The organism is Sporosarcina sp. P29 (genome assembly GCF_002743265.1).
Classification (GTDB): domain Bacteria; phylum Bacillota; class Bacilli; order Bacillales_A; family Planococcaceae; genus Sporosarcina.
Genome location: NZ_PDYX01000010.1, coordinates 1 through 57,671, shown reverse-complemented (window position 1 = coordinate 57,671; position 57,671 = coordinate 1). Strand labels below are relative to the sequence as shown.

General features: G+C 42.5%; 55 protein-coding genes and 2 riboswitches (1 of these 57 running past the window's edge). Of the genes, 36 read left to right on the top strand and 19 right to left on the bottom strand.

The window, feature by feature from the left end:
* The 4 genes from CSV68_RS10300 to proS form a co-directional block, all read left to right on the top strand.
* Positions 1–496: the final stretch of a sensor histidine kinase gene (locus CSV68_RS10300; protein WP_233192901.1), read on the top strand. 779 nt of this gene lie to the left of the window's left edge; only the last 496 of its 1,275 coding nucleotides appear in the window; its start codon lies beyond the left edge, outside the window; it ends in the stop codon at positions 494–496.
* On the top strand, positions 493–1,368 hold the full coding sequence (locus CSV68_RS10295; RefSeq protein ID WP_099634277.1) for a response regulator: 876 nt from the start codon (positions 493–495) through the stop codon (positions 1,366–1,368). Before CSV68_RS10300 ends, CSV68_RS10295 begins: the two co-directional genes overlap by 4 nt.
* A gap of 98 nt (positions 1,369–1,466) precedes the next feature.
* Positions 1,467–2,756: a cation:dicarboxylate symporter family transporter gene (locus tag CSV68_RS10290; RefSeq protein WP_099634276.1), complete on the top strand. Its 1,290-nt coding sequence runs from the start codon at positions 1,467–1,469 to the stop codon at positions 2,754–2,756.
* 159 nt (positions 2,757–2,915) lie between these two features.
* Complete coding sequence (proS, locus tag CSV68_RS10285) at positions 2,916–4,352, top strand: proline--tRNA ligase (RefSeq protein ID WP_099662068.1); 1,437 nt, start codon at positions 2,916–2,918, stop codon at positions 4,350–4,352.
* A 415-nt stretch (positions 4,353–4,767) separates the two neighbouring features.
* Here the strand turns inward: proS and CSV68_RS10280 are convergent, their stop codons facing one another.
* Positions 4,768–6,960, bottom strand: a complete 2,193-nt coding sequence (locus tag CSV68_RS10280; protein ID WP_099662067.1) for a DNA topoisomerase III — start codon at positions 6,958–6,960, stop codon at positions 4,768–4,770.
* Positions 6,961–7,257: 297 nt separating this feature from the next.
* Between CSV68_RS10280 and CSV68_RS10275 the strand changes: the two genes are divergently transcribed.
* Positions 7,258–7,695 (top strand): GatB/YqeY domain-containing protein, encoded by a 438-nt coding sequence (locus CSV68_RS10275; RefSeq protein WP_099634273.1) that lies wholly within the window; start codon positions 7,258–7,260, stop codon positions 7,693–7,695.
* 51 nt (positions 7,696–7,746) lie between these two features.
* Here the strand turns inward: CSV68_RS10275 and CSV68_RS10270 are convergent, their stop codons facing one another.
* Complete coding sequence (locus CSV68_RS10270; RefSeq protein ID WP_099634272.1) at positions 7,747–8,349, bottom strand: hypothetical protein; 603 nt, start codon at positions 8,347–8,349, stop codon at positions 7,747–7,749.
* A gap of 404 nt (positions 8,350–8,753) precedes the next feature.
* On the opposite strand from CSV68_RS10270, the gene CSV68_RS10265 reads away from it, so the two are divergent.
* On the top strand, positions 8,754–9,995 hold the full coding sequence (locus CSV68_RS10265) for an acyl-CoA dehydrogenase family protein (RefSeq protein ID WP_369823517.1): 1,242 nt from the start codon (positions 8,754–8,756) through the stop codon (positions 9,993–9,995).
* A 261-nt stretch (positions 9,996–10,256) separates the two neighbouring features.
* On the opposite strand, the gene CSV68_RS10260 is transcribed toward CSV68_RS10265, so the two are convergent.
* On the bottom strand, positions 10,257–11,774 hold the full coding sequence (locus CSV68_RS10260; protein WP_099634271.1) for an ABC transporter permease/substrate-binding protein: 1,518 nt from the start codon (positions 11,772–11,774) through the stop codon (positions 10,257–10,259).
* Entirely contained in the window at positions 11,767–12,717 is a 951-nt protein-coding gene (locus CSV68_RS10255; protein WP_099662066.1) for an ABC transporter ATP-binding protein, read from the bottom strand. Before CSV68_RS10255 ends, CSV68_RS10260 begins: the two co-directional genes overlap by 8 nt.
* Positions 12,718–12,884: 167 nt before the next feature.
* Between CSV68_RS10255 and CSV68_RS10250 the strand changes: the two genes are divergently transcribed.
* The 3 genes from CSV68_RS10250 (at position 12,885) to CSV68_RS10240 (ending at position 15,396) form a co-directional block, all read left to right on the top strand.
* Positions 12,885–13,916, top strand: coding sequence for an ABC transporter permease (locus CSV68_RS10250; protein WP_099662065.1), 1,032 nt, complete (start codon positions 12,885–12,887; stop codon positions 13,914–13,916).
* Position 13,917: 1 nt separating this feature from the next.
* On the top strand, positions 13,918–14,595 hold the full coding sequence (locus CSV68_RS10245; RefSeq protein ID WP_099662064.1) for an ABC transporter ATP-binding protein: 678 nt from the start codon (positions 13,918–13,920) through the stop codon (positions 14,593–14,595).
* 171 nt (positions 14,596–14,766) lie between these two features.
* Complete coding sequence (locus CSV68_RS10240) at positions 14,767–15,396, top strand: alpha/beta hydrolase (protein WP_099634307.1); 630 nt, start codon at positions 14,767–14,769, stop codon at positions 15,394–15,396.
* 76 nt (positions 15,397–15,472) lie between these two features.
* Here the strand turns inward: CSV68_RS10240 and CSV68_RS10235 are convergent, their stop codons facing one another.
* From CSV68_RS10235 to CSV68_RS10225, 3 genes are all read right to left on the bottom strand, one after another.
* Positions 15,473–16,384, bottom strand: a complete 912-nt coding sequence (locus CSV68_RS10235; RefSeq protein WP_483315676.1) for an EamA family transporter — start codon at positions 16,382–16,384, stop codon at positions 15,473–15,475.
* Between the two features lie 155 nt (positions 16,385–16,539).
* Complete coding sequence (locus CSV68_RS10230; protein ID WP_099662062.1) at positions 16,540–16,779, bottom strand: hypothetical protein; 240 nt, start codon at positions 16,777–16,779, stop codon at positions 16,540–16,542.
* A 16-nt stretch (positions 16,780–16,795) separates the two neighbouring features.
* Complete coding sequence (locus CSV68_RS10225) at positions 16,796–17,101, bottom strand: DUF3243 family protein (protein ID WP_483315675.1); 306 nt, start codon at positions 17,099–17,101, stop codon at positions 16,796–16,798.
* Positions 17,102–17,258: 157 nt separating this feature from the next.
* On the opposite strand from CSV68_RS10225, the gene CSV68_RS10220 reads away from it, so the two are divergent.
* On the top strand, positions 17,259–17,729 hold the full coding sequence (locus CSV68_RS10220; protein WP_099634265.1) for a YflT domain-containing protein: 471 nt from the start codon (positions 17,259–17,261) through the stop codon (positions 17,727–17,729).
* Positions 17,730–17,827: 98 nt separating this feature from the next.
* Here the strand turns inward: CSV68_RS10220 and CSV68_RS10215 are convergent, their stop codons facing one another.
* On the bottom strand, positions 17,828–18,037 hold the full coding sequence (locus tag CSV68_RS10215; RefSeq protein WP_099634264.1) for a CsbD family protein: 210 nt from the start codon (positions 18,035–18,037) through the stop codon (positions 17,828–17,830).
* Positions 18,038–18,189: 152 nt separating this feature from the next.
* Positions 18,190–18,312: a hypothetical protein gene (locus CSV68_RS17530; protein ID WP_255397532.1), complete on the bottom strand. Its 123-nt coding sequence runs from the start codon at positions 18,310–18,312 to the stop codon at positions 18,190–18,192.
* Between the two features lie 145 nt (positions 18,313–18,457).
* Between CSV68_RS17530 and CSV68_RS10210 the strand changes: the two genes are divergently transcribed.
* Positions 18,458–19,654: an MFS transporter gene (locus tag CSV68_RS10210; RefSeq protein ID WP_099662061.1), complete on the top strand. Its 1,197-nt coding sequence runs from the start codon at positions 18,458–18,460 to the stop codon at positions 19,652–19,654.
* A gap of 48 nt (positions 19,655–19,702) precedes the next feature.
* Here the strand turns inward: CSV68_RS10210 and CSV68_RS10205 are convergent, their stop codons facing one another.
* Positions 19,703–21,352, bottom strand: a complete 1,650-nt coding sequence (locus CSV68_RS10205; protein WP_099634262.1) for an SLC13 family permease — start codon at positions 21,350–21,352, stop codon at positions 19,703–19,705.
* Positions 21,353–21,607: 255 nt separating this feature from the next.
* Here CSV68_RS10205 and CSV68_RS10200 point away from each other — a divergent pair, with 255 nt between their 5' ends.
* Positions 21,608–22,687, top strand: a complete 1,080-nt coding sequence (locus CSV68_RS10200; protein ID WP_099634261.1) for an AI-2E family transporter — start codon at positions 21,608–21,610, stop codon at positions 22,685–22,687.
* Between the two features lie 97 nt (positions 22,688–22,784).
* Positions 22,785–23,063, top strand: coding sequence for a hypothetical protein (locus tag CSV68_RS10195; RefSeq protein WP_099634260.1), 279 nt, complete (start codon positions 22,785–22,787; stop codon positions 23,061–23,063).
* Positions 23,064–23,100: 37 nt separating this feature from the next.
* On the opposite strand, the gene CSV68_RS10190 is transcribed toward CSV68_RS10195, so the two are convergent.
* On the bottom strand, positions 23,101–23,808 hold the full coding sequence (locus CSV68_RS10190; protein WP_099662060.1) for a hypothetical protein: 708 nt from the start codon (positions 23,806–23,808) through the stop codon (positions 23,101–23,103).
* Between the two features lie 107 nt (positions 23,809–23,915).
* On the opposite strand from CSV68_RS10190, the gene CSV68_RS10185 reads away from it, so the two are divergent.
* The 4 genes from CSV68_RS10185 (at position 23,916) to CSV68_RS10170 (ending at position 27,766) form a co-directional block, all read left to right on the top strand.
* Positions 23,916–24,734 carry an ABC transporter permease gene (locus CSV68_RS10185; RefSeq protein ID WP_099634258.1) on the top strand — a complete coding sequence of 273 codons (819 nt, stop codon included), beginning with the start codon at positions 23,916–23,918 and terminating at the stop codon, positions 24,732–24,734.
* A 5-nt stretch (positions 24,735–24,739) separates the two neighbouring features.
* The gene (locus CSV68_RS10180; RefSeq protein WP_099634257.1) at positions 24,740–25,519 is read left to right on the top strand and encodes an ABC transporter ATP-binding protein; all 780 of its coding nucleotides are present in this window, start codon (positions 24,740–24,742) and stop codon (positions 25,517–25,519) included.
* Positions 25,520–25,593: 74 nt separating this feature from the next.
* Positions 25,594–26,622, top strand: a complete 1,029-nt coding sequence (locus tag CSV68_RS10175; protein WP_199168492.1) for an ABC transporter substrate-binding protein — start codon at positions 25,594–25,596, stop codon at positions 26,620–26,622.
* 250 nt (positions 26,623–26,872) lie between these two features.
* Positions 26,873–27,766, top strand: a complete 894-nt coding sequence (locus CSV68_RS10170) for a DMT family transporter (protein WP_099634256.1) — start codon at positions 26,873–26,875, stop codon at positions 27,764–27,766.
* Between the two features lie 49 nt (positions 27,767–27,815).
* Here CSV68_RS10170 and CSV68_RS10165 read toward each other — a convergent pair whose 3' ends face one another.
* The 4 genes from CSV68_RS10165 to hutG form a co-directional block, all read right to left on the bottom strand.
* Complete coding sequence (locus CSV68_RS10165; RefSeq protein WP_099662059.1) at positions 27,816–28,769, bottom strand: DMT family transporter; 954 nt, start codon at positions 28,767–28,769, stop codon at positions 27,816–27,818.
* A gap of 4 nt (positions 28,770–28,773) precedes the next feature.
* A complete protein-coding gene (gene pepT, locus CSV68_RS10160) occupies positions 28,774–30,000 on the bottom strand; it encodes a peptidase T (protein WP_099662058.1) in 1,227 nt (408 codons plus the stop codon).
* Between the two features lie 629 nt (positions 30,001–30,629).
* On the bottom strand, positions 30,630–31,820 hold the full coding sequence (gene gltS / locus CSV68_RS10155; RefSeq protein ID WP_099662057.1) for a sodium/glutamate symporter: 1,191 nt from the start codon (positions 31,818–31,820) through the stop codon (positions 30,630–30,632).
* On the bottom strand, positions 31,817–32,776 hold the full coding sequence (gene hutG / locus CSV68_RS10150) for a formimidoylglutamase (protein WP_099662056.1): 960 nt from the start codon (positions 32,774–32,776) through the stop codon (positions 31,817–31,819). Before hutG ends, gltS begins: the two co-directional genes overlap by 4 nt.
* Positions 32,777–32,889: 113 nt before the next feature.
* Between hutG and CSV68_RS10145 the strand changes: the two genes are divergently transcribed.
* Positions 32,890–33,810 (top strand): LysR family transcriptional regulator, encoded by a 921-nt coding sequence (locus CSV68_RS10145; RefSeq protein ID WP_099662055.1) that lies wholly within the window; start codon positions 32,890–32,892, stop codon positions 33,808–33,810.
* On the top strand, positions 33,803–34,690 hold the full coding sequence (locus tag CSV68_RS10140) for a DMT family transporter (RefSeq protein WP_099662054.1): 888 nt from the start codon (positions 33,803–33,805) through the stop codon (positions 34,688–34,690). The genes CSV68_RS10145 and CSV68_RS10140 overlap by 8 nt, the downstream gene beginning before the upstream one ends.
* On the opposite strand, the gene CSV68_RS10135 is transcribed toward CSV68_RS10140, so the two are convergent.
* Together CSV68_RS10135 and CSV68_RS10130 are read right to left on the bottom strand one after the other, a co-directional pair.
* Positions 34,673–35,329 (bottom strand): substrate-binding domain-containing protein, encoded by a 657-nt coding sequence (locus CSV68_RS10135; RefSeq protein WP_158233509.1) that lies wholly within the window; start codon positions 35,327–35,329, stop codon positions 34,673–34,675. The two genes, CSV68_RS10140 and CSV68_RS10135, sit on opposite strands and share 18 nt — an antisense overlap.
* 107 nt (positions 35,330–35,436) lie before the next feature.
* Entirely contained in the window at positions 35,437–35,658 is a 222-nt protein-coding gene (locus CSV68_RS10130; RefSeq protein ID WP_099631988.1) for a DUF2187 family protein, read from the bottom strand.
* Positions 35,659–35,945: 287 nt separating this feature from the next.
* Between CSV68_RS10130 and CSV68_RS10125 the strand changes: the two genes are divergently transcribed.
* The 7 genes from CSV68_RS10125 to CSV68_RS10095 all read left to right on the top strand — a co-directional run bounded on the left by CSV68_RS10125 (position 35,946) and on the right by CSV68_RS10095 (position 41,433).
* Positions 35,946–36,209, top strand: a complete 264-nt coding sequence (locus tag CSV68_RS10125) for a metal-sensitive transcriptional regulator (protein WP_085427859.1) — start codon at positions 35,946–35,948, stop codon at positions 36,207–36,209.
* A gap of 91 nt (positions 36,210–36,300) precedes the next feature.
* Positions 36,301–36,780, top strand: coding sequence for a DsrE/DsrF/DrsH-like family protein (locus CSV68_RS10120; RefSeq protein WP_099634248.1), 480 nt, complete (start codon positions 36,301–36,303; stop codon positions 36,778–36,780).
* Positions 36,781–36,825: 45 nt separating this feature from the next.
* Entirely contained in the window at positions 36,826–37,404 is a 579-nt protein-coding gene (locus CSV68_RS10115; RefSeq protein WP_099634247.1) for a sulfurtransferase TusA family protein, read from the top strand.
* Positions 37,401–38,522 (top strand): MBL fold metallo-hydrolase, encoded by a 1,122-nt coding sequence (locus CSV68_RS10110; RefSeq protein WP_099662052.1) that lies wholly within the window; start codon positions 37,401–37,403, stop codon positions 38,520–38,522. The genes CSV68_RS10115 and CSV68_RS10110 overlap by 4 nt, the downstream gene beginning before the upstream one ends.
* A gap of 57 nt (positions 38,523–38,579) precedes the next feature.
* Positions 38,580–38,807 carry a sulfurtransferase TusA family protein gene (locus tag CSV68_RS10105; RefSeq protein ID WP_085427863.1) on the top strand — a complete coding sequence of 76 codons (228 nt, stop codon included), beginning with the start codon at positions 38,580–38,582 and terminating at the stop codon, positions 38,805–38,807.
* Positions 38,808–38,864: 57 nt separating this feature from the next.
* The gene (locus tag CSV68_RS10100) at positions 38,865–39,641 is read left to right on the top strand and encodes a sulfite exporter TauE/SafE family protein (protein WP_099634245.1); all 777 of its coding nucleotides are present in this window, start codon (positions 38,865–38,867) and stop codon (positions 39,639–39,641) included.
* Between the two features lie 248 nt (positions 39,642–39,889).
* Positions 39,890–39,993: riboswitch (SAM riboswitch) on the top strand.
* A 159-nt stretch (positions 39,994–40,152) separates the two neighbouring features.
* Entirely contained in the window at positions 40,153–41,433 is a 1,281-nt protein-coding gene (locus tag CSV68_RS10095; protein WP_099634244.1) for an O-acetylhomoserine aminocarboxypropyltransferase/cysteine synthase family protein, read from the top strand.
* Between the two features lie 40 nt (positions 41,434–41,473).
* Here the strand turns inward: CSV68_RS10095 and CSV68_RS10090 are convergent, their stop codons facing one another.
* Positions 41,474–42,964: a glycine betaine uptake BCCT transporter gene (locus CSV68_RS10090; RefSeq protein WP_099634243.1), complete on the bottom strand. Its 1,491-nt coding sequence runs from the start codon at positions 42,962–42,964 to the stop codon at positions 41,474–41,476.
* A 369-nt stretch (positions 42,965–43,333) separates the two neighbouring features.
* On the opposite strand from CSV68_RS10090, the gene CSV68_RS17330 reads away from it, so the two are divergent.
* The 6 genes from CSV68_RS17330 (at position 43,334) to CSV68_RS10060 (ending at position 51,778) form a co-directional block, all read left to right on the top strand.
* A complete protein-coding gene (locus tag CSV68_RS17330; RefSeq protein ID WP_099625366.1) occupies positions 43,334–43,510 on the top strand; it encodes a hypothetical protein in 177 nt (58 codons plus the stop codon).
* A gap of 140 nt (positions 43,511–43,650) precedes the next feature.
* Positions 43,651–43,835, top strand: a riboswitch (cobalamin riboswitch).
* Positions 43,836–43,978: 143 nt separating this feature from the next.
* The gene (locus CSV68_RS10080) at positions 43,979–46,087 is read left to right on the top strand and encodes a DUF4430 domain-containing protein (RefSeq protein WP_099634242.1); all 2,109 of its coding nucleotides are present in this window, start codon (positions 43,979–43,981) and stop codon (positions 46,085–46,087) included.
* 79 nt (positions 46,088–46,166) lie between these two features.
* Positions 46,167–48,491 (top strand): S-layer homology domain-containing protein, encoded by a 2,325-nt coding sequence (locus CSV68_RS10075; protein WP_099662051.1) that lies wholly within the window; start codon positions 46,167–46,169, stop codon positions 48,489–48,491.
* An 82-nt stretch (positions 48,492–48,573) separates the two neighbouring features.
* Entirely contained in the window at positions 48,574–49,452 is an 879-nt protein-coding gene (locus tag CSV68_RS10070) for an energy-coupling factor transporter transmembrane component T (RefSeq protein ID WP_099662050.1), read from the top strand.
* Positions 49,434–51,104 (top strand): ABC transporter ATP-binding protein, encoded by a 1,671-nt coding sequence (locus CSV68_RS10065; RefSeq protein WP_099662049.1) that lies wholly within the window; start codon positions 49,434–49,436, stop codon positions 51,102–51,104. Before CSV68_RS10070 ends, CSV68_RS10065 begins: the two co-directional genes overlap by 19 nt.
* Positions 51,080–51,778, top strand: coding sequence for an ECF transporter S component (locus tag CSV68_RS10060; RefSeq protein WP_099662048.1), 699 nt, complete (start codon positions 51,080–51,082; stop codon positions 51,776–51,778). Before CSV68_RS10065 ends, CSV68_RS10060 begins: the two co-directional genes overlap by 25 nt.
* Positions 51,779–51,889: 111 nt before the next feature.
* On the opposite strand, the gene CSV68_RS10055 is transcribed toward CSV68_RS10060, so the two are convergent.
* Positions 51,890–52,069 carry a hypothetical protein gene (locus CSV68_RS10055; protein WP_233190429.1) on the bottom strand — a complete coding sequence of 60 codons (180 nt, stop codon included), beginning with the start codon at positions 52,067–52,069 and terminating at the stop codon, positions 51,890–51,892.
* A 296-nt stretch (positions 52,070–52,365) separates the two neighbouring features.
* Here CSV68_RS10055 and CSV68_RS10050 point away from each other — a divergent pair, with 296 nt between their 5' ends.
* From CSV68_RS10050 to CSV68_RS10030, 4 genes are all read left to right on the top strand, one after another.
* A complete protein-coding gene (locus tag CSV68_RS10050; protein WP_099634236.1) occupies positions 52,366–53,055 on the top strand; it encodes a response regulator transcription factor in 690 nt (229 codons plus the stop codon).
* 156 nt (positions 53,056–53,211) lie between these two features.
* Complete coding sequence (locus tag CSV68_RS10040; protein ID WP_099662047.1) at positions 53,212–55,410, top strand: sensor histidine kinase; 2,199 nt, start codon at positions 53,212–53,214, stop codon at positions 55,408–55,410.
* 147 nt (positions 55,411–55,557) lie between these two features.
* Positions 55,558–55,920 carry a hypothetical protein gene (locus CSV68_RS10035; protein ID WP_099634233.1) on the top strand — a complete coding sequence of 121 codons (363 nt, stop codon included), beginning with the start codon at positions 55,558–55,560 and terminating at the stop codon, positions 55,918–55,920.
* Positions 55,921–55,975: 55 nt separating this feature from the next.
* Positions 55,976–56,437: a DinB family protein gene (locus tag CSV68_RS10030; protein ID WP_099634232.1), complete on the top strand. Its 462-nt coding sequence runs from the start codon at positions 55,976–55,978 to the stop codon at positions 56,435–56,437.
* Positions 56,438–57,671: the final 1,234 nt, after the last annotated feature.

Sequence of the window (57,671 nt, the reverse complement as noted above, 5' to 3'; positions counted from 1 at the left end):
GTGGACAACACGGCAACAAGTAGAAGTGTTTTACCTGTCTGATTTACTCAATATGGTCGTCACTGCGAATGAAAAGTACAGTGAAATGATCGGTAAAGAATGCACGTTGGAAACAGTAATTGATGGGGATCTTCAAACAGGCCAACATGTCCCTTTGCTCGCAGTATTGAACAATTTGACAGCGAATGCAGTGGAGGCCATTGAAGAAAAAGGTCAAGTACTCATTACAGTCGAGAGAGATGAAAAGTCGGTGCGCTTTAGTGTATGTGACACCGGAAAAGGAATTCCTTTTGAACATGAAGACATCATATTTGAACCAGGGTATACGACGAAATTTACGGATCAAGGAACAGCAGCAACAGGTATCGGATTATCGCATGTCTGTGCAATTATCGAAGCGATGCAAGGTACAATTGTGGTAAAGCGTCTCGATCAAGGACTGAATGTACTAGTGGAAATCCCTATGGAATCCATTATGGAGGAGATAGAAGCATGAGATATTTTATCGTAGATGACGACAAAGCAAGCCGTGTAATGCTGAAAAATATATTGGCAGAGCAAGAAGGGATTGTGATTGGTGAGGCGGAAAGTGGAGTGAAAGCCATTCCTCAAATACTTTCTCTTGCACCAGATGTCGTATTGATCGATTTATTGATGCCTGAACTTGACGGGATCGAAACAATTCAACAGTTGAAAACACAAGGCTATAATGGACAATTCATCATGCTAAGCCAAGTAGTGAACAAAGAAATGGTGGGCGAAGCCTATCAAGTCGGTGTCGAATTCTTCATACATAAGCCGATCAATCAAATAGAAGTACAAAGTATCGTGCGACGTACAGCGGAACAGTTACGCCTGAAAAACTCCTTATTGACGATTCGGGAATCACTGGCGCAATTCGGTTCTGTTGAACAACCTAAAGCACAGCAATCAGTGAAAGATATTGTTCTAAAGAAGCTACATGATATGGGAATCTTCAGTGACAGCGCGAGTCGCGACATCGTAGCCATCATGGAAGTCTTGAATGAGCAGCGGGCTATTCAATTACCGCCTCTAAAGGAACTATATGAAGCTGCGTTGACAAAACTGGGTGTGCCAGATGGAGACATCTCCAAAGAAAGTAAGGCGATGGAGCAAAGAATCCGGCGGTCCATCCTTACAGCAATGGAACATTTAGCATCGCTTGGCGCGGTAGATTATACAATCGATGAATTCGAATACTATGCCCCACGCTTCTTTGATTTCCAAGAGATTAGTCTGAGAATGAAACAGATTCAAGAAGAAAGTATCGACATCAGGCCAGCCAAAGTGAACAGTAAGAAGTTTCTGCATGTGTTATATATGGAAACAATAGAAGGACGAAAATAGTTTTTGTAGGATGTTGTAGAATTTTGTAGGGCCCCCGTAAGATATGAATAAGTTACTGAAAGAAAGCGTTTTCAGAGAACATCTAAGGGGGATTATCGATGAAAAAGATATTTAAATTGTCTTTGGCTTACCAAATATTAATTGGATTGGTTTTAGGTATTGCAGTCGGTGCAATCTTCTATGGTAATCCTAATGTAGAGAGATACTTACAGCCAATCGGCACGATGTTCATCAATATGATTAAAATGATTGTGGTACCTATTATTATTTCCACGCTAGTAATCGGCGTTGCAGGTACAGGTGATATTAAGAAATTAGGTAAACTTGGCGGTAAAACGCTTTTATATTTTGAAATTGTAACAACGATTGCGATTATTGTTGGTCTTATGTCAGCAAATATTTTCAAGCCAGGTGAAGGCATCGATATGTCTTCTCTTGAAAAAGGTGACATCTCGCAATATGTAGAAACGACAGAAGAAGTGCAAAATGGCGGCTTCATGGATGTGTTAGTCGGCATCGTACCAAGTAATATTGTAGACTCGATGGCGAATGGTGATATGTTGCCAATCATTTTCTTCTCTGTGTTATTCGGATTAGGTGTAGCGGCAATCGGGGAGCGCGGCAAACCGGTACTGGATGTTTTCCAAGGAGTCGCAGACGCAATGTTCTGGGTAACGAATATGATTATGAAATTTGCACCGTTTGGCGTATTCGCGTTAATTGGTGTAACGGTATCTAAATTCGGTTTAGAATCACTCATTCCGATGGGTAAATTAATGGTTCTTGTATATGCAACGATGATATTCTTCATCATCGTCGTGTTAGGTGGGATCGCGAAGATGGTTGGCGTGAATATCTTCCACTTCATGAAGATCTTGAAAGACGAATTGATTCTAGCGTTTTCTACGTCTAGTTCGGAGACGGTGTTACCGAAAGTGATGGAGAAAATGGAGAAGTTCGGTAGCCCGAAAGATATCGTATCTTTCGTAGTGCCAACAGGATATTCATTTAACCTAGACGGATCTACTCTTTACCAAGCATTGGCGGCTATGTTCATCGCACAAATGTATGGCATTCAGTTGAGTATTATGGAGCAAATCACGTTAGTGTTAGTGTTGATGATTACGTCTAAAGGGATTGCTGGCGTACCTGGCGTTTCATTTGTCGTGTTACTTGCAACGCTTGGCACAGTAGGGATTCCGCTTGAAGGTTTAGCGTTTATCGCGGGAATTGACCGTTTGCTAGATATGGCACGTACGGTAGTGAACGTAATCGGAAACGCACTTGCAACGGTGGTCATGTCGAAGTGGGAAGGTCGCTTCGGTGAGGATACTGTGAAAGTAGAACGCGAACCACAATTTGTCTTTGCAGAAGAAAAATTAGTGTAATCGAAGGCTGTCCTCTTCATTGAGGGCAGTTTTTTTATGGAATTTAAGAGGTTAGACATGCATTGTGACGGCATTCAATTGTAGGAATGCTTGATTTGTTATATGATTAACAGTATGGAATAACAAGAGTGCGGTTTTTACTAAGGAGGAAATGAAGTAATGAGCAATCAGCAAAATGATTTTACGAAATGGTATATCGATACAATCCAGAAAGCGGATTTAATGGATTATACACCAGTGCGTGGATGTATCGCGTTTAAACCGGACGGCTATGAAATCTGGGAGCATATTCAGGATGAAATGAATCGTCGCTTTAAAGAGACGGGTCACCGTAACGCTTATTTCCCTATGTTAATTCCAGAGTCATTTTTCGAAAAAGAAAAAGATCATATCGAAGGATTTTCTCCAGAATTGCCATGGGTAACAGAAGCCGCGGGCGAGAAATTGGAAGAACGTTTGGCGCTACGTCCAACGTCTGAAACGATGATTGGTCATTTGTATTCTGACTGGATCAAAAGCTATCGTGACCTTCCTGTACTGATCAACCAGTGGGCAAACGTATTCCGCTGGGAGAAAAAGACGCTACCATTCATTCGTACGTCTGAATTCTTGTGGCAAGAAGGACATACTGCACACGTAGATGAAGAAGAAGCACGTCATGAAACGATGCAAATGCTGGAAATCTACAAAGAAGTTGTTGAAGAATTACTTGCGATTCCGGTATATGATGGTCAGAAAACACCGTCTGAGCGTTTTGCGGGTGCAATTGATACATTCTCGATCGAAGCAATGATGAAAGATGGTAAAGCAGTACAAGCCGGAACTTCACATTATCTCGGCACAAAATTTGCAGAAGCATTTGATATCAAATACTTAACTAAAGAAAACAAGCACCAGTTCGTGCATACAACATCTTGGGGAACGTCAACACGCTTGATCGGCTCTGTTATCATGGTCCATGGTGACGAGCAAGGTCTTGTGTTGCCTCCACGCGTTGCACCGACACAAGTCGTGCTAATTCCAGTTGGACCTTGGAAGAAGAATCCTGCAATAATGGAAAAACTGGATGAAATCTATGCAGAGTTAAAATCTAAAGGAATTCGCGTACGTTTAGACGATTCGGATCAGTCTCCAGGTTTCAAATTTAACGAGTACGAATTAAAAGGTGTCCCGGTACGTCTAGAACTTGGACCACGTGATCTTGAAAATGATCAAGCATTAATGAAAGCGCGTGACGGTGGCGAGAAAGTGGCTGTTAGTCTGGCTGAAGCTGTAGCTAGCATCGAGCAAGAACTACAGACGATGCAAAAGCGTTTGCTTGAAAATGCTCGTGTGTTCCGTGACGAAAATTCTCATACGAACATCGATACGCTAGATGAGTTGAAGAAGCATATTGAAGAGAGTGCGACTAACGAAGTAACTCCAGGCTGGATCCTTGCAGGCTGGTGTGGCGATGATGCATGTGAAGAACATGTCAAAGATGAAACGAAGTTTACGACACGTAATATTCCGTTCAATCCACCAGCAGAGAAATCCGCTTGTATTAATTGTGGAAATGAGTCGAAGCATACGGTTTGGTTTGCGAGAGCTTACTAATAGAAAAAATCAAAAGCTGTCCCACGAAAACTTCGTGAGACAGCTTTTTTGGTGATGTTAAGTTGAAATGCTGTAGAGAGTGAGTTTGTGAGTGTGATGGGATGGAAGCTCCAGCTGGGGACGCTTTCCGGAGGGCGTGGCTTACTTAAATGCAACTTATAAAAGTGTATACTCCTAACGCTACGCTTTTACTCGCAAAAGCCGTCCTTCGCTACCGCTCTCGCTGATCCTCCCCGAGTCGCCCCAGCTACCGCTTCCATCCTACGTTGATTATGGAGGTACTTAGATCGCTCACTGTAGGTTGCATGTGAATTTTGGTTATGTTTTGACTAATTTAAGTTCAAGTACTGAGGTTCAGAGTAATTACAATACTAACTTCAATGCCCAACACAAATATCAGCCTATCCCTCTGAAATTAGTCGTCCAGTTTCAAACCTTTCAATGCATCTGCGAATGGGTTGTTTACCGGTTCGTCTTCGTCGTTCTTCTTCAAATACTTCTGCACATCGCGCTTGTTCACTTTGCCTTTTGAATCCTTCTCGCGTCGTGCCTTGAATACCGAGAGCTTTTCGCGGTATCCGCACTTGCATGTAAAGATCTGTCCTTCACCTTCACCGCGCAACTCCATCTTCTTCTTACACTGTGGACAACGTGCGTTCGTGACGCGAGAGACATTTTTACGGTGGCCACACTCACGATCCTGACAAACGAGCATCTTGCCATGCTTACCGTTTACTTCAAGCATCGGCTTCCCACAGTCAGGACATGTTTTCGTGGAAATGTTATCATGTTTAAACTTTGCTTCACTCGCTTTAATCTCTGAAACAATTTCTTTTGTATAGCCTTTCATTTCATTAATGAAATCTTCTTTTTTCAGTTGACCTTTGGCAATCTGCTCTAACTTCAGTTCCCATTCAGCTGTCAGTAAAGGAGATTTCAATTCATCCGGTACTAATTCGAGCAACTGTTTTCCTTTGTTCGTGACGTGGATATCTTTCCCGCGTTTTTCAATCAGGAAGGAGTTAAAAAGTTTGTCGATAATATCAGCACGTGTTGCGACCGTTCCGAGTCCGCCTGTGGATTTCAATGTGTCAGCCAATTTTTTATCCTGTGTGCCCATATATTTCGTCGGGTTTTCCATGGCGGATAATAAAGTAGCTTCATTGAATCGGGCAGGGGGCTTCGTTTGTCCCGATGTTTCTTTAATAAGTTTAATGTCGAGCTTATCGCCTGCAGCGAGTTTAGGTAACAGTTGTTCTTTCGTATCTTGTTCAACTTCTTCTTCGTCAAATTGATTATTGTAAACTTCTTTCCAACCAGCAGATAAAATCGTTTTACCGCGTGCTGAGAACCGTTCATCTGCTATTTTTGCATGAACTGTTAATTGTTCGTATTCATGTGCTGGGAACAGAACAGCTAAGAAACGTTTGACAACCAGATCATAGATTTTTCGCTCGCGATCAGACAATTTATCAAGAAATACGATTTCTTCGGTCGGAATGATTGCGTGGTGATCAGATACTTTGCTGTCATCAACGAATGATTTACTCGTTTTGATTGGTTTCTTTAGTATTTTATTCGCAAGTGTACGGTATTCACCTATACCCACTGTTTTCAAACGCTCAGGAAGTGTTGCAACGAGGTCGCTTGAAAGGAAACGTGAGTCGGTTCGTGGATAGGTTAGTAATTTATGCTGTTCGTATAATTTCTGCATAATGTTAAGTGTATCTTTTGCTGAGTAGCCGAACATTTTGTTGGCGTCACGCTGTAATTCAGTTAAATCGTACAGACCAGGTGAGAATGTTTTTTTTGCTTTCTTCTCGACATTTTCAATTACCGCTTGTTTCCCATCGACCTTTTTGACTATAGCTGATAGTTTGTCACGGTCAAATGAACGAGTATCGCTTGTTTTTGCATCTTGCCAAGTCAGTTTTAGTTTCGAGTCAGATTGCGCTTCGACACCATAAAATGTTTTGGGGCGGAAGGTATTAATCTCTTCCTCACGCTGTGCAATAATTGCGACGACAGGTGTTTGTACACGTCCGCAGTTAAGCTGTGCATTAAACTTGGTTGTTAGTGCACGCGTAGCATTCAGACCGATATACCAATCGGCTTCAGAACGTGCGACTGCTGCTTCAAATAAATTTTCATACGCTTTACCTGGTTTTAACTGCGCGAAACCATCTTTAATTGCTTTGTCCGTGACGGATGAAATCCATAGTCGTTTGATTGGCTTCTTAACCTTCGCTTTTTCGATAATCCAACGAGCAACTAATTCTCCTTCACGTCCAGCGTCTGTACCGATAATAATATCTGAAACATCCGTGCGAAGCAGTTGCGCTTTTACGGCATTGTATTGTCTACTCGTTTGTTTGATGACCGTAAGTTTCAAGTCCTCGGGCATCATCGGCAGATCATCGAGTTTCCATGTCTTGAATTTCGTATCATAATTTTCTGGGTCAGCAAGCGTCACTAGGTGTCCGAGCGCCCACGTCACGATATACTTATCGCCTTCTAAATAGCCGTTACCTTTTTTATTGCAGTTCAGCACACGGGCAATATCCCGTGCTACGGAAGGTTTCTCCGCCAGTACTACACTTTTTTTCATATAATGAACTCCTTTTTTACATACATGTCGAAAAACTCCCCCAACAGATAAGGTTTCGGACCTTATGCTATATGAAGGAGTTACTTACTAAAAAGTGTAAACCAGAGCGGAAGTTTCGTCAATTAAGGCGGACGTATACGTTTTGTGAGTTCATTAAGAGAGATATAGAAGATGCAAAGCGAAAAGTAAAGCTGACCTCGAAAAAGAGATCGGTATTTCAGACGGAGTAAGAATACAAGACTGAACGTATGACTTTTTTGTATACTGTAAGTAACACTATAGAAACGAGGGATTTCCATGTCAGAATTAAAAGATCGTTTAATGGCCGATATAAGAACAGCGATGAAGGAAAAAGACACAATGAAGAAGGGTGTCATTAATTTATTGCGCGCAGGTCTACAAAATGAATCGATTGAATTAAAGCGCGAACTGACGAAAGAAGAAGAAATCAAAATCGTTCAGCGTGAGCTTAAGCAAACCAAACAATCGCTCGATGAAGGTCAAAAAGCTAATCGTGAAGACATCGTGGAAGCAGAAAAAGCGAAGATTGCGATTGTGGAATCTTATTTGCCGAAACAGATGAATGTGGAAGAAGTAAAAGAATTGATTGCTTCATTAGGTATTTCAAAAGACGCGTCAATGGGTCAGACAATTGGCGTTGTAATGAAGGAAGTGGCTGGTCGTGCGGAAGGAAAGACAGTTTCGCAGGCAGTTAAAGAGTATTTACAGAATTGAATTATGAATAAAGAACTGGACGACAAGTAGTGAACTTGTCGTCCAGTTTTTTTATTTTTCAAATGAAGCCCGTAAAACGTATACTACGTCGTATTCTTTTAATTCATCCAAGTATCCTTCTTTTTGTTCGTAGAAATCGGACGACAATGTGCTTGTTGGCGAACCTTCTGTTGTAGATGTGTAGATGATACCCGCCAACAACATATTATCCGATAGAAGTAAACCTTCTTGTGGATTGGTATTAAATAAAGTGGCCATGTCCTTCAATGCCTTCAGTTCTTCTTGATTACTAACACTTGCAGCGCCCTTAGCGTCACTAACACTTGCTGAGAATAATAGTTCTTCTTCGAGTGTTTGTGTGACTGTCAACACGATGCTACCCTTCGTTGACTCTCCGGGCATTGGAGTGGATAGCTCGCTGATCGGTTCTGCAACTTTCTTCCCTTTTTTGTATTTTTCTACCCAAAGAGTAACCTTTTTATAGTTTTGATCGGCTGTATAATCAAAGACAAATGCAGTATTAGCAGCTGTTTCAAGTATTTGTTTTTCACGATCTGTAAGTTCAGGTATCGTCAATTTATTCGTGTCGGTTGCTGCACATGCACTGAGAAATAATAGGCAGCTTAAAATCGTTATACTCATCCATCTTTTCATCGCATACGCCTCCTTCTCTTTATAATTTATTATAGCATTTTACCGTACTGCCCGTAATACTTGCGTGTTTTTATAGCTTTTAATATAAATGTGTCTAAATTTATCAAATAAGTAATATTTGAATAAAAAAGTGATTAAGGTTCGGATGGATATTAAGGAATTGAAATGACTGTTACATCATATGCAGTATAGTGTTTTCAATGTTTTATGCATTTTATTTATGAGAGAACGCTACAAATATTTATGATAAATTGAATGGATTCATTAGATATTTTATTTTAATTTAAAATAAAAAAGGTAGTTATTTTATGGATCAATCTTTACTATTTAATAAAACGTGATAATGTTGATAGAGAACAGCCTGCTTGCTTGCTAATAGAAAAGTAGGTAAATGATAAAATGGAGTGGTAATTTTGGTAAAAAGTGCTATGATGGAAAAACAAAAACAACAAGATGGAATTATGCAAATTCCTGAATGGTGGACTTGTCCAGAAGGGCATGAAGAATTACAAAAAGCTGCACATGCGTTAGGCAAGAAAGAATTGCTGCCGCGTGCACTTATTTCTGATCAAGAGAGAAGTTATCCACGTGAAAGTTTACGTGAAGTTGCGAAGTCTGGTTATTCGGCTGTTACCATCCCGGTTGAAGCGGGTGGTCTGAAAGACGGATTCACAGCATTTGCAGTACTTTCCGAAAGCTTTGCGCATTATTGCCCATCTACGACGATGTGCTGGGTTATGCATATGACTACAGCGCATACGATCTATGAAGCGGGAACAGAAGAACAGCGTCAGCGTCTATTACCACGCTTGCGTGAAGGACAAATCGGTGGCCTAGCGTTTAGTGAAAGAGCGACAGGGGGTCACTTCTGGAATATCGGTAGTAAAGCGATACGAAATGTAAATGGTTATTTGCTTGACGCTGAAAAGTCATTCGTTACAAGTGGTGGAGAAGCAGACTTTTATTTAGTTGCAACGACATCTCCTGAAACAGATAATCCGGATAATTTAATGTTTTTATTGGTCGAAAATGATCAGCCGGGAGTTGAAGCATTCCCGTTCGATGCAATGGGATTACGCGGAAACGCAAGCGGTCCGATGAACTTTAAAGATGTGCAAGTAGCTCTTGAAAACCGTATCGGTGGCGAAGGTGGCATGGGTTATTTCAACGACAACACGATTGATCCTCTATTCTTACTAGGTTCAGCAGCTTGTTGGGTTGGTATTGCACAAGGTGCTTTGAATATGGCAACAGATGGTGCTAAACGCAGAGTACACGCGGATACGGGATCATCCGTTACAGATTACCAAGTCATTCGTCATGAGTTGGCGAAGGCGCAGATCAAAGTGGATAGCGCACGTAGTATGTTGTATCGTACAGCAGAAGCGCTAGATCGTTGCAATAAAGAAGGTAAAGAATTATCGGAGTGTTTATATCCATTATGGCAGCTGAAGACGCATGCAGCAGATATGGTAATTGATGTTACCAATTCCGCGTTGCAAGTGTCTGGTGGCCGTGGATATATGACAGGTCAGGTAGAGAAGTTCGTACGCGATGGACGTGCTGGTGCTATTATGGGACCAACAAACGAAGTGCTGCGTGAGTGGATCGGCCGTACAATGATCGAAGTTCCTTGGATGGATTAATTAAATCAAAACAAAACAGTCACCGGCAGGGTATATCTGCAGGTGACTGTTTTGTTTTGATATTTTGTAGTGGGTAGAAGAGTGTTGTGCGCTTTCGCTCATTAATTCGTATTAAGCGATCATAGTGTTCGGTCAACCGCTCTAAGACAGTGTCTGAGTGCTCTATCAGCACGCACGACCGCTCTATCATGCTCCGTAGGCGATCATACTGGTCGTATAACCGCTCAATACGTACGGCGGTCGGTCACGCCACCCACACGTTTACTCCAACAAACCTTGTTCTTTCAAAAATGCCTCTGCTACTTCTTTTGCGTTGGCACCTTCCGCATTTACTTGATAATTCATTTCACGCATCTCATCATCTGTCACGATTCCAGCGAGGCTGTTTAACGCATCCTCAAGCTCTGGATACTTTTTCAGCGTCTCTTTACGAAGTAATGGTGCGCCTTGATATGGAGGGAACAGTTCTTTGTCGTCTTCAAGAACGGACATTTCGTATTCTCGTAGTTCGCTATCTGTCGAATAGGCATCCATCAAATTGATCTCGCCTGCTTCTATTGCCTGATAGCGTAGCTTCGGTTCCATCGTTTGGATAGAAGGGAACGTGATGCCATAAAGCTTCTGGATGCCCAGGTATCCATCTTCACGGTCATTAAATTCGAGAGTGAAGCCTGCTTTCACGGCTTTCTCGACTGCGGCCAGATCAGATATTGTTTTCAGTCCGTACTCTTCTTGGAATGCTTTGGAGACAGCAAGTGTGTACGTATTATTGAAGGACATTGGTGTTAGGAGCGTCATAGTAAATTGTTCATCTAGTCCTTTTCGTGCTTGCTCATATACTTCATCACGATCATTGCTGACGGCTTGCTCTTTCAAGAATTCAGAAATAGCGGTACCCGTAAATTCAGGATACAAATCAATACTTCCCGATCTCAGGGCGTTGAAGACGAAGGACGTTTTACCGAGGCCCGGTTTTAATTCGACGGACAGATCGGTTTGGTCTTCGATTAGTAATTTATACATATTAATCAGAATTTCAGGTTCTGCGCCAAGCTTGGCTCCGATGACTATTTCATTTTTGGAGTTACCTCCTATAAATGGTGCCGCAATCATCAAGACAGCCGCAATAATGAAAATGGCAAATGCGGTAATAGCTTTTCTGAATGAAAGCCCTTCGAATATCTTTAATAGGAAATCAAAGAAGAGCGCAAGTAACGCTGCGGGTATAGCACCTAGTACGATTAGTGAAGGGTTATTGCGATCAATTCCAAGCAATATCAAATCACCTAGACCACCCGCGCCAATCAAAGCAGCTAATGTTGCGGTTCCAACGATTAATACCATCGATGTGCGGATACCGGCCATGATGATCGGCATCGCAAGCGGTAATTCAACTTTCATTAGCCGCTTTCGTGTATTCATTCCCATTGCAGTCGCTGCTTCTCGAAGTGAAGGGTCGACTTCTTTAATGCCCGTGTATGTATTGCGCAAAATGGGTAGCAATGCATAGACTACTAACGCAATAATAGCGGGTATTTTCCCTATACCGAATAACGGAATCAATAGACCGAGTAATGCGAGAGAAGGAATCGTCTGCAATACAGCGCTTGCACCAATGACAGATTCCGCTATTTTTCGCCGGTTTGTCAAATAGATTCCTAGTGGAACTGCGATGACCACCGCAATTAATAAGGAGATTAATGAAATCTGAATATGTTCGATCAGTGCTTCCAGTAATTGACCACGTCTGTTTTGAAAAACATCTAGAAAATTATTCATTAGACGTTCCTCCCTTGAGCGATTGCTCCGCTAGAAATTGTAGAATTCCTTTTCGGGTAACCATTCCAATGACTTGTCCATTTTGTTTAATCGCCACTTGATCTTCAGAAGCTAAGAACTGCAAGAGTGGGCCCCATTCAGAATCAATTGGGATTGCAAAAGCTAGCGAAAGATCTGTTGGAATCTCTTCTATATGATCCTTAATGGAAAATGTGCGTGCTGCAGCGGATGCTGTGAACTCGCGCACGAACGGTGAAGCAGGTTTAGTTAGGATCTCTTGTGGTGTTGCAATTTGTTCAATCTTGCCCTGATTCATAATGCAGACACGATCGCCTAGTTTAAATGCTTCCTGTAAATCATGTGTGACAAAGACAATAGTTTTTTGAATTCGATTTTGTAATTCTAGCAAATCATCTTGCAACTTTAGGCGACTAATTGGATCTAGTGCGCTGAAAGGTTCATCCATCAATAGAATGTCTGGATCAGCAGCAAGTGCGCGCACGACACCGATCCGCTGTTGCTGACCGCCTGATAATTCATGCGGTTTACGCTTCCTGTACACTTCGGGATCTAACCCAACCATTTCAAGTAGTTCCGTTACGCGTGCACGGATGTCTTTCTTTTTCCACCCAACCAGTTCAGGAACAACTGCAATATTTTCCTCGATCGTCATATGCGGAAATAACGCAATCTGCTGTAACACATAACCGATTTGCCATCGGAGTTCATGGATCGGATAATCACTGATCCGCTTGCCATCGAGCCAAATTGTCCCTTTTGTCAGTGGGATCAATCGGTTAATCATCTTAAGTGTAGTTGTTTTACCACAACCACTTGGTCCGACTAGCACAAGAAACTCTCCACGTTCAATTTCTAAACTCACTGAATCTACGGCTAAACGTGACATGTCATAACTCTTAGATACTTCATCAAAACGAATCATCAAAATCCCTCCTTCGTTATTACAATTTTCACATAGTGATAGAAAAATAGGAAGTCATATCTCTTTTAAAACAGAATGAAAAAAGTGCATTGTAATGTATTGTTCATTCTCCGTTCATCTTCGCACGGTAAGATAAGAGTATAAAGAAAAACACGGAGGCAAACAATATGAAAATTGCATGGAAAGAAATGAAGAAAAACAAAACTAGATTCTTGATTCTCGGATCCATTATATTCCTCGTCAGCTTCTTGACATTTATTATTTCCGGACTGGCAAATGGACTATCCCAGGATAATGCAGCGCTTATTAAAGACTTACCGCAAGGGCAATTTTATTTAGATAAAGATGCAGATAAAGCCTATAATCTTTCGAAAATTGATGAAGGAGTTCAGCAACAAATCCTAATAGACCATCCTGAAGCAACTGCATTTTCGGTTCAGATGGGATTCGTCAATGACGAGGACGATAAACAGCATAGTCTGGCATTCGTTACCTCTACTGATTCAGCGCTGTTCGAAAAGGTCAAAGAAGGTGAGATTGTTCTGGATCGTTCTTTACAAGAAGATGGAATTCAAGTGGGTGACGTCTTAACGAATAATCAATTCAGTGGAGAATTCATCGTTAAAGGATTTGTTGACCAGCAAAAGTATAGTCACGCACCCGTTGCTTTCATTGACATGACGAACTACCAGGAAATTTATCGAGTGATGGAAATGCAAACGATTTTCATACCAGGTAAAGATGCACCCACACTTAGTGCATTAGATTCTTTTTCAAATAAAGAATTCTTAAATGCCATTCCAAGTTACAATGCAGAGCAGATGTCATTGAATATGATCGTTTGGTTCTTGGTCATTATTAGCGGTATGCTATTTGCAATTTTCTTCTATATGATGAACGTTCAGAAAATCGGATTGTACGGCATATTGAAAGCAATCGGTATGAAGACGATATCATTATTTAAGATGATTTGGTATCAGATGCTAGTTATTACCGCGATATCACTCGCGTTGTCCATTGCACTCAGCCAAGCATTTAGTTTGATTGCCCCTGAAGGCATGCCGTTCCACTTAACGATGGATACTGTATTAATGTTATCTGCAGTATTTATGGTGGTTGGTTTTATCGGTGCTACTATTTCAGGATTCCAAGTGAAAAATATTGAACCGCTTCAAGCGATTCAACAAGGAGAGATGTAATATGTCTGCCTTTATTATTGATGAAGTAAAGAAAACGTTTTCTAATGGAGAAGTTGAAGAAGAGATATTAAAAGGTGTGAATTTATCTTTAAAAGAAGGAGAAATTACTGCGCTGATCGGACCTTCAGGATCTGGTAAATCGACGATTCTAACTATCGCGGCAGGATTGCAAAAAGCATCCACCGGTGAAATTATGTTTGATGGAAAAGACATGACGAGGATGAGTCAGGAAGAGGTTCGCCATATTCGGGCGACAGACTTCGGATTTGTTTTTCAGTCATCTCACTTAGTCCCATTTTTGACGGTAGAAGAGCAACTGCAGTTGATGCTTGATGTATCAGAAACAAAAATGAGCAAAAAGGAACAGACTAATGCAATAGAAGAGATGTTGAAGTTAGTTGAAATGGAGCACCGCAAAGAGTCGTATCCTTCTTCCTTATCAGGAGGCGAGCGTCAACGTGTGGCGATTGCACGTGCAATCATCCATCGTCCAAAGATCTTATTTGCCGATGAACCTACTGCCAGTCTTGATACGAAACGCTCAAAAGGTGTGATGGAATTACTGCAGGAACTAACACGCACCTTAAAGTTGACGACATTGATGGTGACGCATGACGAAGAGATGCTACCGTATGTTGATCGGGTAATTACAATGCGGGATGGTTATATAGTGGAATAAAAGAGTTTACCAAACGCGTGATCAAATTAAAAATGGCATAATCAACTAGGATGAAGTATTAGCCAACCCAGAAATGAAACGAGCTGTTTAACACGTCTGTCGCATAAAGTGGCAGGCGCTTTTTTCTATGGTAAACTAGTGGCATAATGAAGAGAAAAGGGGAGAATGACTTTGAAATCACCATTTACTTTTACACATACAAAGCCAACGAATGCAGCAGAGAAACAATCTGCACTATTTTTACTTCATGGAATGGGGAGTCATGAAGGAGATTTACCACAACTAGTCAAAGACTTTAAAGATACCCATCATATTTTCAGTTTGAGAGGACCCATCGTTCATAAGCCAGGCTATGCATTTTTCACAATTGAAGAAGAAGGAAAGCCGGTTCGTGAAGTATTCGATAAAGTACTCGTCTACATCCAATCATTCATTCGCGAAGCCATCCAGGAGTATGATCTAGACCCCGAGCATTTGACGGTCATCGGTTTCAGCCAGGGAGCTGTACTTGCACAAGCATTGGGGGTAACGTTGATACCTTCACCCCATGGCGTAGTGGCACTTAGCGGGTACGTACCTGATTTCGTCAAGAATGAATACGCAATACAGTCTGTGGAAAATCAACATATATTCATTTCCCATGGTGACTATGATTACGTCATTCCATCCCAATCGGGAGTGGAAAGCAAGGAGTATTTCGAATCGCTCGGAGCAAATGTTACGTTTAAGACATATGCTGACGGACATGGCGTAACGCCAGAGAATCAGCAAGACTTGGTGACGTTTATACGTTCGCTATAATGATTTGGTCGGTATACAAAACAAACGAGACTTCACTAATCCAGTGAAGTCTCGTTTGTTTTATTCATTTTTCTGTTTACTCCGCTTGTCTTAACCGTAATCTCCTCTTTATCGCAAAACGTTGCAACATGGCAGGCCAAGTCATCCCGAATAACACTAGGAAAATGCCGAGAAACTGCAATAAAGTTAACCTTTCGCCAAGCAACAGCATCGAAGCGATAATCGCCACAGGCAACTCAACAGCACTTAAAATAGAAGACATACCCGCACCGACTTTCGGCACTCCGATTGAAAACAAGAAAATGGGCAGAACGATGCCGAACACACCTAAAATGGCACCATAAATCCATAAACCATCACCCAACATACCGTTCCATAAAATTTCTGGAGACTGGAAAAATGTAATAACAATGGCTGCGTAAAATGACATTAAGAACAACCGTGTCACTACATCCATCCCAGGCACTGGCTTCTGATTCGCTGTAACGAATGCCGCGAAACTAAAGGCGGCAGCAAGTCCCCACGCCCAACCTTGCCATGGAATCCCGCTTACATCGACGTCAATCAATCCAGCAGCTAAAATTGTTCCGCCGAATAGAAAGACAAGCGACACCACTTCAGATTGTTTGGGTAGACGCTTCGCTCCTATACATTCATACAGCATTCCGATCCATGTAAATTGAAAGAGTAATACGACCGCCAATGAAGCGGGCATGTATTCAACTGCTTTTCCATACACCGTCCCAGTAATCGCTGTGAATAATCCTGCAATTAAGACTGGAAAACTTCCACGAAGTGTCGGGACGCCACGTTTAACTAAGATAAAAATAATAAGTGCTAATAGAAAACCTGTATAATATTGGCTCGTCACTGCCTCTGAAGCGGTGAAGCCATCTTGAATAGCTAATTTAATAATCGTTGATAAAATTCCGTAACTTGCAGCTCCAAATACAACGAGCAGCGGATACATCCAGAGTTTCATCCGCATAACCTCCATTTCCGTCGGTTCATAGTATATCATGGAAATGAATATTCGGACTGCATAATAATTTCTGCATTTCCCGGGAAATATCGACAAGCACTGCAAATAAACGGGGAAAAGCTGTACAGTGAAGTTTTCACTGTACAGCTTTTATCGGTAAATCAGTGGGGTGCACCATAGTCGTTAGACGAGCTACCGCCACTAAAACGAGGGGAGTGGTTGATTTTTTCTTTCATAAGATCTTTTCGCTGATCAGGTAAAGAAATGGAGTCGACTGTTTGCATATCTTCATGCAAATCGAACAAACTAACTGTATTGGTCTGTAGATTTTCAGGATGTGTCTGAATCAAACGATACGTATTCGGATGATATTTTGGGCTTGGGTTGTCTGTTGATGCCACGTCTTATCGCCTCCTATTATGCTTGGCGAACCATTTTCAGAAGCATATGTGCCAAAGAATGTTGCTCCTCTTTAGAGCCGGAATCCCACAATTCCTGTAATAAGTATTGCTCACGGTTTCTCGGTTCCTCATGGCGTGATAAGTAATTGGCAATAAATTCAGTTGTCTTCGCCAATTGTTCATCACTCAATCCAAGATTTTCACCCTTTTCCACCTTTTCAGCAAGATACCCTTTAAAATGATTGAAGTTCTGCAAAATCTGCTCTTTTTTTTCTCCACCCATGTTTGAAGCTTCAGATTCCAGCTTCTTTTTTATATCCACTAATCAACCACTCCTTTTCACTGTGATACAAATAGCTTGTACAAGAAATGAAGAACTATGCATGGGAAGATACGGGCAAAGTATTTAGAATCATGTGTGAAGTCGTTCTTCAGTGGGTAGAAGTATAGCATAGTGTTCGTGAAAGGGAGGTGCGATAATGGCTAATAAACAATACGAGGGCACATTTCATTCAGTGGACAATGTCCTTTATAAAATAACTGAACTGGAAGCGAAAGGTTTTAAGAAACATCATATGTGTGCGGTCTCTAATGTGCGGGATGATCTAAAAGTATTGGAAAGTGATTCTGAAATTGAGTTAATTGGTATTCAGGAAGGATCGTTTTGGGATCATACGCGTCGTTTGTTCAATAGTAAAGATGAAATGCTGACGATCTTTATTAAAATGGGTTTTACAAAACAGGAATCCAAGACATTTTATAATGATTTAAAAGAAGGCGGGATCGCGTTGTTTGTCGATCAACTGACAGATGAAGAACGAGCGCGGTCCATAGATCCACATGATAGTGCTCAACAGCAAACAAACAGCGGAGAAAATCTGGATAGCAATTCGAATGAAGAAGGCAACCCTATTCCAAATAGTCCGCGAATAGGTACAGACCAGTTATGAAAAAGAAGGATCTCCCATCGTAATGGAAGATCCTTCTTTTTATATGCCTATATAAACCCAGCCTGCTGATTGAGCAACAGACTGGGTTATCCCACATATTATTTTCCTGGGTGTGCTTCGTCGTCGCTGAAGTGTTCTTTCGCTTCACCGATCTTTTCTTGTGCAGCGCCTTTTGCTTTGTCCCATTTACCTTCAGCTTGCATTTTAGTGTTGTCAGTTAAATCGCCTACGGTATCTTTTACGCTACCTTTAACTTTGTTGCCAATTCCTTTTAATTTATCTTCTGTACCGTGATCTTTGTTACTCATATTATCTCCTCCATTTCGTTTGTTAGTATATAAATACCCACTTTCAAAAAGAGAAAACATCCGAATTAATGTCGGAAAGATTACTAAGGGAATGAAAAACCGGAAACCTTCTAGAGGTTCCGGTTTTTTCGGGTGTATGCAAATGATTGGCATTACGGATTACTGTTCATTCCTGAAAGGTTACTAATTTGCTCCATAAGTTTTTCCCGTGACTGCTTATTTCGCATGAGGTAAAGTGCACCAAGTCCGACAGCTGTCATCGCCATTTTGTTCATTTGTCTAACACCTCCAAATGGTAGGATGGCTTTTCAAACAAATAATATACAGAGAATTTTAATAAGTACTTTACTATTTCCTGTTAAATTTTTAGTGTAGTGATATAATTTCATTATTCGCATTTTAGGGACTGGAAGTGTCATCATGAAGTTACAAGCAAAATCAACAATTCGCGAGCTTCGATTCTGGCGCATTGTCATCGGGCTAGGCATTGCATCAGTGCTAATCTTTGCCGCAATGTATGCTATACAGCCTTTGCTACCTATTTTAACAAAGCAATTTAATGTCTCAGTATCCACTGCCAGTTTAGCTATGTCCGTCAATACAATAGGTCTGATTTTCGGATTGGTGATTCTCGGGTTTTACTCTGACCGACTGGGCAGATCCGTTTTTGTGAAAATCTCTGTATTAGTCACGGCATTATTATTTATTCCTATGTTTTTGACGAGTTCTTTTACTATTATCCTTGTACTCCGTTTTATACAGGGTTTTGCGATGGCCGGTGTATTGGCTGCCGCACTCGCTTATATTAATGAAGAAATCAATGAGCGGGTAGTGAGCGTGGCAACTGCTCTGTATATTTCATTCAATGGCACAGGTGGAATGCTTGGTCGTTTTGTAACAGGTTATTTGGCAGAACGCTGGTCATGGGAACTGTCACTTCAACTCCTAACGATCATAGGCGTGGCGGTATTCATTTTCTTACTCTTCTTTTTGCCGAAATCCATTCACTTCGAGCCGAGTGTAGAGTCAATGAAGAAAGACATGGAAGGTTTCGGTATTCATTTAAAGAATCCAGCTTTGCTAATTGTCTTTGGACTTGGTATTGTACTGCAGCTGAGCTTTACCGGTATGTGGACGTTTCTGCCTTTCCATTTGACGGCTTCACCATTTTCGATGACGCTTGATGAAGTATCTTACATCTACTTCGCTTATGCATTTGGCATTATTGGAGCACCGCTGGCTGGCTCCATTGCCAGTAAAGTAGGTATGAATCCTGTCCGTTTTGTTGGTGTTATTCTACTGGCAATCGGTTGCCTTCTAACTATTCCAACTACATTACCACTAATTATTATCGGTTATTGTGTGATCTGTCTCGGCTTTTTCTCTGCCCATTCTTTAACTGCGGCTTCTGTAAGTAAAGAAGCAACGCATCATAAAGGAAGTGCATCCAGCTTGTACCTCGTTTCTTATTATATTGGGATGGCGGCAGGAAGTACCCTTGTAACACCCATTTGGCAGTATTCCGGTTGGACAGGTCTCGCTATTTTTTCAGCGGTTGTGCCCGTAGTCTACGTACTGCTAATCCGATTACGACGCAGAGTGTTGAGTAAAGCATAGTAAATGAAAAACCAGATGCTCGGAATAAATCCTGGCATCTGGTTTGTTTTAGTCTTTAAATACTTCTGGAATGGTTTGTAAATCGATGCCCCATAGTAATGGAAGCAAGAAGTAAATACAAAGTGTTACTAGCACGACTCCGACTATATTCAGTGCGAAGCCGGCTTTTGCCATATCAGGAATCCGCAGATAACCTGATCCGAAAACGACCGCATTCGGCGGGGTGGCAACGGGTAGCATGAACGCACAAGATGCTGCTACACCTGCTGCAATCATCAATGCGTATGGATGGAAACCGAGTGCAAGTGCCAATGAAGCCATGATTGGATACATCATGGAAGCTGTTGCGGTATTCGATGTGATTTCCGTTAAGAAGATGACCAGTGTTGCCACGATTAAAATAATGACAATGAGCGGCACACCTTTCAATCCAATTAGCTGAGCTCCGATCCATTCAGACAGACCGCTGCTGACAAAGCCAGCTGCGATGGCCAGTCCACCACCAAATAGAAGTAAGATACCCCAAGGTAATTTAACTGCCGTATTCCAATCTAGCAAGTGATCACCTTTTTTATTGACAGACGGAATGATGAACAAAATCATCGCAAACACAATCGCAATGACACCGTCACTTAAGCCGTCAATAAATTTCGATAGGAAGAACGAGCGCGTAATCCATGAGAAAGCAGCTAATGCAAAGATGATGAAGACCATAATCTCTTCAATAGAAGGACGTCCAAGCAGTTTCTTTTCGTTATCGATGACTTCACGTCCACCGGGTAATGTTTTGACTGGGGATTTATAGATAATTTTCACTAAATACCACCAAGTTAGTAAGATGAATACCCACGCGAAAGGTACACCGAATAACATCCATTTGCCAAATGACAACTCGATGCCATAGATTTTATTGACAGCTCCTGCAAGCAGTGTATTCGGAGGAGTACCAATCAATGTTGCAACCCCGCCTAATGAAGCGGAGTAGGCAATACCGAGCATCAACGCTTTGCCGAAACCAAAGTTTTCTTTAGACGTATCGATAGAAGTATCGTCTTTCAAGGCAACCGATACTTGTGTAATGATCGCCAGACCGATCGGTACCATCATCATCGCGGTTGCGGTATTAGAAATCCACATAGACAGAAATCCGGTAGCTACCATAAATCCAAGAACAATTTTGTCCATATTTGTACCGATGGCAGAAATAATTGTTAGTGCAATTCGTCGATGTAAATTCCATTTTTCGAGTGCGAGTGCGATCATAAATCCACCCATAAATAAGAAAATCGTTTCATCTCCATAAGAAGATGCCGTGTCTTTCATTTCTAGGCCGCCTGTCATAGGGAACAGAACGAGTGGTAGTAAGGAAGCAACTGGAATTGGTATAGCTTCCGTAATCCACCAAACCGCAATCCATACGGTACTAGCTAAAATAGCGATACCGGCTGCAGATAAATCAGCAGGTTTGAAGAACAGTAAAATAAGGGAAAAGAGTAAAGGACCAAGTACTAGTCCAATGAGCTGTGTAGCTGAATAACTGCGAAAGTCTCTGCCTCCACCTTCGTGATTCACGCCGATCTTTTTTCCACCTTGTCCACCTTTTACCATTTCGGAAGAGTCGGGTGCAGTGAAAAAGCGGAAGACATCTTTAACTTGATCATGTAACGACCAAAGACGATTCCAAGTCTGTTGTAACATTAAGATCCCTTCCTTTCTACGTTTTATTTCTTGAAGAATTGTAATATATCAAGACAGAACCATTTTACCGAGTAATTTCGGCTAGGACAAGGGGAATTAAGACTTTTTCGCATAGTTAGACAATTATTGTTGCAATACAGTGTGAAAATAAAGAGGTATTGTATAGCAAAAGACCGAAAGAATTTTCGACACAAGTGATCCAACCTAGTATAATAAAGCTAACTATATAAATTAAAATAGAAGGGAAGTGAGCATTTGACGAAAAAGGTGTGGTTTCAGGTAGGTGTCGGTATATTGCTGGCATTGTTAATCACGAAATTCTTTTTAGAAGTAAATTATATCTTCAGACCAGTTGGTGTCATTTTACAAACGATAATCATGCCATTAATCTTCGGTGGACTGCTTTATTACATAACAGTACCGATCCAGCAATACTTGGAAAAGAAAAAGATGCCAAGATGGGGAAGTATTATAACGATTATGCTCATACTCGTAGCTGTTATTTGGATTTTAGTCGCAATCATTGGACCGATGGTGACAAAACAAGTGAATAATTTGGTGGATAATGGGCCAGCTCTCACCCATCAGCTAGAGCAGCTAAAAGATAAAGCGATTAATCAAAAAGATAATTTACCGGAAGGATTGCAGGAATCCTTGAATTCAGCAGTCGAATCCATTCAAACGTTCGCAGTAACATTTGGCAAATGGTTCGTACAATTTGTGCAGTCATTCGTACAAGCCGTAGCGTTATTGTTACTTGTACCATTCTTCTTCCTATTTATGTTGAAGGATCATGAAAAACTTGCTCCGAGAATTTACAATGTATTCTCCGGTAAGCGACGTATATGGGTAAAGAAGACGTTGGAAGATATTGATCAAGTTTTACGTTCTTATATTCAAGGACAATTACTCATCAGTGCTATTTTGGCAGTGATTATATTGATTGGTTACTCCATCATAGGACTTGAGTACGCGTTGCTACTGGCAATTCTTGCTTTGTTCATGAATATCATTCCGTTTATCGGGCCATGGATTGCGGTCGCTCCTGCTTTAGTTATTGCGTATTTACAGGAACCTAAATTAGTTATTTGGGTCGGAGTCGTTACGCTAGTCGCGCAGCAAATCGACAGTAATCTAATTACGCCGAACGTTATGGGGAAATCACTCGATATTCATCCACTAACGATTATTACGGTATTATTAGTGGCGGGAAGTCTTGCAGGATTCCTAGGGATTTTAGTAGCTGTGCCTGCCTATGCAGTCGGTAAAGTGATTGTGCAAAATATTTATGAAATGCGAAAAGAAATTAGTGAAGCCGCCACGAAGAATGTGTAGCGATAAAAATAACCTCCTAGTCTTTTGGCTAGGAGGTTTTTTGTGGATAAATAAAGCAAAACTGCACATCCTAACAAAAACGAAAGGGTGTTAGCGGATGCTGACGGAATTTCCAGTTATTCATACCAATGTGTGGGATGCGATGTGGGGTGTTCCAGTTGTTTTGGTTGTGGTACTGATGGCCAAGTGGTTTTTTAAAGTGCCGCTAAGTTGGCTTTCTACAGTAGCCACGGTAGTTGCGCTCGCTATATCTATATTCATCAGTCATCCAAAGAATTTGTCTGCAGGAATATTCATGGGTTTTTTTTATAGTGGTGCGGCAATGGGCATTATCTATTCGACGAAACAATCCTATCATGCTTACCGAAAACGTTGAAAACAGGCCTTCGCGTATTGAGCGAAAGCCTGTTTTTTCACGGTAATGGACAAAAGCCGCAACGCATCAACCCGGGTACATCTTTAGAGAAACAGCAGGTTTTGCGAACTGTCGTATTCAATAAGGCGGATGGTTCGGCACCGTTTAAATAGCTTGCGAAACGTGAGTGATCCGCGATACCCGTCCATGTGGTGTCGTTTTTTAGTGTCTCCAAATCTTCTCTTGCTTCCATTTCCGATCCTGGATCAGACAATAATACATGATATTGCCAGAGCCAGAAGCCGAAGATATTCTCCCATAAGGTAAGTGGAGATATGGGCACCACGCTACGCAATGATGTAATCACTGCATGTGCATCATCCAGCACTCGACGAATATGCGCTTGTCGGTTTTCGTCATCGATTATTTCCCAATCTGCGCTATCGACAAAAATGCTAATCGTCTTATTGCCGAACTCTTCCCGGGCACCGAACCGTAAATTTTCTGCCAATCCGTTCCACATTTCATCGTATGCAGCTAAATTATAAAGCTGCATGGCGAAAAACATACCGAGTCGGCGTACAAAGAACGAAGTAGCGACGACTTCATTCGGACTTTGGCTGACGGTCTGGGCGACTTGGACGATACTCTGTACTTTTGAGGAATCTAGTACGTCCGCTAGCGTGAATACGGGATGTGCTGGCTGTTCCAAGTAGACACTGTAACTATTCAATTCTCTGATTTGGTCTGATGTAAGTGTAGTCATAGCTTCAGTATAATCAAACTACTTTGTGGAAACAACCCGAACGTGATACCTGCCCAACCAGTTTACTAGGCCTTTACATACAATAGGCAGTGAAGAGGTGGTGAAGAGTGGAGACTCAAGAATTGGCTCGCAATGAATCATTTGAGGTGGAGCAAAGGGAATGGAAGTTGCGGCAACGCAAAGAACGCGGCAAGCAGTTGTTGACGATTGTGTCACCGTTATTCCTGCTGGTGCTATGGGAAGTGATGTCGAGAACGGGTATCTTGGATATTCGCTTTTTCCCGCCGCCCAGTACGATTGTGCAAACCTTTTATGACATGGTTGTGAGCGGCGTGATGGCGAAACATGTTGGTGTCTCATTATATCGGATTTTCATTGGATTTTTGGCAGGCGTTATACCTGGGATCATTGTCGGTTTATTGATGGGATTATATTCTCCAATCCGTCATTTCGTTCAACCGATTGTCATGGCTCTTATGCCGATTCCGACGTTGGCATTATTGCCAATCATCATTATTTTATTTGGAATTGGAGATTTGTCAAAGGTCGTGACGATTGCCGGGAGTGTGTTTTTCCCAGTTGTCATTAATACGGCGGCGGGTGTATTGAATATTGATAAAATTTATTTGGATGTTGCCAATAACTATCAAACGAGCCAATGGAATTTCTTCTTTAAAATTGCGCTTCCTGGAGCACTTCCTGTCATGCTCGAAGGAATCCAGATGGGGCAGGCAATTGCGCTATTGACGATCGTGGCAGCAGAAATGATGGGAGCAACTTCTGGGATTGGTTATTTGATATGGACGTCCTATAAAGCTTTCTTATTGCCCGAAATGTATGTGGGATTAATACTCATCTCCTTTTTCGGTTATTTATTCTCGCTTATTCTGCGCGCGCTTCAAAATAAATTATTGCCATGGAGGTGAATGAAATGGAGGGGAAGCCAAAGATTACAGTAGATGGGTTAATGAAAGCTTTTTATAAGAAACAGGGCAGTGTCATCGCGCTTGAAGATATTTCCCTAACGGTAGATGAAGGAGAATTCGTTTGTATCGTTGGTCCGAGTGGATGCGGTAAGACGACGCTGTTACGTATTCTGGCTGGACTGGAACAGCCGAGTGTCGGAAGTTTTACGATTGCAACAGAAACGAACGACCGGCCGTTGCAATCGATGGTATTCCAGGAACGCGGTGTTATTCCGTGGCTGACGGTACGTGAAAATGTAGCCTTTGGGTTAAAAATGCGAAACTTACCAAAAGCCTTCATTACTGAACGAACGGACTTTTACTTGAAGAAGACGGGGTTGGAACGCTTTGCTTCGCTCTACCCAAAGGAATTGTCTGGCGGAATGAAGCAGCGCGTGAGTATTGCGAGGGCTTTTGCGAATGATCCTGAGATTTTATTGATGGATGAACCGTTCGGTGCACTCGATGAACAAAATCGCTTTATATTACAGGAAGAGTTATTAAGTATTTGGGCAGAGACAAAGAAAACCGTGTTGTTCATTACACATAGTATCGATGAAGCATTATTGCTCAGTGATCGGATTCTGTTGATGGGAGCCCAACCCGGGAAGATCATTGAAGAAATCATTATCGATATGCCGAGGCCGAGGAAGATGGAGGATGTGCGGAAAGATCCAGAAATGGCCGCAAAATTCATTGATATATGGCGTCACTTGCAAGAGGAAGTACTAAAATCAAGGGAATAAGTGATAAAAGGAGAGATGATGTGGGGAAGTGGATAAAGAAGGCGGGATTGTTCAGCCTATTATCGATCGTATTGATGATGGGGGCATGTTCTCCGAAAGAAGTAGTGAAACCCGTAACAAATGATGGCAAGCCGGCATCAGGTGATTTGGCACCACTTGAAAAGCAGGCGAAAGTATTCATAGCGGAAGATGGAGCTGCTTCTGGAGCAGGTTTCTATATTGCGAAAGAAAAGGGCTATTTTGATGACTATAATATACGTGTAGATTTTGCGGACTTTGCAAACAGCGATGATATGTTGCCTGCACTAGCCGCTGGCGAAGTAGATATCGCAGGTGGCGTTTCGACCGCATCATTCTTTAACGCGATCGCTCAGGGAATTGACGTACGAATCATCGCGGATAAAGGCCATAATATGCCCGGCAAGTCCTATTTCAGTTTTGTTATCGGTAATCATATGGTTGATGAAATCAAGGAGTACAGCGACTTTAAAGGAAAGAAAATTGCGGTATCGTCCCGTAACTCCATTGATGGGTATATCTATGAAGAGATGCTGAAGCATGCAGGCTTGACGGAAGAGGATGTAGAATATGTGCATATCGCGGACTTCGGTGCGATGCTTGGAGCGATTGATTCAGGAACAATTGATGCTGCGTTGAATATTGAACCGCTTATCGCGCAGGGTGTCAATAAAGGTTTTCACGTACGTTTCGGAGACGCCACTGATTACGCGCCTGAATCGCAGATCGCTATGGTGTTGGCTTCACCGCAATTCATGGCGAATGAAGAATTATCGTTACGCTTTATGGCTGCCTATCTAAAAGGGGTGCGTGACTATAACGACGCGTTCTTTAAAGATCAAGGTAAAGATGAGATTATAGACATCATGGTGAAACACACGGCGCTAAAAGATCCTGAGTTATGGGAAAGAGTGTTCGTGACGGGACTCGATCCGAACGGCAAGATGTTTATTGATGATATTAAAAAACAGTATGAGATGTACAAAGCGAACGGGGCGATACGTGGTGAAATCGACTTCGATAAGTCTGTTGATCCGTCACTTGTCGAGCGTGCGATTAAAGAGATTGGGTTATACGAAGATTGATAGTTGGTGGAGCTGTCCGAGAAGTCATGATGTTTGTGACTTCTAGTGATGGCTTCTTTTTTGATGTAGCAAGACTGTTAGCGATTGGCGCTTTGGAAGGAACGTGTGCCCCTTAAAGTCTGAGTGAATACCATTTATCGATGTTCTTTGAATTAAGGATTGTATTTGGAGTTTGTAGGAATTCAGCTATAATCTGACAGAAAATCATGCTAAAATAATAGCACTGACTAGTGGAAGTATGGTGAAGGACATGAGGAAATACATAGGTGAGATTGGATTGACGATCACCGCTATCATCTGGGGGAGCGGCTTTGTGATGAGCGCGCTCGCTTTAGAATATTACACACCGTATCAAATTTTAGCTGTACGTTTTACAATAGGGGCGCTGTTACTTAGTATCGTCTTTCATAAACGTCTACTTCGAATAGATCAGTCGATTTTATGGAAAGGCGCACTGCTTGGCGTTTTGCTGTATGCGGCATTTGCATTGCAGACCGTAGGCTTACAGTTTACAACGCCTTCAAAAAATGCGTTTTTAACCGGTGTCAATGTAGTGATAGTTCCGTTTATCGCGTGGATTTTATATAAGCGGAAGCTGGATACATTTGAATTGTTTGGAGCAGTATTGGCACTGATTGGAGTGGCGGTTTTATCGTTGCAGTGGTCAACCACTATTAACATAGGCGATTTACTGACGCTTGGTTGTGCTGTGATGTTCGCATTTCATATTTTCTACACGGCACGATTTGTCCGCACGGAAGATGCTATTTTGCTAACGCTATTGCAAATGGTTGTCGCCGCCGTGATTAGTTGCGTAACCGTCATCGGAATGGGCGAGATGTCATTTTCCTTGGAACCACAGGGTATAAGTTCGGTGCTGTACTTAGCTGTATTTTCTACGACTCTGGCATTCTTGATGCAAACAGTTGGGCAGAAACACTTATCGGAGACGAAAGCAGCCATTATATTATCAACAGAATCAGTTTGGGGCATGATTTTCTCTGTAGCCCTTGCCTATGAAATATTGACGTTCCGCATGTTCCTGGGTGCACTCATTATCTTTATTGCGATTTTATTGTCGGAAGTCAGACCACAACTATTGAAAAAACGCATTCCACCACAAATAAAAGAACGTGAAGTTTGAAAAAGGGTTGTCCGACAAGTCAGTAACTGACTCATCGGACAACCCTTTTCTACACGTTCTTTGCGGCCAATGAAGTTTGATAACTATGCAACGACATGCCTCCGATAATTACTAGCACGCCGACTAATGATAGTGCGCCCGGCAATGGCAAGCTAAGCAATAGCATCTCACCAAGCATGGCGAAAATTAATTCGACGGACTGTGTAGCTTCGACAGCTGCCAATTTTCCTTGATCATGTTGCACCATATCCGTCGCCATGAAGAATAGTGAAGTGGCGATCACGCCTGAACTGACTGAGACAATTAATGACTGCACGATCTGACTTAGAGAAGGCAAGCCGACAGTTATCATTGCATAGCCCGCTAGTAGTAACCAAATCGGTATCGTCATCAGTGTCATCGCCAGTACACGCTGGAACATATCGAGCCGTCCACCGACTAGATTCATCATTTTTCGATTGCCGAGCGGGTAGGAGAATGCAGCAATGACTAGCGGCAAGGTACCAAGAAGTATCGTTTTCGTCGAGACGCTCCCTGCATGTGGAATCTGGATCAGCACAACACCGACTAAGATGATCAATGAAATGACCAATGATGCCGCAGGAATGCGGTGACGGATTGTGCGCATTTCACCAGTTTCTGTCGTAGTTTGAAATGTAAAGAAGGGTGCTAGCAACACACCCGCAACGATGGTCATTTGCCATGTTCCCGCAACGAGCCACCCCGGACTATATCCGGCTGAAAACGTCAGCGGACCATAAAACAGCACGAATGCTACGAAACTCCAGATGAAAAAGAGCCAAGGCGCTGCAGTCATCTCTCGTTTTACGCCAGATAAGCCCCCACGCATGGCTACGATGACCACTAGGAATGGCACCATGAAGAAATAACGCAATGATGCACTCCACATCCAACTACCACCATCGAGTTCCATGGACCGATTCAGCACAAAAGTCACCGCGAAAAAGAGGGCGGATAATATGCCAATTCCAATTGCCCTCATACACTTAACCTCGCTGTTCTTGAAGTTTCAGCGCTTCAATAATGACTTGTGTAGCTTTCACCATATTGTCCGCTGAGATAAATTCGTATTTACCGTGGTAATTTTCACCGCCTGTGAAGATGTTTGGCGTTGGCATTCCCATATAGGAAAGTTGTGAACCATCCGTCCCGCCACGAATCGGTGCGATTTTTGGTTCAATATCGAGACTACGATAGACATCCGCCATTACGTCGACGATTTCCATAACAGGGGTAATCTTCTCGCCCATATTGAAGTATTGATCCGTTACTGTCAACTCTATCGTATGTTCACCATACTTCTCTTTTAAATGCGTAGCAGTGTCATGTAAGAGTTGTTTGCGTGATTCAAAAGAACTCTTGTCAAAGTCACGAATAATATATTGATAGGTAGTTTTTTCTACGGAACCGTTCGCTTCCATCAAATGAATAAAGCCTTCATAGTTCTCTGTTTCTTGCGGGATATCATGTTCCGGCATAGCTTGATGAAATTCTGCCGCAATCAATAGGGAGTTGACCATTTTGTCTTTTGCAGTTCCTGGATGCACATTCGTTCCGTTGAACGTGACTTCCGCGCCTGCAGCATTGAAGCTTTCATACTGAAGTTCTCCAAGCGGTCCACCATCCATTGTATAAGCGAAATCTGCGCCAAATCGTTCTACGTCAAATTTATGGGGGCCACGTCCGATTTCCTCGTCGGGTGTGAAGCCGACACGCACTTTGCCATGTTTGATTTCGGGATGTTCAACTAAATAATGCATAGCTGTCATAATTTCCGCGATACCGGCTTTATCATCAGCACCAAGTAAAGTCGTACCGTCCGTCGTAATTAACGTGTGGCCGAGGTAGTTGTTAAGCTCAGGAAATGCTTGTACGCTCATAAGGGTTGTTTCATTCAATGAAATATCTTTACCGTTATAGTTGTCGATGCGCTGAGGGTTGACGTTTGTACCTGTGTAATCAGTCGCGGTGTCGACGTGCGCTAGGAAGCCCACTGTTGGCAGTTGTTTGTCAGTGTTAGCTGGTAGGGTGCCGAATAGGTAGCCGTTTTCGTCCACCGAGATTTCCTCAAGACCGATGTCGGTCATTTCTTTTTCAAGCACCCGCAGCAGATCCCATTGTTTTGCGGTGGACGGTGTCGTGTCCGAAGCAGCGTCGGATTGAGTGTCAATTTTAGCGTAGCGGATGAGTCGTTCGATCAGTTCTTCTTTCATGTAGCAGGCTCCTCTCAAGAGACGAATTAATGTTTTCATTTTAACAGAGGTGTGTGAATATTTCGCTTAAAACGAATGAAAAAAGAACCGAGAGCGTCGGTTCTTGGGAATGGTGTAAGGTTAATTGGTGTTGGGGTTGGGATTGGTGCTACGGAGGGGACGCTTTCCTGGGGGCTCGCGATGAGCCAACCAGGTCGCGAGCTCCCTTTGGTTGTCTCATCTGTCGAGCTGATCCCCTAGGAGTCGCCCCTCCTAAGCACCAATCCCTTGCATAGCAAGTGGTTGACACTTATTGTTGTGCATTAAAACTAGCCTTGTAATTAGTTTTGATCTAGAACTTGATCAGTCCTTGAACTTAAATAAGTTGGAACACAACAATAATTCACACACTACCTACAATGAGCGATATAAGTACCCCCACTCGTTAGGTAGGATTGAAGCGGAAGTTGGGGCGACTCCGGGAGGATCAGCGTGCGCCTTGAGACCCCGCAGGAGCGCACTTTGCGACGAGGAGGCTCAAGCCACGCCCTCCGGAAAGCGTCCCCAGCTGGAGCTTCAATCCCTTCGCACTCACAAGTAATATCTTAAGTGTAGAAAACGTTAGATTTAGATTTTGCTTTCATTTACGCTCAAGCAAATATATTAATCGTAGTGATGATGATCGGCATCGAGACGACGTCTATGAGGAAGGCGCCTACGATAGGCACGATCAAGAAGGCTTTGCGTGACGGGCCATAGCGTCCTGTAACAGCTGCCATGTTGGCCATCGCATTTGGCGTCGCTCCCAAACTGTGGCCTGCGAAACCAGCAATCATAACGGCTGCATCGTAATCCTTACCGAGTAAACGGAACAGGATGAAGATCGCAAACAACGCGACGAAGATCACTTGTACAAAGACGATTAGTAACAATGGAAGCGCCAAATCTGCAACTTCCCACAGCTTGATGCTCATTAACGCCATCGATAAGAAAATACCGAGTGAAACGTCGCCGATCAAATTGATGCTTGTCATATGAACCGCATCTTCCTTCACGCGATCCACAATATTACGAACGATAACTGCAACGAACATCGCGCCTACATAACCTGGCATGACGAAACCAGTGGCACTAGAGAACAGATCCCCGATAAATGTACCGCCTGCGATACAAAGAGTAATCAATAACGTCTGTGTTAGGAAGTTATCCGTGTTGATAGGTTTTTCCAATGATTCCACGGAGTACGCTTCTTCATATTGGACTTCTGTGGATTTTAAATCATGTTTATTGATCAAGTATTTAACGATTGGACCACCGATTAGACCGCCTGCTACGAGTCCAAAAGTAGCTGCTGCAATACCGATAGATAATGCAGAATCAATCCCTAGACTTTCTAACGTTTCCCCGTAAGCAGTTGCACCACCGTGCCCGCCCTCCATGGAGACAGCACCAGCCATCATACCGATCAACGGATGCAAACCGAATATGTAGGACATGGAGACACCTATGGCATTTTGAGCTAGTGCTAAGAAGCCACAAGCTGCCCAGTAGATCATCAATAATTTTCCGCCTAGACGAATCAGACGAAAACTAGCGCCAAGACCGACTGTTGTGAAAAACGTCAACATAAATAAATTTTGCAATGATGTGTCCAATGTAAAACTTAGTAAATTGAAGTACTTTAAAATAGTCGCTAAAAATGCGAATAGTAAACCGCCAACAACAGGGGCAGGTATACAGAATTTCTGGAGAAAGCCGACTTTACGGACTAACATCGTACCCAGTGTTAGGAGAGCTAACGCTAAAAACAGCGTAGAGATTTGATTTAGCTCAATTGTCATATGATTCGACCTCCCAGCAATGCAAAGATTGCTTCATTTGTAAGATAGGCCCCCAGCTTAACCGTTTGATTATGATGATCAAGTGACGGATTTATTTCGGAAATGTCGAATGAAAGGGTTTTCTTATGTGATGCAACAGTCTGAATGAAAGAGCGTACAATCAACGGATCCAATCCGAAGGGAGAAGGCGCACTTACACCTGGTGCATACGCAGAGTTCAGGACATCCGAGCACAATGTTAACAAAATAGCATCCTGTTTATCAATGAATAACTGTATTTTTTGTAATGTATCGTCTAAAGGACTTGTCGAAATTTCTTGTTCTGTGACATATGTCACGCCTTTTGCATCGGCTTCTGCAAATAATGCGTCCGTGTTGCCAAATTCTTGAATACCTAGCACGAGGTAGTCAACATGCGGATCGGCGTCGAGCATCTGCTTAAACATCGTGCCTGAAGAAGGTTGTTCATCGTAGCCACGCAAATCGAAGTGCGCATCAATATTTATGACACCGAGTTTTGCGTCAGGGCCAAGGAAATCTCGAACTCCTGTATAATGACCGTAAGCGGTTTCATGTCCGCCGCCTAAAATAACGGGCTTCGTATGATGGAGAAGGCTCTTTTGAACGACTGTGCCTAATTCAGCTTGCGCTTGTTCTAGCTGACCTTGCTCACATACGACAGTACCTACATCAACTAGTTGATGATCAGCAGGCAAACGCCAAGGTAGTTTCGCTAGTTCGTTACGTAAGGCATTCGGTCCTTCTGCAGCACCGAGTCTGCCGTTATTTCGACGTACACCTTCTTCTGAAGAAAATCCGATGAGGGTACAAGTTTTATTGGTAGCGCTTTCTTTTAATTCGGAAAATTGGATGATTTGATGCATTCGGAATGCAGCTCTGTCAGTCTCGCTATCAGTACGGCCTGACCAGTATTTTTCATTTGATGGAATTAACAATATACTTCACCCTTTCCAACGTGATATTCTTACTATACTGGTTTGTACTTATTAATTCTAATACATGTTTTTCATATATTCATGCATGCAGGCTATAAGTGGAGGTGAGATGAATGGAATTCAAGCAATTGCAGTATTTTGTCATGGTGGTGCAACAATCCAGCTTTTCTGAAGCGGCTAAAAAACTTCACCTTTCGCAGCCTTCGCTCAGCAAAGCGATCAAGAACTTGGAGGTAGAAGTCGGATTTCAGTTACTCGAACGAACGACTAAACGTGTCCAACTCACGGAATCGGGTAGCGTAATTTATGAGCGTGCACTACATATTCTCCATGAGGCAGATATTTTACAGCAAGAGATTAAAGAAGTGAAGTGGACAGGCAGTGGAAGTGTGCAGATCGGGATGATTGAATCCGTGAAAAATTGGCTTCCTTCTATATTACTTGCCTATCGCCAGGAGTTTCCATCGATGCATGTGAAGTTAATAGAAGTATTAGGCCGTGGGGATGTTGAGCGAGCGCTCCGTCAGTACGCTGTCCATGTCTGTTTAACCAATCAATTTATAGAAGCTTCGGATATTGTCTCAATACCTTTGTACCAAGAGCAATTGGCAGTTGTCATGCATCCTGAACATCGCCTGGCGGGCAAGGATTCCATTACGCTAGCCGACCTAGAAGATGAGGCATTCATTGTCACGAGTGTTGGGTTGCAAACGAGACAGGATATTTTTGCTGCGTTTGCCGAAGAAGGAGTGCGAATGAATATATGTTACGAAGTAGAGCGTTTTGAAACGATTGTAGAACTTGTAAGGGAGAATATTGGGATTTCAATTATTCCACAAAAGTATTTTGCGCACGGACCTGACCCAACCATTGTCATTAAAACAACCAATTCAAAGACGTTGACCCGTACAGTGTATCTAACTTATTTGGATAAGCGTTATATGCCACCAGCTATTGAAGTGTTAATCGATAGTATGCAAATGCGGCGTGCCCTCTCTGTAAAGTCGAAAGAGGGAGGGGAACTGGATGAATAAATTTTTATTTGGCATTTTAGTTGTCATTACGACCGCTTTAATGGGCTCGTCATTTGCTATTGGGAAAATCGGATTGGAATATTCTTCACCGTTATTGCTAGTAGCATTGCGCTTTACCATTGCAGGCGTCATCATGGCAGTGGTAGTAAAGATATTAAAAAAGCCACATCCGAAAACGTTCGGAGAGTGGAAGTGGCTAGTGCTGATTGGTTCATTGCAGACAGCTGCCGTCATGGGATGTATATTTATGGCACTTCGTACGATCACGTCAGGTGAAACATCTATTTTAACATTTACAAATCCGTTGCTTGTCGTTGTCATCGGGACGCTAGTATTGAAAATTCATTACCGCTTGCAACAATGGGTTGGCGTTATTTGTGGTTTGTTTGGGGTATTCATTACAATGGGCGGTCATTTAAACTGGGAGATTGGTACGGTGTTAGGGTTTTTATCTGCAGTAGCATGGGCTTGTGCGACATTGCTCGTCAAAGTACATGGCCATCGTTTTGATACGTGGGTGATGACTGCATATCAAATGCTATTTGGTGGATTGATCTTATTTATAGCGAGTTTTGTACTCGAAGAACCGTTTTTCATAGCGAATCCATTGTCATTGGCGATTTTAGGATGGCTTGCGATTGCCGCATCCATTGTACAGTTTTCTATTTGGTTTTATTTATTGCAGACAGGAAATCCCGAGAGAACGAGCGCGTTTTTGTTTTTGGCACCATTCTTCGGGACATTGTCGGGATGGGTTCTGTTGGATGAGAAGTTATCCATGTCATTGATTTTAGGAGGCATGCTCATCAGTCTAGGAATATTCCTTGTGAACTGGCGTAGCAAACGAGAGCTTAGAAGAGGGCTAGTTGACTTGCCATAGACGGCAATAGGCTTTGAGTTCGCTGAGGAATGCTTGTACTTCATTCGTCTTAGAGCGGGTTCCTGTATAAAAAGCACGTTTGATTGGCGCAACTCTATAATCGAGTATGGTTAGATCACCTTTTGCGAGTTCCTGTTTGCAACTGTGGCGCGACATAATAGCGATGCCTAGCCCACTAAGAACGGCTTGTTTGATACTTTCCGGCGAGCTCATAATAGTAGGCTGTACTTGTACTCCATACTGTTTAAGCGATTGATCAATTAATAGACGGCTAGGATCTTCCGTATCAGGTAAAATCCAATGTGTATTTTGCAAATCTAGGATGGACGAGCTTCTCTTACGTGCAAGTGGATGCGTAGAAGAAGCAAGAAGTACTAGTTCGTCTTGCATAAATGCTTCAGACGATGGTAGGTTGTCAAGTTCACTGCAACCAACGTCCACCTTATGGTTTTTTAGTAATTGCGCAATGTCAGAAGAAGGGGCAGTTGTTAGTTCGAGTCGCATGTCGGGATACTTCGCGTGTAGCCGAGTGAGTACGTCGGGTAAAATAGCTTGCGAAATAACTGGCGAAGCGCCAATACGTAAAGTCCCTTTTAGTGAGGTTGTTTGCGTTAAATCTATATTTGTATGATTAATCAAATCAATCATCTCCAATACACGTTTTTTTAGTGAATGACCTGCGGCTGTGACTGGTTTTTATGTGAAAAAATAGCCTTGCATTAATCTGCAAGGCATCGAACAAACAATTATTGAACTGTGTAATTTTTGTGTGCAACGACAGTCATGTTGGAAGCTGCTCCAATATTTTCTGCGTCTTCTTCAGAAATCTTCACAATGACGGAGTTTTCGAGAATCTTGTGTATAGTTCCGGAAACTTCATGTTCATTACGGTTGAAAGATATGACTTCGTCTACATACCGTGATGCTACAAAATCAGAAACTGGACGATCTTTTCGTGGGAATGCCAATCGAATCAACTCCTTCAGTAGTATGGAATTTAGTCTGTCGTAATTTGTCATTAAAATCAGACGGAAAGTGCGTACAATAGCTTACTAGAACTAGTATAACACATTTCGGGAAATTATTCATCATACTAGAATTATGTCGAATGAGCAAGTTTTGCCAGGAAACATTTCTGGAAGTTGACTGGTCCTATTGTCAAAGATAGAATCGTACTGACGACATACAAATCAATCGGTTGACATTATACCTCAGGGGGTATAATATAAAGCTAACAGTAAGGAGGTTGAGCGATATGGAATACGATGATAAAGTCAAAAATCGATTAAAACGTCTCGAGGGTCAAATCAAAGGTGTCTTGCGTATGATGGAAGAGGGCAAGGACTGTAAAGAAGTGATCACGCAATTATCGGCCAGTCGTTCTGCTATTGACCGTACAATTGGTGTAATCGTGAGCTCCAATTTGATTGCCTGTATTGAAAACTTAGATGAAGCAGATGAGCGTACACATGAATCCATCATTAGTGAAGCGGTAGATCTTCTAGTAAAGAGTCGATGAGCAACATCACTTGACTCTTTTTTTTATAACATATAATATACCCCCATAGGTATTTGGCGAAATGATTTTTCAAATAGAAAGGGTCGAGAACATGACAGAGCAAAAGAAAACAACGATTGTATTATTTAGTGGAGATTATGATAAGGCGATGGCGGCTTATATTATCGCGAACGGTGCAGCAGCGTATGATCATGAAGTAACAATTTTTCATACATTCTGGGGATTGAATGCATTGCGCAAAGACGAACCGATTAAAAGTAATAAGAGCTTTATTGAAAAGGCGTTCGGGAAAATGATGCCGCGTGGGGCAGATAAAATGGGGTTATCCCAAATGAACTTTGCAGGAATGGGTCCTAAGATGATCAAGCAAGTAATGAAAAAGCATAACGCGATGACATTACCACAATTGATCGATATGGCAATAGAGCAGGACGTGCGATTGATTGCCTGTACGATGACAATGGATTTGCTAGGACTGAATGAAGGAGAGCTTCTACAAGAAGTCGAGTATGGCGGTGTAGCGGCTTACTTAGGTGAGGCGCAAGACGGTCAAGTGAACTTGTTCATTTAATTTTTTTATATAAATAAATACCCCAGGGTGTATAGGAGGAGTACAATGATTCAGTCAGATAACGTGTTAGATGCAAAAGGCCTTGCTTGTCCGATGCCGATTGTGAAGACGAGAAAGATGATGAAAGAGATGGAAGATGGTCAAGTGCTCGAAGTCCAGTCGACAGATTCAGGTACTACTGCAGATTTACAAGCATGGGCGGAAAGTGTGGGGCATCAATACGTCGGTAATGTGAAAGAAGCCGATGTATGGAGCCACTTCGTACGAAAAGCGGGTCAGGAAGATCAGTCACAAAAAGAATATCCGGTTACAGTCGATAATAATGAGTTGTTAGCCCAACTGCAACACCCTGATACTGTGCTAGTAGATGTTCGTGAAGAAGCTGAGTATGCATTTGCTCATATACCTGGAGCCTTATCTATCCCTCTTGGCCAACTGGATGAACGTATGGCGGACTTGAGTAAAGACAAGAAGTTCTTTGTAGTATGCCGAACAGGTAACCGCAGTGATATGGCGTGTCGAAAACTAGTAGCAAAGGGATTTGAAAATGTCACGAATGTAATTCCTGGTATGTCAAAATGGAATGGTGAAATAGAAAATACGGTAGGGGGTATGAATAAATGAGAATCATTCAATCAAGTGAAGTAGCCAAGCGCATTATTGCGAAAGAGTCATTATTCATTTTGGATGTTCGAAATGAAACTGCATTTGAAGATTGGAAAATCGAAGGAGAGCAAGTGCGCCATTTGAATGTGCCGTACTTTGATTTATTGGATGGTATTGAAGAAATTGAAGATCAATTGCCAAAAGATGAAGAGATCCTAGTGGTCTGTGCAAAAGAAGGTTCGTCCGTCATGGTGGCAGAAATCCTTGAAGAAGAAGGCTATTCAGTAGGTTATCTTTCAGGTGGCATGAAAGCATGGAGCGAGTATTTGGAGCCGGTGAAGATTGCTGATTTAAAATCGGGTGGCGAGCTTTATCAATTCGTTCGTCTTGGTAAAGGGTGCCTTTCTTATATGGTCATATCAGGCGGAGAAGCGGCAATCATTGACGCGACGCGGATGACAGATGTGTTCATGGACTTTGCTACGGAACGCGGTGTGAAGATCACAAATGTACTCGACACACACTTGCATGCGGATCATATTTCAGGTGGTCGCCAGATTGCACTAGCGACAGGAGCGACGTACTGGCTACCGCCAAAAGATGCGGTAGAGGTCATATTTGAATATGCTGCATTAGAAGGCGATACATCGATTCAAATAGGCGATACTAAAATTGATATTCAGGCACTTTATTCGCCAGGACACACCATTGGTTCGACTTCATTTATTGTCGATGATAGCTATTTAATGACCGGCGATATTTTGTTCATTGATTCGATTGGACGACCAGATTTAGCAGGTTTGGCAGAAGATTGGGTGGGCGACTTACGTGAGTCTTTGTATAGTCGTTACAAGGAATTGTCAGGAGAACTAACGGTTTTACCGGCACACTTCATGATTATCGATGAGTTGAATGAAGATGGTAGCGTGTCGGAAAAGCTCGGTGTGTTGTATAAGCAAAACCATGGCTTGAACATTGAAGATGAAAAAGAGTTCAGAGAATTAGTCACAGGGAACTTGCCTCCCCAACCGAACGCGTATCAGGAAATACGTCAAATGAATATGGGGAAAATCCAACCTGACGAAGAAACACAACGTGAGATGGAGATTGGCCCGAATCGCTGTGCGGTACGGTAAATAGTTATTTTAAATCAGCTGTAAAACAATAACCCACATTAAAAGGAGAAGATAAATATGAGTTCAACAACATTTTTAGACGCAAAAGGCCTGGCATGTCCAATGCCGATCGTACGTGCAAAGAAAGCAATGAAGGATATGCAAACAGGAGATGTTCTGGAGATTCATACGACAGATAAAGGATCGGTATCCGACCTGACAGCATGGGCGGCTTCTGGTAATCATGAAATAAAAGACCAGCAACAAGAGTCCGATGTCTTTAAATTTTGGATCCAAAAAGGGTAAACTTAGGATAGAGGGAATAGCTGTCTCCCTCTTTCATCAGGAAGAAGGGAGAACATCATGACTATTCCATTTATTATTACGATCTTCCTCATTGGACTCGTCGGCTCGTTCCTTTCCGGAATGATGGGAATCGGGGGCGCGATTGTCAAATATCCAATGTTGTTATTTATTCCTGCACTACTTGGGTTTACTGCGTTTACGCCACATGAAGTATCGGGGATTACTGCGGTGGAAGTGTTCTTTGCGTCACTTTCCGGAGTTTTAGCGTATAGAAAGAGTAATCTAATTTTGAAACCACTTGTTCTTTATATGGGAATCAGTGTATTAGTTGGCAGTGTGATCGGTGGCGCAGGTTCTAGTATGCTTTCAGAAGCTACCGTCAACGTCGTCTATGGTATTTTAGCCGTTATGGCAGCAATTATGATGTTTATTCCAAAAAAAGGTCTCGACGATCAGCCGATTGATGAAATTACATTCAATCGCTTCGTAGCTTCCAGTGCAGCCTTTATCGTCGGCTTGGCGGCTGGGATTGTCGGAGCTGGCGGTGCATTCATCATGGTACCGATTATGCTTGTAATACTAAAAATTCCCACACGCGTGACGATCGCTACATCACTGGCGATTACACTATTGTCGTCCGTCGGCTCAGCGTCAGGCAAGCTCTTAACAGGGCAAGTACCCTACGGACCAGCTCTCGTCATGATCGTTGCAAGTATTATCGCAGCTCCGATTGGTGTGAAAGTTAGTCGTAAAGTAAACACCAAAGTACTACAAAGCATCCTAGCCACACTCATCATGGCCTCCGCTGTGAAAATATGGTGGGACATATTCTAATCAAGCAAAATCGCCAGCACATCGTTCACAGAACATGTCGCTGGCGATTTTTTGAGTGGAGTCGCAAGTAAAATCATCATGGAACTCACACTTGCGCCTGGAATGTAGAGCAAATGTGCCTTAACCTTTCACAATTTCCTTTCAATATTATGAAAGTAATGCTAATTTCTAAACATTCTATTAAATCCTTGCAATAGACTAGGAATAGCCGTATACTATTTTTCAACGATGGAAAACGAATAGACACACTCTTATCAAGAGCGGCGGAGGGATTAGGCCCTGTGATGCCCGGCAACCGGCGGAAGCAAAGGTGCTACTTCCTACAAACTTTCAATAGTTTGGAAGATAAGGGGGAATGAGCGAAAGCAGAGCCCTCTTCTTATTATGGAAGATGGGTTTTTTCTATATAAAAATAGTGAATCACACGCCTACGTTTTCCTTGTCTAGTCCCAGAGAAAAGATATTCGGGGCGTTTCGGTGTTCCATCAATACATGAAAAAGGGGAATGGTTATGACGAATTTACAGCCAGAAACGATACTATTACACGGAGGGCAAAAACCGGATCCGGAAACAGGCTCACGGGCTTTACCGATTCATCGTACGACTTCTTATGTATTCAGAGACACGGAACACGCACAAAACCTATTTGGCTTAAAAGAAGCAGGTAATATTTATACAAGAATTACGAACCCGACAGTAGCAGTTTTCGAAGAACGTGTCGCACAGCTAGAAGGCGGAACAGCGGCAGTCGCGTTGGCTTCGGGAATGGCAGCCATCGCATTCTCTATTATGAATATTGCTGAAGCGGGCGATGAAATTGTTGCAGCAAGTAATCTTTACGGTGGTACATATAATTTATTTGCCGTAACATTACCGCGCTTCGGCATCAACGTAAAGTTTGTGGATGCTTCGGATCCTAAGAACTTTGAAGCGGCCATTACAGATAAAACGAAAGCTTTGTTTGCAGAAACAATCGGTAACCCGAGTTTGCAAGTGCTTGACGTGGAAGCTGTTGCGAACATTGCACACGAAAATGGAATCCCATTGCTAGTAGACAACACATTCCCATCTCCATATGGATCAAACCCTATCGAGTATGGTGCAGACGTAGTGATCCACTCAGCAACGAAATGGATTGGCGGACACGGTACGACTATCGGTGGTGTAGCAGTAGATGCAGGGACATTCGATTGGACACAAGGTAGATTCCCTGGCTTTACAGAGCCGGATGAATCGTATAACGGCTTACGTTACGGAATCGACACGGCAGCAGCGGCTTTCGCAACGAAATTGCGCGTGCAATTGCTAAGAGACTTCGGCCCATGCTTGTCGCCGGACAGTGCGTTCAACTTGTTGCAAGGTTTAGAGACACTTCATTTACGCGTGCCTCGCCACAATGAAAACGCGCAAAAGGTTGCGGCCTTCCTGCAAGAACATCCAGCTGTAGAATGGGTAACCTATACAGGTCTAGAAGATCATCCAACGGCGGAATTGGCCAATAAACATTTGAAAAACGGGTATGGCTCAATAATCGTATTTGGTATCAAAGGTGGACGCGATGCAGGAAGACAAGTCATCGACAATGTAGAAATCTGGTCTCATGTAGCGAACGTGGGAGATGCAAAATCACTAATCATTCATCCGGCTTCTACTACTCATCAGCAGTTGTCCGTAGAAGACTTGAAAAATTCAGGCGTCAGCGAGGAGTTAATCCGCTTGTCTGTAGGGTTAGAGTCAGTAGACGACATTATCGCAGACTTGAAACAAGCAATCGAAAAAGCCTCAAACTAATAAAAAAATGAACACTACGCATGTGCGCAGTGTTCATTTTTTATTTTCGTTTTACTTTTTTTCGCTCTTCTTTTAAGGATTTGAATAGCGAGACGACCATCATGATCAGTATGATGGAGAATGGTAAGGCGGCTATGATGATGACGTTTTGAAGAGCATCCAACCCACCAACATATAATAGAATAATCGCAATGGAAGACTGAATGACACCCCAGACAACTTTTAAGTTATTAGGTGGAGTCAATGAACCATATGACGACTGCATGCCGAGTACAAATGTTGCTGAATCCGCTGATGTAATGAAGAATGATGTGATCAGCAAAATAGCGACAACTGAAATGACGAATGACCAAGGCAATCCACTGAACATCTCAAAAATCGTCAACTCTGTTGCAGTTGAGGCTAGATCGATAATGCCTGCCTTTTGTGTTTCAATAGCTGTCGTACCAAATGCTGAGAACCAAATGGCGCTCAATACTGTCGGTACAACAAGCACACCGATCATGAATTCACGAATTGTTCTACCTTTCGAAACACGGGCAATGAACATGCCGACAAATGGTGACCACGCTATCCACCAAGACCAGTAGAATAGTGTCCAGTCATTCAACCATGAACGATTTTCAGGTGTAAGTGGTGCTGTACGGAAACTCATACGAATGAGGTGCTCTAAATAACCTCCGATAGAATCAGTGAACATATTGAAGATCAGCAATGTTGGACCGAGTGCAATGATAAAGACCAACAGTGTAAGAGCTAATACCATATTTGTATTTGATAAAATACGAATACCTTTTCCAAGACCGCTCCATGCGGATATTAGGAATAATACAGTTACGACCCCAATAATAATAAATTGAGACCAGAAACCGATCGGTACACCGAATAAGTAATTCAAACCTGCGTTGATCTGGACTGCTCCAAAACCAAGTGATGTTGCGACGCCGAAGACAGTAGCGAAAACTGCAAAGACATCAATGACGGTTCCGAGTTTACCTTCTACACGATTACCGAAAATTGGACGAAGTGTAGCAGAAATCAATCCAGGCTGACCCTTGCGGAACTGGAAGTAAGCTAGTGCTAAAGCGGTCATACCGTATATGGCCCATGCGTGGAAGCCCCAATGGAAAAATGTTGAACGCATCGCTTCTTTATACGCTTCTTTCGTTTCAGTAGGTGCAGTAGCTGAACTTACTGCATAATGTGAAAGAGGTTCTGCAGCTCCATAGAACACGAGTCCAATTCCCATACCGGCGGAAAATAGCATCGCAAGCCAAGAGAACATAGAAAACTGCGGTCTATCACTGTCTTTCCCCAATCGAATCCTGCCGAGTGGACTGAATATCAAATAAACTGAGATGAAGAATAACATAGAAACTGTCAGCAAGTAATACCAGCCGAATGAATCAGAAATGAAGTTTCTTATAACGAGCGTGACAGCCTCAAAGTGATCGGGAGCAATTACACCATAACCGACTGCCAATACGACCGCTGCTAATGTAATATAAAATGTTGACGATACTTTTTTCATAGGTCCTCCTTTTTTGAATGTAGTTTGTGAAATGAGCTAAGTACATAATCGAAAAGCACAATAAAATTGCACACATACACTTCACATTACCCATTTAATCGCCCATGTAAACGCTAAATAAAAGGCGGTTTGTTGACAAAATCATTACTAGTGAAAATAAAAAAGACGAGAAAAATTCCTTCTCGTCCAATATGTAAGTTGGTTCTGTAGCGCAATTCATTTACTTGCCCATAGTCATTAGCTTGTGCTTGTGTCAGTATACATGAAAGTTGAGGGTGATTTCCAGCTAGAAGAACAATTTCCTTTCATACACCAAGAACCGTAGCCATGTTATACTATAGAAACAAATGAAATGAGGAGGGGATTTTCGTGCAATATTCACAACCTAAGATGCTTCAGCTCGTAAAGCATAGCCCAGAGTTAAACAGGCGATTGAAAGAGATTATGAAAGAGCATGAGCTAGAGAAAAGCTTTGCATTGAAAGCACTTTATCATGCAGAAGTGAAAGATGGCGGAGTCTATCAGCGGGATTATCAGGAGCTGTAAGCATTCACTCACTTATATAGCACGTGATGAAATAAATAATATTTACAAAAAGACCGATGAGAGATTCTTTCATCGGTCTTTTATACTATTCTTTTGAAATAATAAAAAGTAGCAGGTGAGCATGTGATATACTAATGTAAAATTGAATAGAATATTTTGGTTCTTTACATTATTGTAAAGATGAAAAAGGAAACAGGTGAAAATCCTGTACGGTCCGGCCACTGTAAATGGGAAATATCTTCAAAACACCACTGGTGAAATACTGGGAAGGTTGAAGATGTGATGATCCATAAGTCAGGAGACTTGCCAAAATACCATGCGTTACGCCTCCCAGGAAGAGGTATGCATATTGTATTGGATGTAATAAGTCATTAACTGAAGTCCGCTTATACATAGTGCCCTTGTCTCTTTCTGGAGGCAAGGGCTTTTTTACGTTCAATTACCAAACTAGGATAAGGGGGAAATCATTTGTTTAAGCGTTATGTATCTATCATTGCAAGTGTTTTACTAGCAGTAACGATGCTGTTACCTGCAACGAGTTTAGTTGCTTTAGCGAATTCGGATGTTCAACAAAGTAATATAAGCCCGCAAGCCGCTAACTACTTAGTGGATGTCGAAGTAGAAGGTTTATCGGGGGGAATTTTAAAAGAAGCGGTTCAAGTTACAGAAGGACAAAATGCATTAGATGCATTGAAGAAGGCACTGAATAGCCAGAGCATAAAATATACTGTGCAAGAAAGTGATTTCGGGGCGTATGTAACATCAATTGATAATGAAGAAGCAGGAACATTAGGCGGTTGGGATGGCTGGAATTATACAGTAAACGGACAAGCTCCTTCTGTTGGAGCCGCTGCTTATGTCTTGAAAAATACTGACGTGGTGAAGTTCTTCTATGGTCGTTGGGCCGCTATGTCTACGTCTACACAGGTTATAGAACATAGTGATAATCCCGCAATTACTGTGAATCTAATAGGAGATACTTTTACGTCAGCAGCGCTAGAGACGGCGAATTGGACTGTCGAACCATCTAATTTAACAATTTCTACAATCACCCAAAATACGGATCAGCAAATTACAATTCAATTAAAAGGCAAAGTGGAACGTGAAAACCTCTCACTAGTTGCAACAGAAGCAGCTGTGGTAGGGAAAGCGGCAGATGCATTACAAATTACAGTAGTTGCGAGTCAAGAACGCGTACCTGAAGCAATTAAGAAAGTCACAGATTATATACTGAGTAAATCTGTTTCGAGCGAATGGACGGCAGTTGGTTTAGCAAAAGCCGGAGCAACTGTACCGGAAAGTTATGAAGAAGTATTCGAACAAAATGTCCAACAACAAATCGTTGCGAACTTGGAACGTCTAAAAATAACAGATGCAGAACGTTTGACGATAGCGGCAGCAGCGATAGGGAGAGATCCTAAAAATATCAATGGTATCGATTTACTGGATAAAATTTATAACAGTATAAGTATTAGAAATGTTGATACGATGACTCGCCAAGGAACGAATGGTTTGATTTTTGCATTAGTTGCACTCGATACGAAAAACTATGAAGTTCCAAAAGATGCAAAATGGAACCGCGAAAAGATAGTTGAGGCTCTTTTAAGCTATCAAAGGGCTGATGGTGCGTGGAGTTTAGCTACAAGTAATACAGGGACTGCGAGTTATGATATGACAGCAATGGCTCTTATTGGATTAGCTCCATACAATGAGCAACCAGCTGTTAAAAAAGCTGTCGAGAAAGCAGTTACTTTCTTGTCAGAAAGCCAAGGTTCTACTGGTGGATTTAACGAAACGTTCGTAGGTGGCATTTCTAGTGAAGCCACTTCGCAAGTGATCATTGGACTGACAGCAAATAACATCGATCCCCAAGGAGAACGTTTTACAAAGAATGGCATCAACTTGATCGATCATTTGTTAAGCTTCCAAACAGAAAATGGGGGCTTCAAGCATACTTTAACGGGTTCGACAGACGGAATGGCTACAGAACAAGCGATTCAAGGTCTTGTAGCATTTGATTTATTTACAAAAGGTGAAGGGCGTTTATATGACTTCTCAGAAAAATCAACGCAACTTGAAGTTTCAAGTCATTCAACTCTTCAAGGGATTCTTAATGACAGCCTTCTAAAGGTGCAGAAAAATAAAAATGAAATTTGGTCTCCTATTTTTATTGAAAACACGGAAATGATTGAAGGATATTATGTTGTGCAAGCTGGAGAAAATGGAACGAAGAAAGAAACGGAAATTCCTGAAGGAACGAAAAAAGTATTTATTGTAGATAATGATCGTCCATATCGTTATTTCGATGCCGAAGTAGTAGAACCTTCTCATACGTTTACAGTCACGTTCAACAGAGAAATTCAAGACTCGAAAGTGAATTTAAATAAAATCTATGTAGAAGACATTACAGGCAAGCGTGTGCCAGCCACAGTGAAAGCAAACGGTGTAACAGTTACTGTGACACCTGAAACAGACTATATGGAAGGTCAGTTATATTCTTTAGTCGTAATTGATCCAGTCTCTGCAGAAGGAATAACAATAAAACAATCTGCTCGTAAATTATTCATTATTAAATAAGGAGGTATGCTTTATTTCTATCATCAAAAACTTCACAAAAATAACAGCAGCATTCGCATTAGCGAGTGCCGCTATCCTCATGCCGGTTGCACCTTCATTTGCAGAGCAGCCGACACCGATTTATGAAAATCAAGCAACGCAGACGCTGCAACATTCCATTACAATTTCTAATACAGAAATCCCTATGCCGTTGTCTACCGTCGAAGTACAGGAAGGCGATACGGTTTTAAGTGTATTGAAACGAAATGTTGAATCAAGAGGCATTCAAATGGAATACAGTGGCGGAGAAGGCGCGACTGCATATGTAGAGGGGATAGATAATGTATATGAATTCGACCGCGGACAAGGCAGTGGTTGGATGTACAGCGTCAACGGTATCTTTCCAAATCGCGGAGCGGGCGTCATCAAGCTCATCCCTGGCGATAAAGTGGAGTGGAAATATACGACGGACTTAGGTAAGGATCTAAACGCTGATCTATTTCCTTTCCGTGAAGACTTGGAGCCGAAGATTTCAGTGTCAGGAATTACTTCGGGAGCAACAGTTACGAAGTCTAGCCTTTCATTCCAAGTACATGCAGCGAGTTATTTCGGAACAGCACTTCAACCGACAGTCACCGTAAACGGCAAGCCGGCAGTTGTGACAGGAAACACAGTAAATGCGCTATTGCAGAGTGGCGAGAATAACATCGTCTTACAGGCCGCGGATGCGAAAAATGATAAAGTGACAAAATCAGTGAAGGTGACATATTCACCAATCGCTAACCCTGAACCGAACCCGTTACCAAATCCAGTTCCAAATCCAAATCCATTACCGAAGCCTCCGGTAATGAAACCAGATCCAACACCCGAAACGCCATCAACTAAAGATTACTCAAAGCTTGTTACTTCAGCCATTAACCAGGCGAGTGCACAAATGCTTGCAGGACCAATCGATAGTGAGTGGCAGGCAATCGGACTTGTGAAAGCGGGCAAGAAAGTACCTGCTTCTTATACAAATGAATTCTACGAACATTTGCAAGACCAAGTGATTAGTAGGTCCGGCAAAGGTCGTATGAAGATTACGGATGTACAACGTTTAACGATGGCCGCTGCAGCAATCGGTATTGATCCGATGAATGCAGATGGCAAGGGCTTTAACTTAATCGATAAAATTTTAAATAGTGAAAAGCATATGACGGGTGCGGATAGCCTGACATACCAAGGCAATAACGGGATCATTTTTGCGTTGATTGCCCTTGATACAAAAGGTTACCAAGTGCCAAGCAACTCGAAATGGACACGTGAGAGCCTAGTTGAAGAGCTATTGAAATATCAGAAAGATGACGGATCGTGGAGCTTGTCAACGAGTAAAGAAGGCTCAACAAGCTATGATATTACAGCGATGGCATTGATTGGAATTGCACCTTATACAGATAAGCCGGAAGTTCGTAAAGCGATGGATCGTGCAGTGAAATTCCTAGCGGATGAACAAGGTCCAACTGGTGGATTCGACGAAGCGTTCGTTGGAGGTATTTCAAGCGAAGCGACATCGCAAGTTATCATCGGTCTAACTGCAAATCAAATTGATCCACGTATACCGATGTTTACGAAGAACGGTATCAACTTAATTGATCACCTGTTAAGTTTCCAAACATCTGACGGTGGCTTCCAGCATACAGCAGGAGATAGCCGTTCGAATGCAATGGCAACGGAGCAAGCATTGCAAGCTTTAGTAGCATTTGATTTGTTCACGAAAGGCAAAGGTGTATTGTACAACTTCACGGAAGTACCTGTCATTCCGTCGCCAAAGCCAGATCCTGAACCAACACCGGATCCAGATCCGAAGCCAGATCCAAAGCCAGATCCAAAGCCAGAACCGAATCCAACTCCACAGTTTACGGATATTCAAACACACTGGGCAAAGGATTATATTAATCAAGCAGTGGAGCTAGGGATTGCGAGTGGCTATAAAGATCAAACGTTTAAGCCGAATCAATCACTGACTCGTGCGCAAGCGGTATCTATTTTGGTTCGTGCATTAGATTTGAAGACGGACAAGAAAGCACCATTCCCTGATATACAAAAGTATGCCTCAAGTACACAAGGAGAAATTGCAGCTGCGTATCATCATGGTTTGGTAAAAGGAAAAGACGGTAAATTCATGCCGGCACAAGAAGTGACACGTGCACAAATGGCGCTTATGTTATACCGTGCGTATGAAGTGAAGAATGGCGAAATGTATAAGTTCGAACAAATAGCACCTTTCCGTGATATTCGCTTATACAATATGGAAGCTGTGAAAGCAATGAGCATGCTATATGATTTGAAGATGGCAAAAGGGGAGAACGGCAACTTTATGCCAAGTAACTCAACGTCTCGTGCACATGCTATGAAAATGTTAATGGAGTTTTTGAATACAAAATGATCACACAATCTTGCACCCGCGTGGTGCAAGATTGTCTGTCTTTAACGTGTAGTAGGTTGAGGGAGTAGGAAGGGGAAGGGTTATGGGCAATGGAATACAGGCAATTCACCCTTTCGTGATGTTTTTTTATTATATTTGCCTTGGTTTTTTTGCGATGTTCTTCAATCATCCGATCTTTTTACTAGCCGGTTGCCTGGCATTAATTGCGGTTAATTTATCACATGACGGTGGACAAGCGATGAAGCAGTGGACGCCGTTGATGATGACTATGACTGTGCTAATTATTGTGATCAATCCCTTGATTAATTCAAGAGGGACGCATGTGTGGTTTGATCTCTTTGGAAAACAAGTGACACTAGAAGCGATGCTCTATGGTGTCGTGACCGCAATGTCGTTGTTGATGATTCTTCTATTATTCGTTTCATTGAATATCGTCCTGAACGGTAATAAATTATTATACATTTTTGCAAGAATTCTACCGAGGACTGCATTTCTGATTATGATGTCCATCCGTTTTGTGCCATTGCTAAAAAGGCGATTGACTGAAATTCAGGATGTTCAGCGTCTGAAGGGCATGACGATGACACAAGGAACATTGCGTGAGCGTGCGAAGAGCGGAATGTCGATGTTACAAATTCTACTATCGTGGTCTTTGGAAGAAGCTGTGGAGACAGCAGATTCTATGAAAGCACGAGGATATGGATCCGGTACAAGACGTCCGTATATCCCATTTCGCATGACGAAGTCTGATAAACGTTGGTTGAGTTATTTACTCGTAGCTTTCGTCATAGGCGGCACGGGTGGATTGTTGGGCTATGGAAAGATCATTATTTATCCGGAACTTGGTACATTGCATCTATCATTGCTTGATTGGGTCGTCTTCGCTTGCGGCATGGCTGTCGCACTGTTTCCAGTATTTGTAGAAGGGAGAGAACAACTGAAATGGAATTATTCAATTTGAATCACGTCTCGTTTTCTTTTCCAAACACAGATCAGTATGTGCTAAAGGACATTTCACTTTCCGTCAATGAAGGCGAGTTCCTTGTTATTGGAGGCGCAAGCGGTAGTGGTAAGACGACTTTATTGAAGTTATTGAAGAGGGAATTGACGCCGACAGGAAAACTTGAAGGGGAAATTCTCTATAAAAATAAGTTGATCCATGAGTGGGGAGAGCGGCAGATGGTCGAGCAAGTCGGCTATGTGTTCCAGGATCCAGACAATCAAATCGTCATGGATGAAGTGATGCAAGAGATTGTTTTCGGGCTAGAGAACTTAGGGTACTCTACATTTGAAATGCGTAAACGGGTAGCGGAAATGGTGCATTTTTTCGGAGTGGAAGACTTGCTGAGCGCAAAGCCTTCTGAGTTGTCGGGTGGTCAAAAGCAATTATTGAATCTACTGTCGGTACTCCTTATGAAGCCGCGTGTGCTATTGCTCGATGAACCAACATCACAACTTGATCCGGTAGCAGCAAAAGAGTTGATACTGATGCTTGAGCGTCTGAATAAAGAAACGGGCATGACGATTGTTTTAGTCGAACACCGTTTGGAAGAATTATATGCGGTGGCGGACCGGGTCGTACTGATGGAATCAGGTGAAGTTCGGTACGAGGGAGACAGTCGTCAAGTCATTGGAGCGTTATATGCGGATTGCGCAACACAGTTCTTTCCGTACTTACCTGCATTCGCACGGCTTTATATGGAATTCGAAGAGATGCCTATCGTTTCGGCAATTCCTTTGACGGTGAAAGAATGTAAACAGTGGATCGGTCGTGACGAGCATGAAATAGTGCCTGTAGAGGCGCAATTAAATCAATCGAAAGAGCGATGGATACTTGAGATGGACGATGTGTTTTTTCAGTATCAAAAGAAAGCACCATTCGTCTTGAAAAGTTTTACGTTACGCATCCCGAAAGGTCAGTTTTTTGCGATGGTTGGAGGAAATGGCAGTGGAAAGACAACTGCTTTACGCGCAAGTCTCGGCAGTATAAAACCGCAACGTGGCAAAGTCTATTTGAATGGGCAGGATATGAAGAAAATGAAGGATTCTGAGTGGCTTGGAAAAATTGCGTATTTGCCACAAAATCCGCGAACGTATTTTGTCCAGCAAACGATTGAAGAAGAAATGCAAAGTATTGGTGAACGTTTGAAACTACCTGATTTAACTAAGCGGATGCATCATTTACTCGAAGCATTCGACATTTCCCATTTACGTACGCGTCATCCGTATGATTGCTCAGGTGGAGAAGTCCAGAAAGCGGCACTTGCTTGTATTTTGTTAGGTGAACCCGAGATGTTGTTTATCGATGAACCGACGAAGGGAATGGATCCTGTTTCCAAGAAGCATTTAGGTGAGTTATTGTATAGTTTGCAGCAAGACGGACTGACGATTTTCATGGTGACGCATGACATTGGCTTTGCGGCGAGTTATGCACAACGGTGTGCGATGATGTTTGACGGAGAAATTGCGGCGGACGGTACACCGGATGAATTATTCAAAGGCAATTATTTCTACACGACGGCGATTAATCGTGCGACGCGGGAAACGAAACAGCCTGAAGTTTTGACGTATGAGGAGGCTGTGGCGACATGGGCCGTTCGCGAAAGTATTTAGTAATTGTTTCATTTGTATTATTATCTTTGCTTGTCGTTTCAATCGTGTTCTTTCATTATAGAGCGTATTTGTTACTTAGCTTGATCATGATCGCGGCCATTATGATTCCGTTTTTCGCCCGTTTTGAGTGGCGGGATGTAGGGGGAAGAGAGGTCGTCTTGCTAGCGATGCTTGCAGCGATTGCGGCAGTTGGACGTGTTCCATTCGCTGGACTACCCAGCATTCAGCCGACTTCGTTCATCATCATTATGGCGGGGTTAGTATTTGGTGCGGAGTCGGGCTTCATCGTTGGAGCGGTCGCGGCGATTGTCTCGAACTTCTTCCTCGGTCAAGGACCTTGGACTCCTTGGCAAATGTATGCGTGGGGCATGATGGGAATGACTGCGGGACTATTGCGCAATACAGCATTTATGAGGACGCTGTGGGGAAAATGTACATTTGGTTTCGTCTGGGGCTATATATTCGGCTGGTTCATGAATACGTGGGTCATTGTTGGGAATATTGAAGCATTGTCTTGGAAATATGTTGCTGGAATTTTTGCCTCGAGTATCTACTTCGACCTTGCGCATGCCTTATCCAATGTGTTTTTCATTATCGTATTTGGAGCAAGCTGGATGAAAATCTTAGAGCGTATTCAGCGAAAGTATGGATTGCTGTATGATCAGCCGGGATAACTAGAATACAAAACACACAAAAAAAGAGTAGCCAAAATTGGCTGCTCTTTTTTTGTGTGATGAATGAAAAAGAATGATTGTATTCGATAACTATGCGTTTTCCTTCAAAAATCATGAAGGATTAAATGGTTGATTACCTTCCGTCTGCTTATTCTTCTTTGAATTCGTTTTATTCTTTTTAGCCGCATCATTCTGTCCAATTACATCAAAATCATCAGGACTCAGATCATAACCTGCGCCATACTCCTCGCGCATCTGCTCATTTTTCTTCTTGTTCTTCTTATTAGGCATATTCGCCACCTCCATTATATGAGTGTGGCATTCTTATTGAGGATTATACATCAGTTATGAGCGGTTTTGGCGGTGCATAGAGCGGTTGGATGTGTTCTATGAGCGCTTGTGTGGCATGATAGAGCGCTTGGCCATGTTCTATGAGCATTAGTGGATTTTTAAGAGCGGTTGAGGCAGTTTAATGAGCGCAAAAGAATTCATTCGAAAACATCTTAAGAATTTCTTCATATTTATCCTCAGTCTTTGTTAAGAGTGGGGTGATAGAATGAAGTTATTAGTGAGACGGGGTGACGTACATGGCAGAGTTTACAGTGCTTGTAGCGGATGACGACAAAGAAATTCGCGAGGGAATTGAGATTTATTTGAAAAATGAAGGATATCGTGTACTGAAGGCGAAAGATGGTCAAGAAGCGTTAGAGTTGCTTTCGTTGAATGAAATCCATTTATTGATTTTGGATATTATGATGCCAAATATGGATGGAATTACGGCTACATTCAAGATACGGGAAGTGCAAAATATCCCCATTATTATGTTGAGTGCGAAAGTGGAAGATTCGGATAAAATCCACGGCTTGTCAGTGGGGGCGGACGACTATGTCACGAAGCCATTCCATCCGCTTGAGTTGATGGCTCGTGTGAAGTCTCAGCTTCGCCGGTATGTGCAGTTAGGGACGTATGAAGGGCAAAAAGTCATTGAAGTAAATGGTCTTGTCTTAAATGAAGAAGAGAAAGAACTGACGGTAGAAGGGACGCCTGTTCGGCTAACTCCAATTGAATTTAAAATAACAGAGCTACTGATGAAACATCCAGGACGCGTATTTTCAATCAACGAAATTTATGAACGCGTGTGGAATGAACAAGCATATAACGCGGAGAATATCGTAGCGGTGCATATACGAAAAATCCGAGAAAAAATCGAAGCGGATCCAAAAAATCCGCGGTATGTGAAAGTGGTGTGGGGCGTTGGCTATAAAATCGAAAAATAGAAACGGCTTAGTTGGGTCACTTATTGCTATTGCGTTAGCTTTCGGAAGTCTACTGTACTGCGCTTCTTTTGCGGTTGATCTATTCCTAGACGGCTGGGAACGATTACACTTGGCAACCCATTACTTTGGCCGAATTATTAGAGGAGGAACCGTGTGATGAATAAAAATATAAAATTGGTCATCTGGTCTGCGCTCGTGACGCTTGTATTGATTGCGTTGCCGTCCATCATTCAGTACGCACCGCAGCTTGTTGGTAAATCGTTTACCGACCAAGAAGATTTCACCTATAGAATGGAACAGGTATACGATAATCTGTCTTCTACTGTACTCAATCCCATCGACTTGAAAAAAGCAGAGAAGGAATTAACGGTTTCACCTGATGAAATTGAAGAATACCGACAGCGATACGGTACACTTTCTGCACAGCTTGATAATATCCAGCAACAATATGCAGAACGAATTGCGGATGCGAAAAGTGAGAAAAATGAAACGTTGCTATTGGCTTTAGTTAAAGAGCGAAATATGAAACTAGAAGAGATCCAAAAGAATTTTGATAGCGATAGTTATGTAGAAGACAAAATCCGCTCGGAAAAGGCAAAAGCTTTAGCTAGTCAGATTAGGGAGACAGAAAATAATCAAGAAATGAATATTCCCATTTCCTATGATCTCGTGAATGTTGAAACAGGTGAGCGATTTACGCGTGGAGATGTCGAGGTCACGTCCCTCTTCCAACAACAATTTACAGATGCTACAGGATATTTCAAGGCGAATTCGGCCGTGTATGACAATGGGTACGATGACTATTCCATGGAACAACCATCGATGTTCACAGATGATGGTGTAGAAGGCATTAGCAATCCTCCACAATATTTTGAAGGTACGGTTATTATTCCCTCAGATGCTGCAGTGTCAGGGGCAATGGCTAAGGAAAACGATCAATTCATCCGTGGGAAGTATATGATCTATGGATTGTGGGTTCTCGGTGTGCTAGCGCTCGCGGCATTGTTTACAATTATAAAGTTCCAGAAAGAATGGGTGCTTCAGCCAAGATTTGCTGCTACGTATTCACGCTGGAAAATAGATGTGAAAGTAGCTCTTTTGCTACTAACCGCATTTATTCTAACTCTTTATTTCGAATCGACTATATTCAATATCTTTAATCAGTTTATGTATCTAAACTTGGGGACTATCAGTAATATGGCGGTCAGCTTCTTCCTGATTGGTGTACTGTTTACCGCACTGTTGGTGTTTCAGGCTGTTCACTTATTTATGCTATACCGCGAACCTGGGCGGCTGATGAAGGATTGGCGTGAAAGTTTTACGATGCAATTTACGCAAGATGTTCGAGACACATTCAATAATCGTACAATCGGTGTACAGTTATCGTTGTTGCTCATGATCTTTTTCCTTGCCGGTGTAGGCTTGGTGGGTGGATTCATGCAACCGGAGCTTCTCGTGATTTACGCTTTCTGTATATTATTTGTCTTGCTACCTGCATTATTCATTTACGTGAAAAAAACAGCCTATTTGAATCGTATATTGGCTGCAACGAACGATATGGCAGCGGGACATCTGACGCAGGCGATACCCGTGAAAGGGAAATCACAGCTTGCAAAACATGCAACGAATTTGAATAATCTTCGCGAAGGTGTTCGTGTGTCAATCAATGAACAAGCGAAAAGCGAGCGATTGAAAACAGAGTTGATCACAAATGTTAGCCATGACTTACGGACGCCGCTCACTTCCATTATTACGTATACAGATTTATTGAAAGATGAGTCGTTAACTGCAGAAGAACGTGCGAAATACGTGGGCATTTTAGATCAGAAATCACAGCGCTTGAAAACGCTCATTGAAGATTTATTCGAAGTGTCAAAAATGGCAAGTGGCAATTTAGAAATGGTGAAGCAGCGTGTGGATTTAAATCAATTGATTCAACAAGCGTTGGCAGAACATGCGGAAGAATTCGTTGAACAAGATTTGCATGTTCGGACTACTTTACCTGAAGAGCCAGTCTACGCGCTGGTCGATGGACAAAAATGGTGGAGAGTACTCGATAATTTGCTGATCAATGTGTGGAAATATTCATTGCCAGGTACGAGAGTATACGTCAATCTTCAGCAAGTGGGATCGAATGCGCGTATCGTGTTGAAAAACGTTGCGCGATATGAACTTGGTGACACTACGGATGAGTTATTCGAACGCTTTAAGCGAGGGGATGCATCCAGACAGACGGAAGGTTCCGGTTTAGGATTGGCTATTGCTCAGTCTATTGTCGAGCTACATGGCGGTCGAATGGAAGTGGAAGTCGATGGGGATTTATTCAAAGTGACGATTGATGTCGTAGGTGGGTAAATTGGCGCGGAGTAGGATGGGATAAAATTCCTGTCTTACTCTTTTTTTCATTTAAAAAAGGAATTAGTTTAGTTTATGGCGAATAAGGGTATGTATAGAGAGTGCGGTCTATTGATTCTAGATTGCATGAAAGGGAGGAATGGTTATATGACAATCGTTGACGGGAAGTATCCAAACAAAAAAGATTTAACTCCGAAATTAGAAGAAATTAATGAGGAACAGTGTGTGGTAGAAGATGTAGTAGTACCAGATGAACTACCTCTCGCCGATCCTGCAGATTCTGATTCAAGTGTAGCATTTAGAGAAAATGCTCAAGATGAAACAGGAGAACATAAACCCTCCGCTTACAGTCAAAATAAATCACCCAGCCAAAACTATCATGATCTAACACCCGGTGAAAAGTTCCCGTATGGTGATCAGGAAGAATATAATCGTGAATACAACCACGAAGCGCATGACCAATGGAATGAGCATAAGAATATTAAAAAGCAAGAAGAAAATCCATCGTAAAGTCAGCCTGCCTAAGTGCAAGGCTGTTTTTAGATTAGAAGAAAGGGTGGAATGAATGGGTACGTTGCAACAGTTTTCAATGGCAAGAGGTTATACGTTAGGCCTCATTAAACGAGCAGATGAACATGCGTGGGACGTTCAACCTGAAGGCTTTTCTAATACCATCCGATGGAATGTAGGACATATTTATTCTTTGACTGAAGATCTTCTTAACCGTGCAATGAATGACTACCCAGTCGACAAGTTGGAATGGGCAGAATTCTTTGCACCGGGTACGAGTCCATCTACTTGGCCGAGCATTCCGCCAGCAGAAGAGGAGTTATTTGCTGCGATGAAAGATCAAGGCAAGCGCATTTCGCAACTGACTGAACAACAGCTTGCGCATCGATTGAGTACGCCTATTTCTATTGGCAAGTTCCTTACGATGGAAACTGTCGAAGAAGTTCTTCAGCTTCTGACATGGCATGAAGGTATGCATGCTGGTTTGATAGATGGTTTACTTAAGGTGAACAAATAAATTCGAATATGGCTGTTCAGGAGATCATAATGGATTTCTTGAGCGGCTTTTTTGTGTTGGAATAGGGATTTTATTTAGGTGGTAAGTAAGAAGCGGCGTTGGGTTGTGGTTCTTGCAGGTGCTTTTCTTTTTCCTGTTCATCCAGGAGGTTGTGGTTTAGCTGGCAATGTAAGTGGTGAGTTCATTGTCGCCACTTTGGCGCTGGTGGATGGCTCCTCGCTACGCCTACCACAGCAGTCGCCTTCGTTGGATTGTGGGTAGGGCAGTTCGGGTAGTTGTTGTTACTCGTTGAAGTGCTATCAGATTACGTTTCTGTTTAGAGTGCGTAATAAGCGGCATTAAGTTGTGGTTCTTGCACATGCATTTTTCGTTTCGTGTTTAATCTGGAGGTTGTGGTTTAGCTGCCTATGTAAGTGGCGAGTCCATTGTCCCCACTTCGGCGCTGGTGGATGGCTTTCGCGAGGAGCCAGAGACAGGAAGTTCGCCTGTCTTTGTCTCCTCGCTACGCCTACCACAGCAGTCGCCTTCGTTGGAGTGGGTGTGGGGCAGTTCATATAGCGTTTTTTAAGTGATTAGTGCGTAAGTGATCATGGATTACGTTTCTGTTAATTGTGCGTAATAAGCGGCTTTGGTTTGCGGTTCTTGCCCGTGCTTTTTCTGTTTCTTGTTTGATCAGGAGGTTGTGGTTTAGCTGTCTATGTAAGTGGCGAGTCCATTGTCCCCACTTCGGCGCTGGTGGATGGCTTTCGCGAGGAGCCAGAGACAGGAAGTGCGCCTGTCTTTGTCTCCTCGCTACGCCTACCACAGCAGGCGCCTTCGTTGGAGTAGGTGTAGGGCAGTTCGTATACTTCATTTTCAAAACTACAAGATCAGTATCACCAAATCACTGATCTTTTTCCTATTAGAATCACAACTTAACTGAATACCCAACGGTAGCGCAGGCACAACTGCGGGGTAGGCCGTGGCCATGAGACAACTGGCGGCAATCCCCCACGTGCCTGCGCGGGTCCAGAAAGCAGACACTCACTAACTTCAGTACCCAACCACCAGTCGAGCAACGACCCCAACAAAAGTGCCAAAGACCCGCAGCCGCCTAGTCTTTCCGTCAACCGAGTTTCTAGATTGGGTAAGATACGCAATTTATCATTCTTAGAACCACAACCAAAATAAATAAAACTTAGCAGCGCAGGCACAACTGCGGGGTAGGCCGTGGCCGGGAGACAACTGGCAGCAC

Excerpts from the sequence above, each read along its gene's own strand:
- CSV68_RS10065 (WP_099662049.1), top strand. The coding sequence starts at position 49,434 with ATGGAATTATTCAATTTGAATCACGTCTCGTTTTCTTTTCCAAACACA.
- CSV68_RS10290 (WP_099634276.1), top strand. The coding sequence starts at position 1,467 with ATGAAAAAGATATTTAAATTGTCTTTGGCTTACCAAATATTAATTGGA.
- CSV68_RS10035 (WP_099634233.1), top strand. The coding sequence starts at position 55,558 with ATGACAATCGTTGACGGGAAGTATCCAAACAAAAAAGATTTAACTCCG.
- CSV68_RS10280 (WP_099662067.1), bottom strand. The coding sequence starts at position 6,960 with ATGAAAAAAAGTGTAGTACTGGCGGAGAAACCTTCCGTAGCACGGGAT.
- CSV68_RS10115 (WP_099634247.1), top strand. The coding sequence starts at position 36,826 with ATGATTCAGTCAGATAACGTGTTAGATGCAAAAGGCCTTGCTTGTCCG.
- CSV68_RS10145 (WP_099662055.1), top strand. The coding sequence starts at position 32,890 with ATGGAATTCAAGCAATTGCAGTATTTTGTCATGGTGGTGCAACAATCC.
- CSV68_RS10215 (WP_099634264.1), bottom strand. The coding sequence starts at position 18,037 with ATGAGTAACAAAGATCACGGTACAGAAGATAAATTAAAAGGAATTGGC.
- CSV68_RS10110 (WP_099662052.1), top strand. The coding sequence starts at position 37,401 with ATGAGAATCATTCAATCAAGTGAAGTAGCCAAGCGCATTATTGCGAAA.
- CSV68_RS10245 (WP_099662064.1), top strand. The coding sequence starts at position 13,918 with ATGTCTGCCTTTATTATTGATGAAGTAAAGAAAACGTTTTCTAATGGA.
- pepT (WP_099662058.1), bottom strand. The coding sequence starts at position 30,000 with ATGAAAGAAGAACTGATCGAACGACTCATCCGCTACGCTAAAATTGAC.
- CSV68_RS10270 (WP_099634272.1), bottom strand. The coding sequence starts at position 8,349 with ATGAAAAGATGGATGAGTATAACGATTTTAAGCTGCCTATTATTTCTC.
- CSV68_RS10140 (WP_099662054.1), top strand. The coding sequence starts at position 33,803 with ATGAATAAATTTTTATTTGGCATTTTAGTTGTCATTACGACCGCTTTA.
- CSV68_RS10170 (WP_099634256.1), top strand. The coding sequence starts at position 26,873 with ATGAGGAAATACATAGGTGAGATTGGATTGACGATCACCGCTATCATC.
- CSV68_RS10050 (WP_099634236.1), top strand. The coding sequence starts at position 52,366 with ATGGCAGAGTTTACAGTGCTTGTAGCGGATGACGACAAAGAAATTCGC.
- CSV68_RS10220 (WP_099634265.1), top strand. The coding sequence starts at position 17,259 with ATGGCTAATAAACAATACGAGGGCACATTTCATTCAGTGGACAATGTC.
- CSV68_RS10075 (WP_099662051.1), top strand. The coding sequence starts at position 46,167 with ATGCCGGTTGCACCTTCATTTGCAGAGCAGCCGACACCGATTTATGAA.
- CSV68_RS10095 (WP_099634244.1), top strand. The coding sequence starts at position 40,153 with ATGACGAATTTACAGCCAGAAACGATACTATTACACGGAGGGCAAAAA.
- CSV68_RS10250 (WP_099662065.1), top strand. The coding sequence starts at position 12,885 with ATGAAAATTGCATGGAAAGAAATGAAGAAAAACAAAACTAGATTCTTG.
- CSV68_RS10235 (WP_483315676.1), bottom strand. The coding sequence starts at position 16,384 with ATGCGGATGAAACTCTGGATGTATCCGCTGCTCGTTGTATTTGGAGCT.
- CSV68_RS10040 (WP_099662047.1), top strand. The coding sequence starts at position 53,212 with ATGAATAAAAATATAAAATTGGTCATCTGGTCTGCGCTCGTGACGCTT.
- CSV68_RS10190 (WP_099662060.1), bottom strand. The coding sequence starts at position 23,808 with ATGACTACACTTACATCAGACCAAATCAGAGAATTGAATAGTTACAGT.
- CSV68_RS10100 (WP_099634245.1), top strand. The coding sequence starts at position 38,865 with ATGACTATTCCATTTATTATTACGATCTTCCTCATTGGACTCGTCGGC.
- CSV68_RS10195 (WP_099634260.1), top strand. The coding sequence starts at position 22,785 with ATGCTGACGGAATTTCCAGTTATTCATACCAATGTGTGGGATGCGATG.
- gltS (WP_099662057.1), bottom strand. The coding sequence starts at position 31,820 with ATGACAATTGAGCTAAATCAAATCTCTACGCTGTTTTTAGCGTTAGCT.
- CSV68_RS10180 (WP_099634257.1), top strand. The coding sequence starts at position 24,740 with ATGGAGGGGAAGCCAAAGATTACAGTAGATGGGTTAATGAAAGCTTTT.
- CSV68_RS10295 (WP_099634277.1), top strand. The coding sequence starts at position 493 with ATGAGATATTTTATCGTAGATGACGACAAAGCAAGCCGTGTAATGCTG.
- CSV68_RS10120 (WP_099634248.1), top strand. The coding sequence starts at position 36,301 with ATGACAGAGCAAAAGAAAACAACGATTGTATTATTTAGTGGAGATTAT.
- CSV68_RS17530 (WP_255397532.1), bottom strand. The coding sequence starts at position 18,312 with ATGAACAAAATGGCGATGACAGCTGTCGGACTTGGTGCACTTTACCTC.
- CSV68_RS10260 (WP_099634271.1), bottom strand. The coding sequence starts at position 11,774 with ATGAATAATTTTCTAGATGTTTTTCAAAACAGACGTGGTCAATTACTG.
- CSV68_RS10030 (WP_099634232.1), top strand. The coding sequence starts at position 55,976 with ATGGGTACGTTGCAACAGTTTTCAATGGCAAGAGGTTATACGTTAGGC.
- CSV68_RS10165 (WP_099662059.1), bottom strand. The coding sequence starts at position 28,769 with ATGAGGGCAATTGGAATTGGCATATTATCCGCCCTCTTTTTCGCGGTG.
- CSV68_RS10210 (WP_099662061.1), top strand. The coding sequence starts at position 18,458 with ATGAAGTTACAAGCAAAATCAACAATTCGCGAGCTTCGATTCTGGCGC.
- CSV68_RS10255 (WP_099662066.1), bottom strand. The coding sequence starts at position 12,717 with ATGATTCGTTTTGATGAAGTATCTAAGAGTTATGACATGTCACGTTTA.
- CSV68_RS10205 (WP_099634262.1), bottom strand. The coding sequence starts at position 21,352 with ATGTTACAACAGACTTGGAATCGTCTTTGGTCGTTACATGATCAAGTT.
- CSV68_RS10125 (WP_085427859.1), top strand. The coding sequence starts at position 35,946 with ATGGAATACGATGATAAAGTCAAAAATCGATTAAAACGTCTCGAGGGT.
- CSV68_RS10105 (WP_085427863.1), top strand. The coding sequence starts at position 38,580 with ATGAGTTCAACAACATTTTTAGACGCAAAAGGCCTGGCATGTCCAATG.
- CSV68_RS10055 (WP_233190429.1), bottom strand. The coding sequence starts at position 52,069 with ATGCCTAATAAGAAGAACAAGAAGAAAAATGAGCAGATGCGCGAGGAG.
- CSV68_RS10275 (WP_099634273.1), top strand. The coding sequence starts at position 7,258 with ATGTCAGAATTAAAAGATCGTTTAATGGCCGATATAAGAACAGCGATG.
- proS (WP_099662068.1), top strand. The coding sequence starts at position 2,916 with ATGAGCAATCAGCAAAATGATTTTACGAAATGGTATATCGATACAATC.
- CSV68_RS10090 (WP_099634243.1), bottom strand. The coding sequence starts at position 42,964 with ATGAAAAAAGTATCGTCAACATTTTATATTACATTAGCAGCGGTCGTA.
- CSV68_RS10175 (WP_199168492.1), top strand. The coding sequence starts at position 25,594 with ATGATGGGGGCATGTTCTCCGAAAGAAGTAGTGAAACCCGTAACAAAT.
- CSV68_RS10060 (WP_099662048.1), top strand. The coding sequence starts at position 51,080 with ATGGGCCGTTCGCGAAAGTATTTAGTAATTGTTTCATTTGTATTATTA.
- CSV68_RS10070 (WP_099662050.1), top strand. The coding sequence starts at position 48,574 with ATGGGCAATGGAATACAGGCAATTCACCCTTTCGTGATGTTTTTTTAT.